This is a genomic window from Asticcacaulis sp. P2_B1, assembly GCF_056404915.1.
Window position 1 is genome coordinate 115,344 of sequence record NZ_JBFUDD010000008.1, and the last position, 57,671, is coordinate 173,014.

At 59.0% G+C, this 57,671-nt stretch carries 46 protein-coding genes and 1 tRNA gene (2 of these 47 cut by a window edge); 23 read left to right on the plus strand and 24 right to left on the minus strand.

Annotated features, from left to right (window positions below):
* Window positions 1–1,938 carry the 3' portion of a TonB-dependent receptor domain-containing protein gene (locus AC1DX3_RS16840; RefSeq protein WP_476990480.1) on the plus strand. The gene continues 1,146 nt to the left of window position 1, outside the view, so 1,938 of the gene's 3,084 nt are visible here — the last part of the coding sequence; its start codon lies beyond the left edge, outside the window; it ends in the stop codon at window positions 1,936–1,938.
* Window positions 1,939–2,619: 681 nt separating this feature from the next.
* On the opposite strand, the gene sppA is transcribed toward AC1DX3_RS16840, so the two are convergent.
* The 3 genes from sppA to AC1DX3_RS16855 all read right to left on the minus strand — a co-directional run bounded on the left by sppA (window position 2,620) and on the right by AC1DX3_RS16855 (window position 6,197).
* On the minus strand, window positions 2,620–4,398 hold the full coding sequence (sppA, locus tag AC1DX3_RS16845; protein ID WP_476990481.1) for a signal peptide peptidase SppA: 1,779 nt from the start codon (window positions 4,396–4,398) through the stop codon (window positions 2,620–2,622).
* 164 nt (window positions 4,399–4,562) lie between these two features.
* On the minus strand, window positions 4,563–5,459 hold the full coding sequence (gene trhO / locus AC1DX3_RS16850) for an oxygen-dependent tRNA uridine(34) hydroxylase TrhO (protein ID WP_476990482.1): 897 nt from the start codon (window positions 5,457–5,459) through the stop codon (window positions 4,563–4,565).
* Between the two features lie 39 nt (window positions 5,460–5,498).
* Entirely contained in the window at window positions 5,499–6,197 is a 699-nt protein-coding gene (locus tag AC1DX3_RS16855) for an alpha/beta fold hydrolase (protein ID WP_476990483.1), read from the minus strand.
* Between the two features lie 162 nt (window positions 6,198–6,359).
* Between AC1DX3_RS16855 and AC1DX3_RS16860 the strand changes: the two genes are divergently transcribed.
* Window positions 6,360–6,433: transfer RNA gene (locus AC1DX3_RS16860), tRNA-Gln, on the plus strand.
* 14 nt (window positions 6,434–6,447) lie between these two features.
* Here the strand turns inward: AC1DX3_RS16860 and AC1DX3_RS16865 are convergent.
* The 3 genes from AC1DX3_RS16865 to AC1DX3_RS16875 form a co-directional block, all read right to left on the minus strand.
* Entirely contained in the window at window positions 6,448–7,575 is a 1,128-nt protein-coding gene (locus AC1DX3_RS16865; RefSeq protein ID WP_476990484.1) for a carbohydrate porin, read from the minus strand.
* A gap of 75 nt (window positions 7,576–7,650) precedes the next feature.
* Complete coding sequence (locus AC1DX3_RS16870) at window positions 7,651–8,181, minus strand: N-acetyltransferase family protein (RefSeq protein WP_476990485.1); 531 nt, start codon at window positions 8,179–8,181, stop codon at window positions 7,651–7,653.
* The gene (locus AC1DX3_RS16875; RefSeq protein ID WP_476990486.1) at window positions 8,178–10,328 is read right to left on the minus strand and encodes a S9 family peptidase; all 2,151 of its coding nucleotides are present in this window, start codon (window positions 10,326–10,328) and stop codon (window positions 8,178–8,180) included. Before AC1DX3_RS16875 ends, AC1DX3_RS16870 begins: the two co-directional genes overlap by 4 nt.
* A gap of 208 nt (window positions 10,329–10,536) precedes the next feature.
* Here AC1DX3_RS16875 and AC1DX3_RS16880 point away from each other — a divergent pair, with 208 nt between their 5' ends.
* Window positions 10,537–11,457, plus strand: a complete 921-nt coding sequence (locus AC1DX3_RS16880) for a trypsin-like serine peptidase (RefSeq protein WP_476990487.1) — start codon at window positions 10,537–10,539, stop codon at window positions 11,455–11,457.
* Between the two features lie 15 nt (window positions 11,458–11,472).
* Here AC1DX3_RS16880 and AC1DX3_RS16885 read toward each other — a convergent pair whose 3' ends face one another.
* Together AC1DX3_RS16885 and AC1DX3_RS16890 are read right to left on the minus strand one after the other, a co-directional pair.
* The gene (locus AC1DX3_RS16885) at window positions 11,473–11,898 is read right to left on the minus strand and encodes a hypothetical protein (RefSeq protein ID WP_476990488.1); all 426 of its coding nucleotides are present in this window, start codon (window positions 11,896–11,898) and stop codon (window positions 11,473–11,475) included.
* Window positions 11,899–11,908: 10 nt separating this feature from the next.
* Window positions 11,909–13,681 (minus strand): acyl-CoA dehydrogenase, encoded by a 1,773-nt coding sequence (locus tag AC1DX3_RS16890; protein ID WP_476990489.1) that lies wholly within the window; start codon window positions 13,679–13,681, stop codon window positions 11,909–11,911.
* Window positions 13,682–13,891: 210 nt separating this feature from the next.
* Here AC1DX3_RS16890 and AC1DX3_RS16895 point away from each other — a divergent pair, with 210 nt between their 5' ends.
* Together AC1DX3_RS16895 and AC1DX3_RS16900 are read left to right on the plus strand one after the other, a co-directional pair.
* Window positions 13,892–15,175 (plus strand): YceI family protein, encoded by a 1,284-nt coding sequence (locus AC1DX3_RS16895; protein ID WP_476990490.1) that lies wholly within the window; start codon window positions 13,892–13,894, stop codon window positions 15,173–15,175.
* Window positions 15,172–16,086 (plus strand): L-threonylcarbamoyladenylate synthase, encoded by a 915-nt coding sequence (locus tag AC1DX3_RS16900; protein ID WP_476990491.1) that lies wholly within the window; start codon window positions 15,172–15,174, stop codon window positions 16,084–16,086. Before AC1DX3_RS16895 ends, AC1DX3_RS16900 begins: the two co-directional genes overlap by 4 nt.
* A gap of 6 nt (window positions 16,087–16,092) precedes the next feature.
* On the opposite strand, the gene AC1DX3_RS16905 is transcribed toward AC1DX3_RS16900, so the two are convergent.
* The 3 genes from AC1DX3_RS16905 to yaaA form a co-directional block, all read right to left on the minus strand.
* The gene (locus AC1DX3_RS16905) at window positions 16,093–16,782 is read right to left on the minus strand and encodes a winged helix-turn-helix domain-containing protein (RefSeq protein WP_476990492.1); all 690 of its coding nucleotides are present in this window, start codon (window positions 16,780–16,782) and stop codon (window positions 16,093–16,095) included.
* Between the two features lies 1 nt (window position 16,783).
* Window positions 16,784–20,005, minus strand: a complete 3,222-nt coding sequence (locus AC1DX3_RS16910) for an autotransporter outer membrane beta-barrel domain-containing protein (RefSeq protein ID WP_476990493.1) — start codon at window positions 20,003–20,005, stop codon at window positions 16,784–16,786.
* Window positions 20,006–20,247: 242 nt separating this feature from the next.
* A complete protein-coding gene (gene yaaA / locus AC1DX3_RS16915) occupies window positions 20,248–21,039 on the minus strand; it encodes a peroxide stress protein YaaA (RefSeq protein ID WP_476990494.1) in 792 nt (263 codons plus the stop codon).
* Between the two features lie 186 nt (window positions 21,040–21,225).
* Between yaaA and AC1DX3_RS16920 the strand changes: the two genes are divergently transcribed.
* Both AC1DX3_RS16920 and AC1DX3_RS16925 read left to right on the plus strand, forming a co-directional pair.
* The gene (locus tag AC1DX3_RS16920; RefSeq protein WP_476990495.1) at window positions 21,226–22,011 is read left to right on the plus strand and encodes a response regulator; all 786 of its coding nucleotides are present in this window, start codon (window positions 21,226–21,228) and stop codon (window positions 22,009–22,011) included.
* A gap of 255 nt (window positions 22,012–22,266) precedes the next feature.
* Window positions 22,267–23,079: a response regulator gene (locus AC1DX3_RS16925; RefSeq protein ID WP_476990496.1), complete on the plus strand. Its 813-nt coding sequence runs from the start codon at window positions 22,267–22,269 to the stop codon at window positions 23,077–23,079.
* A 28-nt stretch (window positions 23,080–23,107) separates the two neighbouring features.
* On the opposite strand, the gene AC1DX3_RS16930 is transcribed toward AC1DX3_RS16925, so the two are convergent.
* Entirely contained in the window at window positions 23,108–24,541 is a 1,434-nt protein-coding gene (locus AC1DX3_RS16930) for an FAD-binding oxidoreductase (protein WP_476990497.1), read from the minus strand.
* Window positions 24,542–24,779: 238 nt separating this feature from the next.
* Here AC1DX3_RS16930 and AC1DX3_RS16935 point away from each other — a divergent pair, with 238 nt between their 5' ends.
* From AC1DX3_RS16935 to AC1DX3_RS16955, 5 genes are all read left to right on the plus strand, one after another.
* The gene (locus AC1DX3_RS16935) at window positions 24,780–25,151 is read left to right on the plus strand and encodes an NUDIX hydrolase (RefSeq protein WP_476990498.1); all 372 of its coding nucleotides are present in this window, start codon (window positions 24,780–24,782) and stop codon (window positions 25,149–25,151) included.
* A 734-nt stretch (window positions 25,152–25,885) separates the two neighbouring features.
* A complete protein-coding gene (locus AC1DX3_RS16940; RefSeq protein ID WP_476990499.1) occupies window positions 25,886–28,429 on the plus strand; it encodes an ATP-binding protein in 2,544 nt (847 codons plus the stop codon).
* Window positions 28,430–28,578: 149 nt separating this feature from the next.
* Window positions 28,579–29,484: an SPFH domain-containing protein gene (locus tag AC1DX3_RS16945; protein ID WP_476990551.1), complete on the plus strand. Its 906-nt coding sequence runs from the start codon at window positions 28,579–28,581 to the stop codon at window positions 29,482–29,484.
* Between the two features lie 24 nt (window positions 29,485–29,508).
* Window positions 29,509–30,000, plus strand: coding sequence for an NfeD family protein (locus AC1DX3_RS16950; protein WP_476990500.1), 492 nt, complete (start codon window positions 29,509–29,511; stop codon window positions 29,998–30,000).
* Window positions 30,001–30,093: 93 nt separating this feature from the next.
* Window positions 30,094–30,903, plus strand: a complete 810-nt coding sequence (locus tag AC1DX3_RS16955) for a class II aldolase/adducin family protein (protein ID WP_476990501.1) — start codon at window positions 30,094–30,096, stop codon at window positions 30,901–30,903.
* Here AC1DX3_RS16955 and AC1DX3_RS16960 read toward each other — a convergent pair.
* The 3 genes from AC1DX3_RS16960 to AC1DX3_RS16970 are packed head-to-tail and all read right to left on the minus strand — an operon-like array spanning window position 30,900 to window position 33,207.
* Entirely contained in the window at window positions 30,900–31,424 is a 525-nt protein-coding gene (locus tag AC1DX3_RS16960) for a c-type cytochrome (protein WP_476990502.1), read from the minus strand. The genes AC1DX3_RS16955 and AC1DX3_RS16960 overlap by 4 nt on opposite strands.
* A 41-nt stretch (window positions 31,425–31,465) precedes the next feature.
* Window positions 31,466–32,515 (minus strand): hypothetical protein, encoded by a 1,050-nt coding sequence (locus AC1DX3_RS16965; RefSeq protein WP_476990503.1) that lies wholly within the window; start codon window positions 32,513–32,515, stop codon window positions 31,466–31,468.
* On the minus strand, window positions 32,512–33,207 hold the full coding sequence (locus AC1DX3_RS16970; RefSeq protein WP_476990504.1) for a hypothetical protein: 696 nt from the start codon (window positions 33,205–33,207) through the stop codon (window positions 32,512–32,514). The genes AC1DX3_RS16965 and AC1DX3_RS16970 overlap by 4 nt, the downstream gene beginning before the upstream one ends.
* A 121-nt stretch (window positions 33,208–33,328) precedes the next feature.
* Between AC1DX3_RS16970 and AC1DX3_RS16975 the strand changes: the two genes are divergently transcribed.
* A complete protein-coding gene (locus AC1DX3_RS16975) occupies window positions 33,329–33,868 on the plus strand; it encodes a hypothetical protein (protein WP_476990505.1) in 540 nt (179 codons plus the stop codon).
* Here the strand turns inward: AC1DX3_RS16975 and AC1DX3_RS16980 are convergent.
* Together AC1DX3_RS16980 and AC1DX3_RS16985 are read right to left on the minus strand one after the other, a co-directional pair.
* On the minus strand, window positions 33,857–34,348 hold the full coding sequence (locus AC1DX3_RS16980; protein WP_476990506.1) for a methylated-DNA--[protein]-cysteine S-methyltransferase: 492 nt from the start codon (window positions 34,346–34,348) through the stop codon (window positions 33,857–33,859). The genes AC1DX3_RS16975 and AC1DX3_RS16980 overlap by 12 nt on opposite strands.
* A gap of 494 nt (window positions 34,349–34,842) precedes the next feature.
* On the minus strand, window positions 34,843–35,823 hold the full coding sequence (locus AC1DX3_RS16985; protein WP_476990507.1) for a magnesium transporter CorA family protein: 981 nt from the start codon (window positions 35,821–35,823) through the stop codon (window positions 34,843–34,845).
* A 259-nt stretch (window positions 35,824–36,082) separates the two neighbouring features.
* Between AC1DX3_RS16985 and AC1DX3_RS16990 the strand changes: the two genes are divergently transcribed.
* The 3 genes from AC1DX3_RS16990 (at window position 36,083) to AC1DX3_RS17000 (ending at window position 39,585) form a co-directional block, all read left to right on the plus strand.
* On the plus strand, window positions 36,083–37,828 hold the full coding sequence (locus AC1DX3_RS16990; RefSeq protein WP_476990508.1) for an ATP-binding protein: 1,746 nt from the start codon (window positions 36,083–36,085) through the stop codon (window positions 37,826–37,828).
* 99 nt (window positions 37,829–37,927) lie between these two features.
* The gene (locus AC1DX3_RS16995) at window positions 37,928–38,278 is read left to right on the plus strand and encodes a four-helix bundle copper-binding protein (RefSeq protein WP_476990509.1); all 351 of its coding nucleotides are present in this window, start codon (window positions 37,928–37,930) and stop codon (window positions 38,276–38,278) included.
* 2 nt (window positions 38,279–38,280) lie between these two features.
* Entirely contained in the window at window positions 38,281–39,585 is a 1,305-nt protein-coding gene (locus AC1DX3_RS17000) for a PQQ-dependent sugar dehydrogenase (RefSeq protein ID WP_476990510.1), read from the plus strand.
* On the opposite strand, the gene AC1DX3_RS17005 is transcribed toward AC1DX3_RS17000, so the two are convergent.
* A complete protein-coding gene (locus AC1DX3_RS17005; protein ID WP_476990511.1) occupies window positions 39,582–40,574 on the minus strand; it encodes a magnesium transporter CorA family protein in 993 nt (330 codons plus the stop codon). The genes AC1DX3_RS17000 and AC1DX3_RS17005 overlap by 4 nt on opposite strands.
* 310 nt (window positions 40,575–40,884) lie before the next feature.
* Between AC1DX3_RS17005 and AC1DX3_RS17010 the strand changes: the two genes are divergently transcribed.
* The 3 genes from AC1DX3_RS17010 to AC1DX3_RS17020 are packed head-to-tail and all read left to right on the plus strand — an operon-like array spanning window position 40,885 to window position 43,530.
* Window positions 40,885–41,559, plus strand: a complete 675-nt coding sequence (locus tag AC1DX3_RS17010; RefSeq protein WP_476990512.1) for a class I SAM-dependent DNA methyltransferase — start codon at window positions 40,885–40,887, stop codon at window positions 41,557–41,559.
* On the plus strand, window positions 41,556–41,945 hold the full coding sequence (locus AC1DX3_RS17015; protein ID WP_476990513.1) for a VOC family protein: 390 nt from the start codon (window positions 41,556–41,558) through the stop codon (window positions 41,943–41,945). Before AC1DX3_RS17010 ends, AC1DX3_RS17015 begins: the two co-directional genes overlap by 4 nt.
* 49 nt (window positions 41,946–41,994) lie before the next feature.
* Entirely contained in the window at window positions 41,995–43,530 is a 1,536-nt protein-coding gene (locus AC1DX3_RS17020; protein WP_476990514.1) for a hypothetical protein, read from the plus strand.
* Here AC1DX3_RS17020 and AC1DX3_RS17025 read toward each other — a convergent pair.
* The 3 genes from AC1DX3_RS17025 to AC1DX3_RS17035 form a co-directional block, all read right to left on the minus strand.
* Entirely contained in the window at window positions 43,527–43,787 is a 261-nt protein-coding gene (locus tag AC1DX3_RS17025) for a hypothetical protein (protein ID WP_476990515.1), read from the minus strand. The two genes, AC1DX3_RS17020 and AC1DX3_RS17025, sit on opposite strands and share 4 nt — an antisense overlap.
* 87 nt (window positions 43,788–43,874) lie before the next feature.
* Window positions 43,875–44,570 (minus strand): glutathione S-transferase, encoded by a 696-nt coding sequence (locus AC1DX3_RS17030; protein ID WP_476990516.1) that lies wholly within the window; start codon window positions 44,568–44,570, stop codon window positions 43,875–43,877.
* An 82-nt stretch (window positions 44,571–44,652) separates the two neighbouring features.
* Window positions 44,653–46,872 (minus strand): beta-glucosidase, encoded by a 2,220-nt coding sequence (locus AC1DX3_RS17035; protein ID WP_476990517.1) that lies wholly within the window; start codon window positions 46,870–46,872, stop codon window positions 44,653–44,655.
* Window positions 46,873–47,154: 282 nt separating this feature from the next.
* On the opposite strand from AC1DX3_RS17035, the gene AC1DX3_RS17040 reads away from it, so the two are divergent.
* The 4 genes from AC1DX3_RS17040 (at window position 47,155) to AC1DX3_RS17055 (ending at window position 55,501) form a co-directional block, all read left to right on the plus strand.
* Window positions 47,155–48,249: a LacI family DNA-binding transcriptional regulator gene (locus AC1DX3_RS17040; protein WP_476990518.1), complete on the plus strand. Its 1,095-nt coding sequence runs from the start codon at window positions 47,155–47,157 to the stop codon at window positions 48,247–48,249.
* A 406-nt stretch (window positions 48,250–48,655) separates the two neighbouring features.
* The gene (locus AC1DX3_RS17045) at window positions 48,656–50,311 is read left to right on the plus strand and encodes a carboxylesterase/lipase family protein (protein ID WP_476990552.1); all 1,656 of its coding nucleotides are present in this window, start codon (window positions 48,656–48,658) and stop codon (window positions 50,309–50,311) included.
* Window positions 50,312–50,642: 331 nt separating this feature from the next.
* A complete protein-coding gene (locus AC1DX3_RS17050) occupies window positions 50,643–52,934 on the plus strand; it encodes a TonB-dependent receptor (protein WP_476990519.1) in 2,292 nt (763 codons plus the stop codon).
* A gap of 173 nt (window positions 52,935–53,107) precedes the next feature.
* Window positions 53,108–55,501 carry an alpha-L-rhamnosidase-related protein gene (locus tag AC1DX3_RS17055; RefSeq protein WP_476990520.1) on the plus strand — a complete coding sequence of 798 codons (2,394 nt, stop codon included), beginning with the start codon at window positions 53,108–53,110 and terminating at the stop codon, window positions 55,499–55,501.
* Between the two features lie 53 nt (window positions 55,502–55,554).
* Here AC1DX3_RS17055 and AC1DX3_RS17060 read toward each other — a convergent pair whose 3' ends face one another.
* The 3 genes from AC1DX3_RS17060 to AC1DX3_RS17070 all read right to left on the minus strand — a co-directional run.
* Window positions 55,555–56,088, minus strand: a complete 534-nt coding sequence (locus AC1DX3_RS17060; protein ID WP_476990521.1) for a nuclear transport factor 2 family protein — start codon at window positions 56,086–56,088, stop codon at window positions 55,555–55,557.
* Window positions 56,089–56,138: 50 nt separating this feature from the next.
* Window positions 56,139–56,750: a YceI family protein gene (locus AC1DX3_RS17065; protein ID WP_476990522.1), complete on the minus strand. Its 612-nt coding sequence runs from the start codon at window positions 56,748–56,750 to the stop codon at window positions 56,139–56,141.
* Window positions 56,751–57,039: 289 nt separating this feature from the next.
* Window positions 57,040–57,671: the 3' portion of a hypothetical protein gene (locus AC1DX3_RS17070; protein ID WP_476990523.1), read on the minus strand. Its footprint extends 208 nt past the window's final position; 632 of the gene's 840 nt are visible here — the last part of the coding sequence; its start codon lies beyond the right edge, outside the window — the gene reads right to left on this strand; it ends in the stop codon at window positions 57,040–57,042.

Sequence of the window (57,671 nt, forward strand, 5' to 3'; positions counted from 1 at the left end):
TGGTATCAGAACGATACCTATCTCTATAATAACCCCTCCAGCATCCGTGCGGCAACGACTCCGGGCGCCGCTGGTTCGTCAGTTTCCACCGCTGCCGCCGACCCGAACGCCTATGCCTTCGCCTCCGGTCTCTACCTGCCGGTTTATGTCTGCCCGCGCGACACTGTTGGCGCGTGTACGGCGGCCAACGGCACTCTGAACCCGAACAATCCGTTCGCTTCGGCCGGCGATATCGCCCGTATTACCTATCGTCTCAACGACATCAAGAACGAAACCACGACGCAATCGCGGACCCTGCGCTTCGCCGCCGGCCTGACCGGTTCGGCTGCCGGCTGGAACTACGACATCGGCGCCACGGCGATGAAAACCAATCTGGATATCACCCAGAAGGGCCGCATCTTCGTTTCGCACCTGATCGACGTGGTCAAGGACGGTTCCTATAACTTCATGGATCCGTCGAAGAACAGCCAGGCAGTCCGCGACTACCTGTCGCCGACCAATGTGCAAAAGTCGACGTCGGAACTGGACATGTTGCAGGTCAACGCCTCGCGCGATCTGATGGATCTGGGCGGTGGATCTCTGTCCTTGGGTTTGACCGGTCAAATCCGGTATGAAGCCATTGACAACCCGTCGGCCAACCCCGATCCGGTCGGTGGCGATCCTACGGAACGTTACTTCACCATCAATCCGTTCGGCGCAACGGGTAGCCGTACCATCACGGCTCTCGCCTTCGAATTGGACGCACCCTTCACGCCGAATTGGACAGTCAATATTTCGGGTCGTGAAGACCGCTACTCGACGGGCTTCTCGGCCTTCTCGCCGAAGTTCTCGACCAGCTATAAGTTCCTTGACGGTAAGCTGACCCTGCGGGGCACCTTCTCGCGTGGCTTCCGCGCTCCGTCGATCGCTGAAACCAATTCGGATCCGTCGACCGGCTTTGTGACCTTGAACGCCCCGGATTGGTTCATCGATGAAGAACACGCTCGCGTTCCGCATGATCCGGACTGTAACACGACCGGCCATCCGGCTTGCGGCAACGGTTACGGTGTCGGCTATTCGTTGGGCCTGACCACGATCGCCGCCAAAGACCTGAAGCCTGAAAAGTCGAAGAACACCACGGTGGGCTTCGTGTGGCAGCCGACGAAGTCCCTGGGCTTCACCTTCGACTACTACCAAATCCACAAGTCGGGCGTTATCGCCGGCGCCAACTATGCGCCTGCCATCGACGCCTACTTCAATGGCGATCCGATCCCTGCCGGCTTCACCATCACGCCAGGCGCCGTCGACCCGTTGTTGCCGAACGCTATGCCGACCCCGGGCTTCATCCAATACGGCCTGCAAAACCTGAACGCTCAGGACACGGCAGGTATGGATGCATCGGTCATCGGTCGCTTCGACCTGGGCTGGGCCAAGTGGACCACCACAGCTGAAGCCACCTACATGCAGTACTACACCCAAACCTACAATGACGGCACCAAGCAACGTTATGACGGTACCTTGGGTAATAACCAGATCACCTCGGGTTCGGGTACGCCCAAGCTGCGCTGGAACTGGCAGAACAACCTGGACTTCGGCAAGCTGAACGTGTCGGCCACGGCCTACTATATCAGCGGCTACAAGGCCATCGCCATGGATGCTGGTGATACCGACTATAACGGTACCTGCGACTCGCCCGGAAACGGCAACGTCGCCGTCGGTTATCGTAACACCGGTGAAATCGTGAAGTGTAACACCGACTCCTTCGTCGATGTCGATATGCACGCTTCTTACGAAATCAACCAAAACTACAGCATCTACCTCGACGTGCTGAACGTGTTCGGTGCCAAGGCTCCGGAAGACCCGAACAGCACCTACGGTCTGACCAACTACAATGCCGCGTTCCACTCCGCTGGCGTTATCAATCGTTACTTCAAGGTCGGTGCGAAGGTTAACTTCTAAACCTTTTCGAACCTGATTGAGCTGAGGGGCGGTGCCGTTTACGGCGCCGCCCTTTTTCGTGCGTCGTCACAAGCGCGCAAACCCGACGTAAATCTTGCAACTCTGCGCATTCAACGTAGATGATGAGGAAGTCGATGCTCTGATTCAGGCCGTTCCGCATTACCTGCCCTGTGAGGCGACCTTTTAACCTGGGCAAGGTATCTCGACGGCCGTAATACCAGCAGAAAGAATGACCGTGGGCATAGGCTTTTCGCGGACTCACCCTGCTGTTCGTTGAGGTGATAATGCCTATGGATTCAGCCGCACACTCATTCGGAGTGCCGGTTTTCTTTGAATAAGGCCTCAGCTACTCCGATTGCAGCATTAGCAATTTCGGTGACCGTCGGCGATGAGGTGAACTCATGCGATGGTAGCCCTTCTATTAAGCGCCTCGTTTGATGAAAGTGCCTCGTCTGTTTATGGCGATTCCTTCGACGGGCGCCAACGTCGCCGACCACTTCATGGGTGTTGGCGGAACTGTGAGGGAGCAGATGACATCGTGTGCAAGCACGGGGCAGTTCCTGTGATCATCCTCCGACAGGCACATCTACTCCCGTCGCCAGTGCCCGTGCTGGGCGCAAGCGCAAAAACGCCCGGAATAAGATCCGGGCGCTCAGCCTACTCGTAGCAATTCAGTGCGATTTACCGCTGGGTGTCCTGATAGGGTTTAGGTGCCATGACCGTGGCTCCTTGTTCCCGCAGGCGTTCGTCGGCGACGGTGTTCATCACCGCTTCCGCCTTGGGGTCGCTCATCGCCCAGCCGAGGAAGGACAGGGTTTTCAAGCCCGTCATGCTCATCTGGACGCTTTGGCGGACGCCGCCGAACATGGTCGGCTTATTGGGATACATAACCAGTTGAACATCGGCGGTGGGGCCGATCTTGGCCAAGGCCTTGGCGGCATCGACGGCGTCGTAGAAGCCGCCAGTCTTGTCGACCAGGTGCAGACTGACGGCCTGTTCACCTGTCCAGACGCGGCCCTTGGCGATGTGGCGCACGGTATCTTCGGGCAGGTTGCGGCCGGCGGCGACGTGGACGATAAAGCCGTTATAGATCTGGTCGATCCAGCCCGACAATGCCGCACGTTGTGCCGGCGTAAAGCTCTGGGCCTGGCTGAAGGCACTGCTGTACGGTGCGCCGACGGAGATATCACGTTCATCGACACCGAAACGGCTTAGCGCATCGCCGATGGCGAACTTGCCTCCGAAGACGCCGATCGAGCCGGTGAGGGTAGAGGGGTTGGCGACGATGGCCGAAGCACCCGAGGAAATCCAGTAGCCCCCCGAAGCGGCATATTCGCCCATTGACACGACGACCGGCTTGCCGGCATCGCGCGCTGCCTTGATGGCATCGGCGATTTGTTCTGACGCCGTGTCCGAACCGCCTGGCGACGAAACGCGGAAGACGATGGCCTTGACGCTGGAATCCTTGATGGCTGCGTAAAAGGCATCGGAGACGTCGTCCGACATCATGCTGGGGGAAGAGCCAAAGCCGCCGCCGCTACCCTTGCCGGTCATGATGGCGCCTTCACCGTCGATGACGGCGATGACTGAGCCCTTGCTGGTCGGCAGCAGAGTCTTTTCGTAATCGCGCAGATCGACCACAGTGGCATTGGTGCCGCGCTTCTTGGCGGCTTCTTCGGCGTCATGCACCTGGCCGAGATTACTGACCAGGCCCAGTTGCAGGGCCTGCTCGGCACCATAAGGGCCCGCTTCCAATGTCTTTTGCACCGCCGCTACATCCATGCGACGGTCGTGGGCGATATTGTTCAGCATGGACTGATAGATGCTGCCCATCCACGACAGGGTCGCTTCGCGGTGCGCCGGCGTATAGTCGTTATAGAGGTAGGGGTTGACGGCGTTCTTGAATTCGTAGCGCTGCTCGTATTCCGCCTTGACGCCGAACTTATCGAAAGCGCGCTTGAGGAACATGGTCGAGGTCGAGATGCCAGTTACCTGGAAGGACGACCGCGGCTGCATCCACAGTTCGCTTGCCGACGAACCCAGCATGTAGGAGGCGACGACCATGGTGTCGGGATACAGGCCCTGGCTATGGGCGATCACCGGCTTGCTGGCGCGACGGACATAGATGATGGCGTTGCGAATCTCCTCGGCCGCGGCGGGCGACATACCGCCTTCGGGCAGGCGGATGAAGACGGCCTTGACATGGCTGTCGTCAGCAGCCCGATGCAAGGTCGTGACGACCTCCATGGTCGACAGGCCTTTTCCGGTCAGGAAATCGAACGGTTGGGCGGATGTCTGGTCCGTCATCTTTTGGCGCAGATCGAGCGAAATCACGACATCGCCGGTCGTCTTCGGATGCGAAGCCGCCGCGATCATCATGATTAGGCAGATCGGCAAGCCGACAAAGACGACCAACAAGGCCACGATTGTCGCCGAAAGCGTTATGAAAAACTGTTTCATACGGAATCCATCATCCCCAACTCTAGTCCGCGGAGCATAATCCTTAATAGGCGCGCGTCAAATGAAGAGCGCGTCACAATTAACGATTTGTCCGTTTTCGTTAAGATTCTTCCGGCCTTGTGACAGACCTGCACCAATCTTGGCAAAACCTTATAACATAAAGTCTAAAATTTCGTGCGGCCGGGGAATTGACGCACCGGCTTTTGGTCGTGGGCGAGACGGGGCTCGCCGTAGCAATGCGGGCAGGAGATACCCTTGACATAGGCCGGATGGGTCTGGTCTTCAGCGGTCAGGGTGTGGTCGCAATGCAGGCACAGGACGGCGGTCCTGGACGGCTGCAAATCATGGTCGACGGCGATTCTCTCGTCGAAGACGAAACACTCGCCTGACCACAAAGACGTCTCGGCCGGCACGTCTTCGAGATATTGCAATATGCCGCCCTGCAGGTGATAGACGTCATCAAAACCGTTGTCGATCAGCCACGACGTGAACTTCTCGCAGCGTATCCCGCCGGTGCAGAAGGTGGCGACCTTCTTGCCGCGCAAGGCGTCGGCGTTATCGCGCGTCCATTGCGGCAGGTGCTTGAAATTGGGGATTTGCGGGTCAATGGCGCCGGCAAAGGTGCCAAGATTGACCTCGTAATCATTGCGCGTATCGATGATGACGACGTCCTCGCCCTTGATCAGGTCGTTCCAATCCCTGGGCGCGACGTATTGTCCGAAACGCTTCATCGATACCGGCTCGCCCAGCGAAATCGTCTCTTTCTTAAGCCGCACCCGCGCCTTACCGAAAGGCTGGAACTGAGCATAGCTTTCCTTCCAGGCAATCTTCGCGCCGATGAGTTCGTCCTGGAGATAGGCGAGGAAGGCGTCGATGGCCTCACGCGTGCCGGAAATGGTTGAATTGACGCCTTCGCGCGTGATCAGCAACGAGCCCTTGATGCCGGCGGCTTTTAGACGCTCCAGCAAGGGCGCCTGCATGGCTTCGAAATCGGGAAAATCGAAGAAATGGTAGAAGGCGGCGATGACAAAGGCATCGCTATTGGGGTGGGTTTCGAACATGGCGCGCAGGTAACATAATCGCCGGCTTTTGACAAACGCTCAGCTCTGCAGGAAAGGCCGGAGATGCTTGACGACAATGCCTTCGGCGTCGCTCTGAAACATCATGTGCGGCAGGTCGATATCGACAATCGTCCCGTCGGGCAAGCCTTCGAACCCGCGCGGCAGCCAGGGCGGGATCAAGCGATCCTTCGCGGCGTTGAGACATAAAACGGGGAGGGCGATCTGCGATAGCCAGCCACGCACGTCGCAGGTCAAAACAGCACGGACGCGGTCCAGCAGGACGGAACGCGGGACGGGTTTTACGGTTTGGTGAATAGTTTCTGCCATTTGCCGGTTCTTGTTATTGAACAGGATCAGGTTGATCTGCCAGGTCCACAATGGCAGCCATTGCCCGATGACCAGTAGCGGCAGGATAGCCCGCCCCAGGGCGCCGAAAGGCGAGCAAGCGAAGGTCGCGCCAAGAATCATTTTCACCGGTTTGTGGGCTGCATGGACCGCCAGCCAGATTGCCAAGGGGCCGCCGAACGATTCTCCTATCAGCACGTAATCGCGATCGCGCGGCAGGGCCGGCAGAATCAGACGACCCAATCGTTCGTAGGATTGGTCGCCATATTGCGGATAGCTGACGACGTGCACATCATGATCATCGAGGGCCTGACGAAGACTGTCGAAAAACGCCCCCGTACCGTCTGTGCCGGGCAGGAGAATACAGAGCGGGCGGGCTTGCGAATCCGTCATGGATCGTTGTTAGCAGATATGTCCCCAAAAATGTCCTTGCCGCGGGACCTCGGCGCGGAAAAAGTTGTTTAAGGCTATTGCCTTGTCGAAAACCTTGCGCTATTCCCACGCCTCTCCCGGCCACGGCCCCAGTGCCGCCGCGCCGGAAGGCCAGCTTCATGCTGGGGAATGGTGTAATGGTAACACTGCGGTTTTTGGTACCGTCATTCTAGGTTCGAGTCCTAGTTCCCCAGCCAGCTCTTCCCAGACATCACAGCCCGTTCATTCCGACCTTCACGCGCAATTGCAGCACCAAGGCGTTATCGATGTCGCTGCGGCCGGATGGGTGCTGGACATATTGCAGGTCCGGCTGGAGCGAAACACGGTCATTCAGGTCGTAGCGATAGGTCGCTTCCCACGTCACTTCGCTTATCAGGTCCTCATCAACCGATGCCCTATAGGGCGCACCGAAATGCGCCACGGCGACAGCCAGGCCGGTCTGGTCGCTATCGCGACCCTTGAGCGCCCCGGTATAGACCACGCCGCCGCCGGCATAATGGTCGATCGTCATAAGGGTATCATTGGCGACGCCGGCGCGCACCCAGCCCTTCAGGCCCTGGTCCTCTGACGACCCTTCCCTGGTCAGGGTAAAACCGACCTGGCCATAGGCACCGTTATTGCCGCGCGATGTGCCGCTGCCATCCAACCGGTCAAGCCTAGCTGTATTGGCCCAGGCGCCGAGCTTTACGAAGCCGCCATTGAAATCATATTGATATTCGCCAGCATAGTGGGCGCCTTCCTCGGCCGACAACTTGATATAGGCGAAGGCTTGGTCGTCATAGGGATTGCCTGGGACGCCGTCGAAAAGCCCGGCACGCAAGGCTTGATGGGGCGTAATCTGCCACTGTCCAACCACACCCAGAGCGCTGATCGGGAAGATTGACGGCCCGCTTTGCGAATAGTCTATACCGATGCCGTGCGAGGCGTTGAAGAACACACTGCCGACGTCCTGGACATCGAACATGGCGTTGAGATTGATCAGGCCGGCCATGACCGAGCCCTTGTCGCCCCAGCTTTTCTTGCCATAGGCCTCGAACAGCCGCCAACCGTCGACGCTGTCGATATTGGAGGTCACCTGGATATCGCCGACGCGATTGGCGGAAAAGTCGTCGCCGAAATCCCCCAAAACATAGCCGAAGGCTTCCCAGCCGTTATCACCCTGCCAATGTGCCGTCAGGTCGAGATTGCTGAGGCCGCTGATGCCGCGGTTCAAGCCGCCGCTGAGCACCGAATCGGCCTCAGTCGTCAATACGGCATTGGTATCGATTCCGGCCATGGCGGGCGCCGTACCGAAAAGGGCCGTGGCCGCCAGGACGAGGGTAAGGAAACGAATGGACATGGAGTTCACGCGATAAGTGGGTGTTATCACGAAAGCTCACATGAAACGCCTACGATATGGTGAACAGCCGGAAACCTAATCGGTCCAGCCTTCACCCTGCGGCGTTTCGGTCGACGGCAGCAAGTCGCGCGTCATAAAGACGACGTCCAGCCAGCGGCCGAACTTGTAACCAGCGTGCGGCAGGCTGCCGGTTAGCTCGAATCCGCATGTGCGATGGACGCCGATCGAAGCCTGGTTGGCGCCATCGCCGATGACCGCGATCATGAGATATAAACCTCGCGCCGTGCAGAGCTCGATGAGGCGGCTGAGCAGGGCCTTGCCGAGGCCTCGGCCCTCGGCGCCGGCAGCCAGGTAGATGCTGTCCTCAACACCGTATTTATAGCCCGGGCGCGTGCGAAACGGCGAGGCATAGGCATAACCGATGACGGCACCGCCCTCCTCGATGACGATATAGGGCAGGCGCATCCGCTTTACCGCATGAAAGCTGGCTAGCATCTCAGCCAGGGAGGGCGGCTCCAGGGCGAAGGTGCCGGTGCCATGCAGCACATTATGGCCGTAAATGGCGGTGATGGCCGCAAAATCGGCGTCGGTCGCGTCGCGTATCATGGCCTAACCTTTTCTTGGGTCCTCTCCATCGCCCAGATGGCGAAAGCATAGTCGAAGGCGATTTCCTTCAGGAAGTCAAACCGTCCCGAGGCGCCGCCGTGACCGGCTTCCATGTTGATTTTCAACAGCATCGGCGCGCCGGAGGTCGAAGTCTCGCGCAGCTTGGCGATCCACTTCATCGGCTCCCAATAGGTGACGCGCGTGTCGCTCAGGCCCCCGGTCGCCAGGACAGGCGGATAGGGCCGGGGAGCGATGTTGTCATAGGGGCTGTAGGACGCGATTGTGTCGTAAGCCACCGGGTCTTCAAGCGGATTGCCCCATTCCGGCCATTCCGGCGGCGTTAGCGGTAAGGTGATATCACTCATGGTGTTGAGGACGTCGATAAAGGGCACGGCGCCGATGATGCCGGCCCACAGGTCCGGGCGCATATTAACGACCGCCCCCATCAACATGCCACCGGCCGAGCCACCATAGGCGACAATGCGACCGGGGCTGCCATAGCCGCCCTCACACAAAGACTCGGCACACGCTATAAAGTCCTTGAAGGTATTGACCTTCTTGCCCTTGCGGCCGTCAAGAAACCAGCCATAACCCTTTTCCGAACCGCCGCGGACATGGGCGATGGCGTAGATCCAGCCGCGATTGACGAGGCTGAGCGAACGGATTGAAAAGGTCGGGTCCATCGGCATGCCGTAGGAGCCATAGCCGTACAGCAGTAACGGCGCCTTGCCGTCCAAAGGTGTGCCGGCCTTCATCAGGACGGTGATCGGCACGCTTTCGCCGTCGGGCGCCGTGGCATAGAGCCGGCGCGCGACGTAATCGGCGGGGTTATGACCCGACGGAATGACCTGAACCTTGCGCAGCACCTTTTCGCGCGTTTCCATATTATAAGAGAAGGTCTGGGCTGGCGTCGTCGGCGAGGTATAGGAATAGCGGATGATGTCGGTATCGTATTCGTAGCCACTGCCGGCGCCCAGGCTGTAGGCTTCTTCGGCGACGTCGATACTGTGCTCGCTCATATCGGCCTTGCGCGTGATGACCACACGCGTATTGGCGTTTTCGCGCTCTGATCGCACCATATGACGTTTCAGGACCTCGGCGCCGGTGACATAGATACCCGGCCGGTGCGGGATGAACTCCTGCCAGGTGTCGCGCGACGGATGAGCAGCGAACGACACCATGATCTTGAAGTCGATGGCGTCGTCGGCATTGGTATGGATGATGAAGCGATCATCCCAGTGGTCGACATCATATTGCACGCCGTCTTCGCGAGCTTGCACGCAGACCGGCAAGGCTTCGGGCGTGGCTGCGGGGATCAGCCAGGTCTCGTTTGTCTCGTGATTTCCGCTGCTTATGGCGATAAATTGATCCGAACTGAGGGTGCCGATATTGAGGAAGAAGCCGTCATCGGCTTCGGTATAGACCAAGACGTCTTCGCCGCCGCGGGCGGGCCGGCGGAATATCTTGGCCGGCCGCGAATTTTCGTCGCGCCAGGTCCAGAAGATATAGTGTGAATCGGGTGAGAAGGTAAAACCGCCGTCGCAGCTTTCGATCGGATCGGGCAGGATCTCGCCGGTTTCAAGATCGCGGACATAGACCTTATAATATTCCGAGCCTTGCGTGTCCTCGCCCCAGGCGAACAGTTTATGGTCCGGACTGTGCTGGGCGGCCGAGGTCTCGTAAAAGTCGGTCCCCTGTGCGCGATCTTCTTCGTTGAGCAGGACTTGCTCTGACGCCATGGTGTCAGCGATCGACGGCAGGATGTCCGTAAAGGCGGTTTCGGAGCGCGGCCGGCGGGCGGTAATGCCGTGCTGGGCGCCCAGCTCGAAGCGGCTGTAATATTCCCACGGACCGTCCGGCGATGGCACCGAAGCGTCGTCTTCTTTGATGCGGCCCTTCATTTCGGCGAAAATCTCGTCCTGCAGCGTCTTGGTGCCGGAAAGCATGGCGGCGCTGTAGGCATTCTCGGCGTCGAGGGTTTCCTTAACATCCTTGCGGATCAGGGCCGGGTCGCGCAGCACAGCCTGCCAGTTGTCGTCCTTCATCCAACGGTAGTCGTCGGTGCGGACCCGGCCCAATTGCTCGATACGGAATGGCTTCTTGGCGGGGGAAGGTGCCTGGGGTACGGCGGCGTGGGATAGAGGCATGTTATCTTTCATATAATCTCGCAGGTGCCGCCACCAGGCAGGAAAGCCCGCGGCGCATGAGCACCTAAAAACTGTGGCTGCAAAGCCAGACTCGCAAGACGTGGTAAACGGAGATGGGGGTAAAGGATTGACCCATTCCGGAAATGCCGTCAAATAGCAATGCGGGTTCCCGCGGATTTCAGACGCAATACGGTGGGGTAGCGGCGATATGGATGTTGATCTGACAGTGGACCTGATCAAGGCGACGGTGCAGATCGATCAGCCGATCAGCGACGCCAAACGCATGGTGGGCACCGGCTTCCTGATTTCGGTCCCCAAGCCCGACGGCACCACTCAGACCGTCCTGGTTACCGCCGCCCACGTTTTCGAAAAGATGCCGGCGCCGGAAGTTCGCGTCGGCTGGCGCGTGCAAAGCACCAACGGCCAATGGATTTATGTGCCTTCCAATATCGCCATTCGCTCGACGACGGGCCCGGCCTGGTATCAGCATCCGTCCCAGGACATTGCGGTTATCCCGGTGACCTTGCCGGCCAATTTCAAGGGCCAGGCCATTCCTGAAAGCTGGCTGGCCGACGACAATACCTTTACGACCGAGCATATCAGCCCAGGTGACGAACTGATGACGCTCGGTTACCCGCACGGTCTGTCGGCCAATATCGCCGGCTTCCCGATTCTGCGCGCGGGGCGGCTGGCCTCCTATCCGACGTCGCCGACCAGCACCTATCCGACCTTCCTGATCGACCTGACGGCCGTGCCGGGCAATTCCGGTGGCCCGGTCTTCATGACCTCGGGCGGGGGCCGGGCGCATACCTTTATCGCGGGCGTCCTGATCAAGCAGGTCGAGGACGACAACCAACGTTTGGAATTGGGCGTGGTGACCGACGCGGTCTATGTTCGCCAGACAATCGACATCATGCTGAAAGCCCAGGCCAGCGGTCTCAATCCCTCGGGCAATCTCAAGGTTACGCCCCTGCCGCCGCAACCGGTCCGCACGCCTGGCGGTGCCACGACCGACACCAAGGACCTGACCAACAATCCCAAGGGCGGCACAGCCGGCCAGGCCGCCAAGCCGTCCGGCGACGATAGCGCATCCGGGTCTGCCGTGCCGGTCGACGGTCCAGCTAACTGAGGATTGCCGAAGCGATTACCGGACCAGGGTTACCCCCGGAGTTTTCGTCACCAGGTCGATGAATTCGGCTGAATCGCGTTCGGCCATGTTTTGACCCAGTCCGAACATCGGTTTGGGGGCGAAGAAATAGACCTTGGTCGTACGCTTGTCGTCGGGATTGAGCCGCGAAATATTGATGTGGCTCTTGGCGCCCTGAAGCTGCACGGTCAAAAAACCGGGTTTGTCCGCCGGCGTTTCGCCTTGTAACACCACCATGTGCTTTGCCCGGGCATAGTCGAGGATGGCCAGCTCGAAGCTGTCTTCGGCGGCCGGAGGTACGATCAGACTGAGTGATTTCGACGGCATGACCGTGTCGCCGCGCTTGTTGTTCTGTGAGACGAAGACCACAAACCCCAGCACCAACAGGGGCACGCCGAATAAAACGCTGCGCTTGATTTTCACGAGGCTCTCCCTAATCCAGGGTGAGGTTTAGGCCGTCCAGCGCGCCGAATCCAGCCTTAATCGCCGCCAAGTGAGCGACGGCGTGAGGCAGGATATGGGCGTAATAGACGCGCATAATCCTGATGCGGTCGCCCAGCCAGGCCGTATCGCCCTGGTTTGCGTCGATCAGGGCCTGCGCCGCTAGCGCCCCCTTAAGCAGTAGCCAGCCGCCGATCAGGTCGCCGCACAGCTTGAGATAGGTCGTGGCGCCGGCGGCGACATCGAGCGGCGCCACGGCTTTTTGCGCCAGAAGGAAGTCCGTTGCCTCGGCAAAGGCCGTCACGGCGGTCTGCAAAGCCTCGCCTTGATCGGCAAATATTGAAGATAGACTATTGTTATCTATAAAGGATTTTATATCTGTCTGAAGTTCTCTGGCGGCCACACCATCGCTACCGAGCTTGCGGCCGACCAGGTCCGCGGCCTGGATGCCGTTGGTGCCTTCGTAAATCGGCGCGATACGAGCGTCGCGATAATATTGCGCGGCGCCGGTTTCCTCAATAAAGCCCATGCCGCCGTGGACCTGCACGCCTAATGACGCGACATCGACTGCCGCATCGGTCGACCATCCCTTAGCGATGGGGACCAGAAAATCTTCGCGTCGCTTGGCTTTCGTCCTGATCGCATCATCATCCGAGATAAGTGCTGTATCGATGGCGGCAGCTGTCAGCACGCAAATGGCGCGGGCGGCTTCGCCCTTGGCCTTCATCAGCGCCAGCATCAGCCGGACATCGGGATGATCGTAGATTGGGGCATAGTCTTCGCCGCTGATCAGAGATCTGCCCTGGCGGCGTTCTACGGCATAAGCCTGCGCCTTCTGCCAGGCGGCGTCAGCCATGCCGACGCCCTGGAAACCGACAGCTAGCCGTGCCGCGTTCATCATGGTGAACATGGCCGCCAATCCGCCATTGGGCGGGCCGATCAGCTCGGCGTGGGCGCCTTCGAAGGCCATAACGCAGGTGGGAGAGGCGTGGATACCCAGCTTGTGCTCCAGCCCGACGCATTTGACGCTGTTGCGCGCGCCATTCGCACCGTCGCTGCCGACGAGGAATTTCGGGCATAAAAACAAAGAGATGCCGCGCGTCCCTTTCGGGGCGTCGGGCAGGCGGGCCAAAACGAGATGAATGATATTGTCGGCGCCGTCGTGTTCGCCCCAGGTGATGAAGATCTTTTGCCCGGTGATGCGATAGGTGCCGTCCCCGGCGGGCTCGGCCCTGGTGGTCAGGGCGGCCAGATCCGATCCGGCCTGAGGTTCGGTCAAGTTCATGGTGCCGCACCATTCGCCGGTAATCAGCTTGGGCAGGAACAGGTCTTTTTGTGCCTGCGACCCATGGGCATGGATGGCTTCAATGGAACCCTGACTGAGCGTCGGCAGGAGGGTAAAGGCCATATTGGCGCCGTTGAAAATATCGAAACAAGCCTGTTCCAGCATTTTCGGCAGACCCTGGCCGCCATAGGCCGGATCGGCCGCTAATCCGTACCAACCGCCGTCGCCATAGCTCTTGATGGCATCCAAAAATCCGTTGGCGACCACCACCCGGTCGCCGTCCAGCCTAGTGCCGCCCAGGTCGCCTATGCGGTTCAGCGGCGCCAGAATGTCTCCAGCCAACTGACCGGCGGCATCGAGCACGGCCTCGCGCAGATCGGCGTCGAAATCGGGAAAGGCCGCCGTGCCATACAGATCGTCCATGCCAATGACATGATCCAGGGTAAAACGGATATCCTTGATGCTGGGCCGGTAGGTCATGATGCTTCCCTCGGTTTTCTTGGTCTGTTTTAAGCCAGTGTAAGCGGGCGGGGCGATTTTTGGCAAGTTGTTTTACGTGAACGTCAACTTTTGTCATGCGGATTTGATCCTAATCCCAATATCTGAAATCGTATCAGTTACATATCTTTTCGCATGACGGCCACCGGGAAGCCGGTGTATGAGAGTCACTCTGAAACGACGGAGACGATCATGCAGGCCGAAAGTTATAATCGCTACAGCCGCTGGCTACACTGGCTGATCGCCGGCTTAATATTGTTCATGATCTTCCTCGGTTGGCGGCTCGGTGACCACGATTCCTTGCGACTGAGCCGAATCAATCTGCACAAATCGATCGGGATCACCATTCTGTTGCTCAGCTTTGTGCGCATCGGTTTCCGATTAGCCTACAAGGCGCCCCCCGAACCGCCTATGCCGGCCTGGCAAGCCTTGGCGGCCAAGGCCCTGCATCTTGGTTTTTATGTCGTCATGATCGGCATGCCGCTAACCGGGTGGTTGATGGTGTCGACCTCGGTGCGAGAGATTCCGTTTTTCGGTTTGTTTGCCTGGCCGCATATGCCTTTTCTGCCCACGACCGGACCGCGAGCCCATGACTTGCATGAGTTTTTCGAAGCCTTCCACGGCCTGATCGCCAAGTTGATCATCTATTTGATGGTGCCTTTGCACGTCGCTGCCGCGCTCAAGCATCATTTTGTCGACAAGGATACGGTGATCCAGCACATGGTGCCCGGCCTGACACCCGAGCCGATCCTCAACTGGCGCTGGATCGTGCCGGTCGGGGTTGTTGCCCTGGCTGTTGGCCTGGGTTTCGGCATCTATCGCGGCGTGCCCGAGACGGGCGGGCATGAAGGACCGCCGCCGGCGGAAGGTGCAGCGCCACCCGCCGAAGCGCCGACATCCGAAATGGCATCCGAAGTCGCGGCTTCGGCTGCGGCATCGTCCGAAGCGTCGTCGACCTCTTCCGAAACCGCCGCTGTCACGACCTGGAATGTCGATAAGTCTGCCACCAAGATCGCCTTTTCGACGACCTTTTCCGGCGAAGCCATCAACGGCGCGTTCGGCAGCTATGCCGCCGCCATCGCTTTCGACGCCAAGCAATTGGCCGCCTCGCACGTCAAGGTCACGATCGACCTGACCTCGGTGACGTCGGGCGACAATGATCGCGACGCCAGTCTGAAGAGCAGCGACTTCTTCGCCACATCCGCCTTTCCAAAGGCCGTGTTCGAAGCGAAATCCTTCACCCAGAAGGATGCCACCCATTTCGTCGCCCACGGCAAGCTGACCATGCACGGCGTTACCAAGCCCTGCGAGCTGCCGTTCACCCTGACCGTCAAGGGCGGTGCAGCGACCATGTCGGGAACGACGACGATCGACCGTACCGCCTTTGGCGTGGGTTCAGGCGACTGGGCCAAGACCGACGCCGTACCGGCCAAGGTGACGGTATCGATCACGCTGAAAGCCACTGCCGCCAAATGAGCAATGTCGACGCCGCCATCGCAGCGCTGCGGGGCGGCGAACTGATCCATCTGCCGACCGAAACCGTCTATGGCTTGGGCGCCCGGGCAGACGACCCCGTTGCGGTCGCCAAGGTCTTTGAAGCCAAGGGGCGGCCGCGGTTCAACCCCTTGATCGTCCATGTCGGTGACATCGCCATGGCTGAAAAAATAGGCCAATTCGACGACCGGGCGCGCGCCTTGGCAGCCGCTTTCTGGCCAGGTCCCTTGACCTTGGTCCTACCGGTGGCTGGCACCGACATGGCTTGCGATCTGGCGCGGGCAGGGCTCGACAGCGTCGCCCTGCGCATGCCTGATCATCCTTTGGCCCTACGGATTCTGCGAGGCGTGGATTTTGGCGTTGTCGCACCTTCGGCCAACCGCTCAGGCCGGCCAAGCCCGACCACGGCAGCGGATGCATGGGAAGAGACCGGACGGTATGTAGAAGTTTCACTGGACGGCGGAGCCTGTCCGGTCGGCGTTGAATCGACCGTGGTCAGCCTGCTGGGTGAGGCGCGCTATCTGCGCGCCGGCGCCGTGACGCGCCAGCAAATTGAAGCGGTCATTGGGCCCCTGGCCGCCGACGCGGCGGAAGGGCATCGCTCGCCTGGTCGCCTCAGTCTGCACTACGCACCCGATGCGCCTGTTCAAATCAACATTGATCGTCCTGATCTGGGTGCCTATCTTGCTTTCGGCCCGACAGGCTATTCCGGCCCGGTGTTCCAACTCAGCGCAAGCTGCGATGTGCGTGAAGCCGCCGCCAACCTGTTCAGGATGTTGCGCGAGGCCGACCGCTTGAAGCCTGAACGGATTATGGTGGCGCCGATCCCCGAAACCGGCATTGGCGAGGCCATCAATGACCGTCTGCGCCGCGCCGCCGGCTTTATCGGCTGAGTTGCCTTATCCGATCTGCCACAGCAGCCGCATGCGATAACCCTGGCCGTGAATGGTCTGTAGGATGTCGAAGGCCGAACCGCCGAACAATTTGATACGCAGGCGATTGACGATGACGTCTATGCCTCGCAACGGAATAGGCGAACCGTCCTCCTGGCTGGTCAGCCGCTGGATATCCTGGCGGCTCAACGTCCGGCCGTCGCTGTCGAGCAAGAGCCGCAAGACCCGGTATTCGCTCGGCGACAGCCTTAGCCGGTCGCCGTCTCTGTGGCTCAGCAGTCGGGTCGGATTGTCGAGCGTCCAGTCGAAGAAACTCGTCGTCCGCGCGTGATCCGGGGCTTCGGCCTGACCTTCGGTCCCGACAATATTGCGGATCCGGGCGATCAGTTCCCTTGGGTTATAGGGCGCGGCGACCACGTCGTCGGCCCCCAGCTCCAATCCGATGATTCGGTCGACGTCTTCAGCCACGTCGCTGACGACGATCAAGGGCACCGGCGCGGCCCAGGCCACGACCGGCGCCGTCAGCATCACGCCACCCTGCCATACTGCCAGGTCCGGCCGGTATTCCGGCTTGGGCGGGAGTTGGGAGCCGTGCGCATAAACGACCTCCGTCGTGAAGCCCGCTTCGGACAATTCCGTCGCCGGAACCGGCTGGCCGCCAACGCCCGATTTGACGAACAGAATCGTCCGGACCATGTCAGAACTGGAAGCGCGTACGCAGGCTGATAGAAGCGTTACTATAGTCGGCGGTCTTCTGGTATTCGGCCTCTACGGCAAAATAGCTGTACTGGTTATCGGCCGAGACCCGGAAGCCGGCCACGGGACCGCCGCCCTTGATATTGCCCCCGGTCAGGGTGAAGGCATCCTGATTGGCGAAGTTGGCGACCGTATCGGCTATGGTGGCCGACATGTTCTCCTTGTAGCCGAGCCACAGGGTCGGCTTGATAAAGGCCTTGTCGTAGCTGACATTGACCAGGGCCGTAGAACTCAGCAAATGGCCGTCGCGGTTCGCCACAGCCAGGTCGAAATAATCGCCACCGCCCGATTCAGCGTGTTTCGCTTCGTTCAGGCGGTAATAGTCGGCAAGCACCTGCGGGGTGACCGTGAAGCCGCCGACCCTGTAGTCGTAAGAAGCGCCGGCGCCGGCACTGAGCGAATAGCCGTTCCACTTGGCGGTGGCGATGTGGGTGACGTAGGTGGTCAGCAGGTTGCGCGTGGTGGCGAACTGATCATAACCCGCCCCGGCATGGGCCCATGCCTTGACACCATCGCTGTTGAGACGCCAGTAGGCGCCGATGGAGTAGTCCGAGGCCGATGTGGTTTCGGCGGCGATCGCGAAGGTATCGAGTGGCGAGGACGAGGTAATCGACATGTAGCCGCCGACCATCTGGTTGCCGTAGACGGCGCGTTCGCGCCCGCCGGCAAAGCTGAAGCCCGTGGATTTGAAGCCAGCCGTCTCGCCATAGGTGCGATTGACGCTGTATCCATACTGCTGCAGCCAGTATTGGCCGCCATTATTGTCCGGGATAAGGGTCAGCGACCCTAGTGAGCGGTTGAGTGACTCCGAACCAAGCGACAGGGTTAGCAGGTTTTCGCCGGAATAGTCGGGCAGATACTGGTTATAGACGTGATCGAAGCCCTCCTTCGTCGTTTGCGCCAGGATGGAGGATTCGGCGCCGGAATCGAGCGCAGCGACGGCCAGGACCGGCGCCAGGGCCGAATACTGATTATTGGAATAGCCGGCCTCGGCCTGGGTCTTCAGCCGGAAATTGGCATAAAGCGTAGTGTCGCCATCGTTTGTCGTCAGGTCGGCGTGGTAGAGGTAGGGCACGTAGCCGTCCAGAGTCTCGGTCGGCATGTCGCCGAGATCTATGCTGGAGGCCGTCAAGACGGTGAAAGTAGCTGGCGTGGTCAGCAGTTTGTCGAGCGTCAGGTTGAGCGTCGCGCCGTCATCGAAGGTGGCGGCGCCGGTGCCGGTCAAGATGGCGGTCGAGGGCGAATCGACCGCCAGGACCAGGCCGAGCGTGCTGCCGTCGCCGACGTGTACTGTGCTGGTCTTGACCGCGCTGCCGCTTAGCAGGTTGGCCGTACTTTCGCCGTCGATATCCATGGCGATGTCGCCGGCTGACGTCATCTTGCCGGCGTAGACGGCGCCGTCGTTAAGTGAAAAAGTGCCGGTGCCGGACCCGTAATCGAGCGCGCCATAGATATAGCCGCCGGACGACGACAGCGTGTCATTGCCGGAGCCGAACAGAATCTTGCCGTAGATATAAGGAGCGGCGATATCGTCGTCGTCCGGGGCCGTATCGGTCTGCGTCAGGGTGACACCAGTCGTGTTGGCGCTCACATCGATGGCCGTGGCAGTGCCGGTAATGGTGTCGGCAACGTCGTCGCCATCGTCATCAGAGGCTGTGATCGCCGCACTGATCGTGCCGTTGTTGGTGATGGTGGTCAGCGTGCCGGACAGGTCGCGAATGGCGGTGGCATTGGCGGTCGAACCGACGCCCGAGGCCGAAATCTTGGCGCTTTCGCCGACGTTGATCGTGTTCAGATTGGCATCTGCGGCGATATCGACCGCCCGTGCCGTGGTATTGCCGACGGTTGTATAGGTGGTGACGTCGTCGGTCGTCTCGGACGTGGTCGCGGTGGTCGTCGTCGCCGTGATAGCGCCATCGACATCGAGGAGTGGCGTTGTGGCGCCGGTCAGCAACGACAGGCCGGTGGCATTACCGCCATAGGCCGAGTCGACAATACTGCCGGTAACGCCGATGCCATTGGCGATCGTAGTGGTATAGCCGGTGCCGCCGATTTGCACGGCGGTGGAGTCGATGCCGGAATAGATGCCGTAGGCGCTGATCGTACCGCGGTTGAGCAGGCCATAATTGACACTCGGCGGGTCGACAGCGGTCGAGGCATAGCTCAGCCCGCCAATCGTGATGTCCGAGGTCGACGAGCCGATGAGCAGGGCGGCGGCGCTGCCATATTGCGTCAGCGAGGCCGTACTCTGTGTGCTGTCGGTTAGTCCGTCGCCGTCCTCATCGGTGTTGTCGTCATCGGTACTGGTGACCGAAGAGCCGAACAGGATACCGTTCGCGACATTGCCGGAGATCGAGACCAGGGGGCCGGATTGCAGCAGGTTGAGGGACGGATCGAGGTCTTCCAGCTGGTCCTCGGTCAGCGAATAGGCTGCCGAATAACCGGTGCCGGAATAGCTGCCGTCGATGATCAGCGAACCGCCAAGATCTCCCGTCAGGGAGATGGCTGAACTGTTGGCTCCCAACACGCTGACGGATCCGGAGAGGTAGGTATTGCCGGTGACGCCGGAATCGAGCGCTATGCCGGTGGAATTGTCGCCGATGAGCGTCATCGAACCATCATAGGTAAAGGCGCCGTCGATTTGGTTTTCGAAACGGATGCCATAGGACTCATTGCCTTCGACATCGAGCGCGCTGGTAATGTTGACGTCGCCGGTAAATGGCGATGTTCCGACCGAATGAATACCATACCTGCCGGTACCTTCGGCCCAAGGGGCGTCGACAATGTCGTCATCCGTGGTGTCGGAGGCCGTGTAGTCGTCGGTGACGGTGATCGTGCCGCCCAAGGTCAAGGCGGCCGTGCGATCCGGCACATCGGTGATGAGAATGCCGGTTGAGTCCGAATCTGAGCCCGACATGGCGATCGTGCCTTCCATATCGAGCACGTTGTCACTATCGACTGTAACCGCCGTGCCACTGGTCAGGGTGATGGTTCCCGCCGAACTGACTGTGACATCGCCGGCCGTGCTGGTGGCCAGGGGATCTATGGTCGCGGTCGATACCGTGGTTGCCGCCTGCGCGGATAGCGGCAGGATGATGAGCCCCAGGGCGGTGGCGGTAAGCAGGGTGGTTTTGCGCATATATGTGCCGTTCCAAATCTTCATGGACGCGGACCATGAAGAGGAGGCGGGGCGCTATTAAGTCGCCTGTGCGTCGGCGGCGACACAAGGCGACGCGGGTGACACGAAGGTGATGGATTGGCGCAAATTTGTGGCGGGCCCAAAAGGCGGCATTTGCACAAAAGCCTTTGTGCGCTTGAGATTCGTGTGCGGGCAGGTTTTACGCTTGCAATGAAATGGCGTTGACAGCCGCACAGGACGGCTCGGATTTAGCCTTCAGCGGGCGGTCAATCCGTCTTTTTGCGGGCTGAAATCAGCTCCGGCTGGGGCCGGGTGAATACCCAATCGTCGTTCTTCGACAGATCCGCACGGTAGGTGTAGCCCGCCACGTTGAAATCCTTCAAGCCCTCAGCTCGGTCGATGCGATGATCGATGACGTAACGCGCCATCAAGCCGCGCGCCTTCTTGGCGAAGAAAGAGACTATCTTCGCCTCATTACCCTTGATTTCGAGAAAGCGCGGGCTGACGACCTTGGCCTTCAGGCCCTTGACCATGGCAGCACGGCTATATTCCTGGCTGGCCAGGTTAACCAGGGTGTCGGACTCCTGAGCTTTCAACTCATCAGACAGACTCTTGGCCAAGACGTCCCCCCAGAATTGGTATAGCGACTCGCTGCGCCCGGATTTCAGCGCCGAGCCCATTTCCAAGCGATAGGGGCGGATCAGATCCAGCGGTCGCAGCACGCCATACAGGCCGGACAGAATGCGAATATGATCCTGTGCCCACGCGAGGCCGTCGGCATCCAGGGTGCGCGCCACCAGGCCGGTATAAACGTCGCCGTCGAACATGAAGGYCGCCGGCATGGCCGTTTGTTCCTCGAAACCCTGATAGCGCTCGTAATTCAACGTGCTCAGCGCTTTCGAAATATCCATCATCTCGCCGATATGCTTCGGTTTCAGTCGCTTCAGGCTCTTCAGCAATTTGTCGCTGCGATCGAGAAAGCGCGGCTCGGTCGCCGCCACCCCGCCGTCGTGCGGTGTCGTATCCAATGATTTGGCGGGGGACAGCAGGGTCAGCATTAGGGGCTCAGGGCTTGAGATTCGCGGGAATTGCGCCATGATAAAGGCTTGTCCGGCCGGCGCAAGCTTCACCTGCTTCCTGTGGTAATACTTTCTTTTACAACATTTTTTTGACGGTGGCCGGTCTTTGTTTACCTTGGCCTAACTTGCGGGTGCTAGTCTTTCGCAACGCAAGGAATGGTCCACATGTCACTCGGCACGGTTCTGGTACTCGAAGACAGCCGCGTTCAGGCACAGCTCATCTCAAAAATGCTCAACGGCCACGATTGGTCGGCCATGCAGGCGTTCGATCATAAAACCGTCTATAGCCTGTTGCGCACCGCTAATGTCGATCTGATGCTGCTCGATGTCTATGTCGAAGGCGGCAATACCCTGCTGCACCTGCCGGAAATTCGCGACTTGGCGCCTGACGTGCCGATCGCCATCATGACCGCCGGCGGAGCAGGCGGGCAGGCGCTCAACGCCACGCTCAACATGGCGCGCCGCGCCCAGGTCGATTTCGTTTTGCCCAAGCCCTTTACCCCGGCCGATATAGGCATCATCCTCGACGACGCTTTCAAGATGCGCCGGTCGCCCGTACCGCCGCGCCATATCCTGGTTGTCGAAGACTGTCGTGTCGTGCGCAAACTGTCGACCAGTGCACTGGCCGAAAAAGGCTATCGCATCAGCGAGGCGCGGACCATGGAAGAAGCCTTCGAGCGAGTCGATATCGCCCACGTCGATGTCGTTCTGACCGATATCTTCATGCCCGGCATGGGCGGTATCGAAGGGATCAGCATCATCAAACATACCTGGCCCGAAGTCGCGATTATCGCCATGTCGGCGGGCGCCGATCAAAAGGTCGCCAATACCCAGGTCCTGTCGGCCGCCAAACATATCGGGGCCGATGCCTTGTTGCCCAAGCCGTTCACGGCTTCCGACCTGACCTTCCTGATCGAGGCGGTTCTCAGCGAAAAATGTCTGGCAGCTTGAAACCGCTTTCAACACTTGGCGGTCGATACTTCGGCAATCGATTTCAATTTGAACTTATACTTAGGTCATCGCGTTCATATGTGTATCGTGCGTCTGCAAGCCGGGGTGTGACCTTTACAATAATGCCATGTGACTTGCTGGAAGCTTGTGGATGGCGCCGCTATAGTTGTTCGTTGGCAACTTATTAATCTTTCTTCAGGTATCCTCGATACGCGGAAAGTTTAAAAACAGCTTGATCCGCTTGGGGAGCGCTAAATGAGCCTGGGTAGTGTTCTTGTTCTCGATGAAAACAGGGATCAGGCCCAACGCATTTCGACGATGCTGAACGCCCAGAAGTGGACGTCCGTGCTGAGCTTCGATCAGCGCATGGCGATCAAGCTTCTTAAATCCAGCCGCTATCATCTGCTGTTGTTCGACGCCTATGTCGATGGCGCCAGCACCATGCAGATCGTCAACCAGATTCGCGAACAGGCCCACGACGCGCCATTAGCCATTATGGCCGACAATGGTCATCGCGGAAATAATGCCAATTCGACCGGCAACCTGGCGCGCATGGCCGGCGCCGACTTCATCATGCCGAAACCGTTTACGCCCGACAAGCTGAAGACCCTGCTGGCCGACACCAACAGCTATCACCGCGCCCGCATGAAGGAAAATCACATCCTGGTCGTTGAAGACGACACCGGCCTGGCGCGCGACGTTTGCAATGTGCTGAAACAGGTCGGCTATAAGGTGTCGTGGGCGGCCAATATGGAGGACGCCTTCTTCGACCACAATCTCGGTCTGATCGATGTCGTGCTGACGGCGATCCTGATCCCGGGCATCGGCGGTATCGAAGGCATCGGCCAGATACGCAAGGATTTCCCGCACGTCCATGTTATCGCGACGTCCGAAGCGGTCGATGCCAAGATTACCGCCATGCATGTCTTGGCGGCGGCCCAGGCCGCGGGTGCCGAGGCCTTGTTGCCGAAACCGTTCATGATGCCGGAAATGTTGCGCACTGTCGCGGGTGTTATCCGGGCCAAGAGCGAAAGCGGCGAAATCGAAGACCAGGCCCTGAGTGCCTAAAAGACTGAGTGCTTAAAAGATTGGGCGCCTAAAACAGCACGTGCGGGTTCATGATGCGCTTGGGGTCGAGCGCCGCGCGCACCGCCTGCATCGCCGCCACCGCCACCGGGTCCTTATATTGCAACGCTTCCTCGGTCTTCATGCGGCCTAGGCCATGTTCCGCCGAAATCGAGCCCTCATATTTGTGCGCCAGATCGTGTACGACCTTGGCGCCGGCGTCGCGCATGGCGTTGAACTCGGCAGGGTCCATGCCGACGGGCAGAATGACGTTGAAATGGACGTTGCCGTCGCCGACGTGACCAAAGGCCACGAGACGTGCCCCCGGCAGGAAGGCTTCGATGGCCTGCTTTCCTTCTTCCATATAGTCAGCCATGCGTGAGAGGGGCACGGAGATGTCGTGCTTCCACGCCGCGCCCTCGACCTTTTCGGCCGCAGAATGATCTTCACGCAGGCGCCAGAATTCGGCCGCCTGGGTCTCGTTCTGGGCGATGACGGCGTCGAGGATCAGTTCCTCCTCGAAAGCGGCGCCCAACAGACGCTCCATTGAACCGGCAGCACCGTCCGGATCGCCTGAAGCGACTTCGATGAGAGCGTACCATGGATATTCGGCTTCCAGCGGTTCGCGCGTATCGGGGATATTCTTGAGCACGAGGGACAGGCCGTACCGGCCCATCAACTCGAACGCCTCGACCTGGCCGCCGGTTTCCTGTTTGGCGCGAACCAGCAGGTCGATGGCCTTTTGCGCTGTCTCGAAGGCGACGATCGCGGTTGAGCGTGAATTCATGATGGGAAACAGCTTCAACGACGCAGCGGTGATGATACCCAGCGTGCCTTCGGCGCCGATGAACATGTGCTTCAGGTCGTAGCCGGTATTGTCCTTGCGCAGGCGCTTTAGGCCATGGAAGACCTCGCCATTGGGCAGGACGACTTCGAGGCCCGAGACCAGGTCACGTGTAACGCCGTAACGCAGGACGGCCGTTCCGCCGGCATTGGTCGAAATGACGCCGCCGACCGTGGCGGTACCTTCGGCGGCGAGCGACAGCGGGAAATAGCGCCCGGCCTTTTCGGCGACCTGCTGGGCTTCGAGCAGGCTCAGGCCCGATTCGAGGACCATGGTATCGTCGGTCGGGGCGACATCGCGCACGGTCTTCATGCGTTCCAGCGAGATCAGGATTTCGCCGAACGGAATCTGGCCGCCAACCAGGCCGGTATTGCCGCCCTGCGGCGTAATGGCAACATGATTGTCGAAGCATATCTTGACTACGGCGGCGACTTCCGCGGTCGTTTTCGGCAAGACGAGCAGGGGAGTATGTCCTTTCCACTTGCCGCGCCATTCCGTCAGTTTCGGGTCCACCCGCATGGCGTCTTCGCTGAAGCCGGCTTCGCCGACGACCGCCTTGATCTGAGCGATCACTTCGGGCGACACGGGCGGTACATCGGTAGCAAAAGCGGGCGTGGACATAGGCTTAACCTGTATTAATACCAGCGGCGCATGAGGCTGACTCATCGCCGTTGGCTGCGGGCAAGTGCCCGCCCGAGCTTATGCGAGGAGCCATGCGGCGCTTGAGCTCAAGAAAAGCTTATATCAACTGTCATGCTTATGACCGTTGATATAAGATGGCTGGGGTTGCGTTAAGCGAGAGGTGCGCATATTGCAAGCGACAATAATTGAAGGCAGCGCGCAGTCAGGCTTACGTCCAGTGCCGGCCGTTGGTGTCGTTTGCCGGCGGGGCGATGAAGTTTTGCTGATTCGTCGGGGCAGGGCGCCGCGTCAGGGCGAATGGTCGATTCCCGGTGGTAAGGTCCATGCCGGCGAAACTCTGCATGCCGCAGCCTTGCGGGAATTGCTTGAAGAAACAGGTGTCACCGCGACGATCTCGCACCTGGTCGACGTATACGAAATCATCGACGATGCTTTTCACTACGTGCTGATCGACTATGCCGCCGACTGGTTGGCGGGGGAGCCCGTCGCGGGCGATGATGCCGATGACGCATGCTTTATGTCTTTCGAAGATGCTTTGGCTGCGGTAACCCGCGACGACCTGCGTGACGTACTTCAGAGATCACGTTAACTTTTCCCGTTAACCACCTTCATTAACAGGTTGTTGCTTTTTTGCTTCGGCCGACTGTGACATTTGGCGCTAACCCTGCTTGCAATCGGTTTCCGTTCATATCTTGGCAATATCGCGCCTTGCGGGAATTCTCATTTCGTGTTAACACAAAATTAACGATATGTGGAACCTTGCCCCGGCATCTTTGCACCTGTCGTTTCCGCGCAAAAGTCTCCGGCCTGGGATAATCCCCGGCCGCCCCCCGCAGTGCGGACCTACAAAAAAGCGCCGGCAAAATGCTGGCATCGATTGGTTTTGGTAGTTTTTTAGGAGTAGCTTATGAAGAAGTTTGTTGTGGCCGTCGCTCTGTTCGCGGCATTCACCGGTGCCGCTGTCGTCGCCACCTCAGCGCTTGCCTTCCCGACGATCTGCAACCCGCTTAAGGACGCTTGTCACTAAGTCGGCGCAGATGGTCTGTAACCTGCCGCCGGGCCCTTGGCCACGCGGTAGCAACAGGGCACAAATTGGTGAAAGACGGGCAGGGCGCTGAGTTCTGTCCGTTTTTTTGCGTTTGGAACTTCCTTCAAGGCTGAATAATACCGCCCTTTCGATGATTTAAGCGAATACTAAGGTCTTTGTGACTTAGTAGGTGCCTAAGAATCACGGGAGCCGGCATGGGTCGCTCAAGCGTTAGGGTCCGCGACGCGGTCAAAAACCTGGTGACAGGCTTTCTGGCTGCAATTTTTTGCGCGTGCTTGCCCCTTGCCCATCCGGCCAATGCCGCAGAGCCCACCCCTGCCGTCGCCGAAGCGACGCCGTATCAGAAAAAACTGGTGGCGGCCTACGATATTATCGCAGGCAAGCCCTTCGTTTATGACGAAAACGAAGTCGAATCCTACGGTCAGCACGCCATGACCCTGTCCGGCGACGAACGCATCTATGCCCTTTGGCGTGTATTATACACCTACAAGAACAATCAAAACGAGGACAGGCTACAACAGTGGCATGATCGTCTGGCGGCGCTGGCTCTGAAGGACGGCGATAGCAATCTCGACTTGCTGGCGCGTTTCATGCTCCAGGCCTATGAGAACGAGAGCAATAATTTCAGCAGCTTGACCGAGCGTGAGTGGAACATTTATCTGACTGTCCCTGACCATGCTATCCAGAACATTGCCACACTGGAGCGCGAGCGTCAGTACCAATATGCCGTCAATTGGGCAGAGGCGATCGACATTGGTGACAGCTTGGTCAACCGCTTGCAGGCGGAAGGCAAGCCGGCCGAAGGCCTGCTCAGCGTCGCCCAACAAACCCTGGCTTACAGCATGATGCGGGTCGGTGATTACGACGCCTATGCCGACCACATCCTGGCCATGGCGCGCCTGTCCGGCAAAAATGCCTTCTTCCAACAGAAGATGGATATGCTCTATGAACAGGCTTTGTTCGCAGCCAATGACAACGACATGGCCTTGGCAGACCATCTCCAGAAGCTGTTCGCAGGATATGTGCGCCAATACGACGTTGCGGATTTGAAGCCGTGGGATGCCGAACTGTGCGCCTCGGTCGCTGACTTGGCGGAGAAATATGCGGCTGTTGTCGATTGCCTGAAAACATCGACTACAGTCACCGAAAAGACCGTGACAGGGCCACATGACGCCGTTGTATTGCGTCTGTTAACGCGGGCCTATTCCCGGCTGGGCGATGTCCAGCATGCTCGCTACTTTCTCGCCCGGTTGCACGCGGTACCAGAAAATGTCTATCCCCGTGATCCGTCTTTCGACGCCTACATCGGCGCCTGGTTGAAAGCCGGTGACGGCGACACGGGAGCGGCCTTCCACGATCTCAGCGACTGGTCGACCGATTTCGCGCGTAAGGCCGAAACCCGGCGCGTCGCCGCCATAAGCGACATGTACAGCACCTTGCGCAAGGAACTGGACCGCAAGAATGCCGAAAGCGCGTTGCTGGCCAAACAGGTTCAGATGGGGCAGTTGCTGCTTGGCGCCGCCGGCCTGATCGCTCTGTTATTGGCCGTTATCGTCGTCGGTGGCGCCCTGTGGGTGGTGCGCATGCGCCGCATGCAGTGGCATCTCAAGGACGCCCATGAGCATGCCCAAGCCGCCAATGCTGCCAAGTCGCGCTTCCTGGCGGTTATGAGCCACGAACTGCGTACGCCGTTGAATGGTGTTCTGGGCATGGCCCAGGCCTTGAAGCAGGAAAGCCTGACCGATAACCAGCGCGAACAGGTCGATATCCTGGTCGATTCCGGCCAGACCCTGCTGACCTTGCTAAACGACGTCCTCGACATGTCGCGTATCGAGGCGGGCAAGATCGAACTGGCGCCGACGCCGGCCAATATGAACGACATGGTCGAACGCGTCATCAATACCTACAGTTCGCTGCTCAATGGCAAGGACGTATCCCTGCGTTACGAACTGACCGAAGGCGCCACCGAGACCATGTCGTTCGACGTCCTGCGCGTCTATCAATGCTTGTCGAACCTTGTGTCCAACGCTTTGAAATTTACCGAAAAAGGCTCGGTCAAGATCATCGTGCGCGCTGAGCCAATCATCCCCGACGGTGGTTATTTGGTACGCTGCGAGGTCCGCGATACCGGTATCGGCATGAGTCAGGCGACTATCGACAAGCTGTTCGACGCCTATGCCCAGGCCGATGCCGGCACCGCGCGCAAATACGGTGGTTCGGGCCTGGGCCTCAGTATCAGCCGGCGCTTGTCGGAACTGATGGGCGGCGGCCTGAGCGTGACCAGCACGGAAGGAGAGGGTTCGTCCTTCGTCATGACCTTTATCGCCGGCGAAGTTGCCCATAATCCCGCTGCTGATGCGATGCCGGCCTTGACCGTTTCCGATAAGAGCGACATGCCCGGCATGCAGATACTGCTGGTCGACGACCACCCGGTAAATCGTAAGGTCGTGCGCCTGTTCCTGGAACCGTTCGGTTTCGTTATTACCGAAGCCGTCGATGGCCAGGAGGCCCTCAATGCCGACATGTCGCGCTTCGACCTAGTATTGATGGATCTCAACATGCCGAAAATGGGGGGGCTTGAAGCCACCCGCATTTTCCGCGCCAATGAAGCGCCCGGCAAGCATGTGCCGATCATTGCCCTGACTGCCGATGCCATGCAGGACCAGGTCGAAGCCTGTCACGCGGCTGGCATGGATGCGCACATCTCCAAGCCGATCCTGATGGACAAGTTGGTCGAGACGGTCACCGACATGTTGCACCTCCACGCGGCCGAATCAACGCAAGAGATCGACGAGTTGGCGACCAGCGCGGTTCAATAACGATGAGTTGAATAACAGGCAAAAGGTTGTAGGCTTGTGGCTACGCAACGAGTCCCCATCTCAGTGGGGTGTTCTCAGGGGGAGGCCCGAACCTTATGCTATCCAGCGCATTTCTCGTTATTGGTTTTATCGCCGTCGTGCTTGGCATCATGCTGTTGTTCAGCATTGTCAAGATCGTGCCACAAGGCTTTGAATTTACGATCGAAAACTTCGGACGTTACACGCGAACCCTGAAGCCCGGCATTGCCTTCTTGACACCTTTTGTTGAAGCGATCGGCCGCAAGGTCAATGTCATGGAGCGCGTGTTCGACGTACCGCAGCAGGAAGTCATCACCAAGGACAATGTCGTCGTCCGCGTCGACGGCATCGTCTTCACCCAGGTCATGGACGCGGCGCTAGCGGCGTACCGTGTCGATAACCTCGACAATGCCATCACTCAGTTGGCCATGACCAATTTACGGACAGTTGTCGGTTCGATGGAATTGGATGAAGTCCTGTCGCAACGCGATGCCATCAATTCGCGGCTGCTGAACGTCATCGACCACGCCACGTCGCCCTGGGGTGTCAAGGTCAACCGTATCGAAATCAAGGACCTCAAGCCGCCGCACGACATCACCGATTCGATGGCGCGCCAGATGAAGGCCGAGCGCGAACGCCGTGCCCTGATCATCGAAGCGGACGGTGACAAGCAGGCCGCGATTGCCCGCGCCGAAGGCTCCAAGCAGTCGGCGGTTCTTCAGGCGGAAGGCCGCCGCGAAGCCGCCTTTCGCGACGCCGAAGCGCGCGAACGCTCCGCCGAGGCCGAAGCCAAGGCGACCGACATGGTCAGCCAGGCCATTGCCAAGGGCGATATCAACGCCATCAACTATTTCGTGGCGCAGAAATATGTCGAAGCCTTCGGCAAGTTCGCCGAATCCTCCAGCACCAAGACCTTGATCATGCCCGCGGACATGTCGTCCCTGGCCGGCATGGTGGCCGGTGTCTCGGAACTGGTGAAATCGGTCGCGACGGATGCCCCCAAGGCGCCATCACCTTCAGCCAAAAAATCGGCATAATCATAGGTTTGCAGGGAGGATTTCATGTCTGACATCTCTTCGATCCTGATGATGGGGCCGATGAACGTCCAGGCTTTCTGGATATGGCTGACCTTCGGCATCCTGTTGTTGGGAGTCGAGACCTTCCTCGGCACTCAATGGCTGTTGTGGTCGGCGGCTTCCGCCGGCCTGGTGGCGGTGGTGTGCCTGACCGGTTTGCCGTTCGGCTTCGTGCTCCAGACCCTGACCTTCGCTATCCTGAGCGTCATCACCGCCTTGCTCACACGGCGTTTTCTCACGGTCAAACATCATGGCAGCGACATCAACGACCCGCACGCCCGCATGTTGGGCAAGCAGGCCGACGTGTTGAGCGGCTTCGAACTGGTCGCCGGCGGTGAGCGTACCGGCCGCGTCATGTTCGACGGAGTCGAATGGCCGGCGGTATTGAACGGGCATTCCGAGGCGCCGCTGTCGGGCAAGGACCGCGTGCTCATTGAGCGGGTCTATGAAGGCCGCTTGTTTGTAAAGCCTGCCTGAGCGCGCGCTCCCCTGCAAAAACCGGTTGCAAACTTGACGTGTTCGGCAACATACTGACGGCAAAACAGGAAACGCCGCCCAGGAAATGTTACAATGCCTCACGACGATCAAAGCCCGCTTCGCGCGCATATCACCGAAAGCGAATGGAAGATTCGCTGCGACCTGGCAGCGCTCTATCGCCTTGTGGCGCTCTATGGCTGGGATGATCTGATCTTCACCCATATTTCCGCCCGCGTGCCGGCTGCGGATTCTCTGGTCAAACAAGCTGACGGAAACTATGCGCCGGCCGCCGTCGATCACTTCCTGATCAATCCCTACGGTACATTTTTCAATGAGATGACCGCTTCCGATCTGGTCAAGATCGATATCGATGGTAATGCCGTTGGCGACAACAAGGCGATGATCAATCCCGCCGGCTTCACCATCCACAGCGCCATCCACGGCGCTTTGAAAGACGCGCATTACGTCATCCACCTGCACACGGACCATATGACGGCGGTTTCGGTGCACAAGGAAGGCCTGCTGCCCTTGACGCAGAACGCTTTGCTGCTACGGCCGCAATTGGGTTATCACGATTATGAAGGCGTGGCGCTGGATCTCGCCGAACGCCAGCGCATTGTCGATGATATCGGCACGAAAAAGGCCCTGATGTTGCGCAACCATGGCACCCTGACTTGGGGCACCTCCGCCGCCGAGGCTTTCACCATTATGTATTTCCTTGAACAGGCCTGTCGCCAGCAGGTCGTGGCGCTCAGCATCGGCCGCGACGGGCTGATCGAGGTCGGTCAGGACGTTCAGGACAACGTGGCGCCACTATCCGGCGGAGTTGGCTTTGTCGGCGTTCTGGTGTGGCCCGGCCTATTGCGTAAACTGGCGCGTGAGTCGCCGGGCTACGACGCTTAGTGGCTTGAAGCGGTTTCCGAAGCCGACGTGGCGTCCGAGGGCGCTCGCGGTGTCGTTTCCAGCTTGAGATAGGCGATCAGGGCGTGGCGTTTGGCCTCGTCCGGGATACCCATGAAGCTCATCTTGGTCCCTTTGACGACGGTTTGCGGGCTTTCGAGATAGGTGTTCAGGCTGTCGAAGTCCCATACCGTATTATGCGCAGTCATGGCGTCGGAGAAGGTATAACCCGGTTCGGTGCCGGATTTACGACCGAAGAGGCTGTACAGATGCGGCCCGGTCATGTTCATCTTGTCCGAGGTGATGGTGTGGCAGGCGCGGCATTTCATGAACTGCTTCTCGCCCTCCGCCAGGTCGGCCGTATTGTACGGCGCCGGGAAGGTCGCCTGAATGGCTGCCTTTTCCGCTGGCGTATAGTCCGCCGGTTCGGCCATCACCATGGTTTGGCCACCATCATTGTCCGCTGCCTTGTTGCAGCCGGCCAGCGCGACCACGGCCAAGGCCGCCAAGATTACCGTTTTCATGTCCAAAGCCCGCGTAAGAGTCGGCGCAATTTAGGCGACTCTTACGGCTTTGGCGACAGCGAAATCTCGCCCTTGGTGCAATTGTCGAGGTGAAAGATGCTGCACGCCTCGGTGTCCTCGGCGATCATCCCGGTTGGGCCGTCGACTTCATAGACCACGGTCGCCTTGCCGGGGGAGAACAGGTAAGCGTGCGTCTTGCTTTGGTCCCAATCGGCTTCATGCCAAGTGAGCGTTCTATCCGGTTCGCGCCGCGACAACCAGGCGATCGACCGGCAATCAAGTATGGTGCAGGTATCAACCGCCGAATAAGCATCCTGAGCGGGCGATGGTGATCCGTCATCCAGGTCGTCGAAGCTGCAATAGCTGTTCCGCCCGGCATAGGTCCATTCCTCGACCCCGTCACCATTGAGATCGGGCAGGCGGGTGACCAGGCGGTCTTCATCAAGCGTACCCTGCCATTTTATACAGACCGCCTCTTGATTGTGAACCAAGTCGGTGATGGCAATCGGCGTGTCTATCGGAATAACCGAGCCTGGGTCGACCGCTTGTGGCACCATATCGGGCATCAGGGTGGGTGCCTTCAAGTAGCGCGTGCTCGACATGAGAGCTGGATGACCGGCGCGCTCGCCATATTCGAAGCCCCAGAAGCAGTCGTCCGAGCCGGTCAGGCCGCAAAACGCACCGTGGAAATCGAGATCCAGCCCCGAATAGGTTTTTCCAGCGATAGAACGCAAGTGATATTCGATTACCTGATTGTCGAAGATCGTGATGTAATGTCCGTCAACATCCTGCGACCAAATACGCACAGTGCAGCCGCCGGTCCCGCACCAGCCCATGCCGAAATCCTTGCCGGTATCGACCAACCAGTCCGGCGCGGTATTCGGCGTGACGTGAACGGGTTTCAAGGTACCGTCGCGCAGCCAGTGACGGATGGTCTTGGCATTCGGCGGCGGCGCGTCCTCATCCCGCATGGCGGCGACAGCCGCAATGACCTCAGTTGGTGGTGTGGGCGGCGGGGGCACAGGCGCCTTGGCCTGTACCGCGCTTGCCGTAAGAACCAGGATTAGAGACGCCGCCAATCCGTATTTCATCGCGCATAGATCCCTGCGGGTGACCAAACGGCGCCATTGCCGCCCGAAAGGCCTAGGGTGGGCACGGTAACCGCGACCTCCTGGCCGTCGACCTTAAGGATCACCCGGCCGGCCACGGCTTCTAGACCGTTTTGGGAAAAGGGCATGGGCGAACCGGCGGGGCGATTGACCGTACCAAGCGTGCCGAGATTTTCGAATGTAACTTCAAAGACATGGCCGGCAACCTTGATCTTCGACATGACGCTGTGGCCGTCGGTCGCTTCCGTAATGGTGATCTCGGCCACCAGGGCAGGCGCTTTTTCAAATGGGGTGCCGGCGAAGATATGCGGCCCGAACCAGGCCGCCAGCTTGGCGTCGCTGGACACGAAGCCCATGACAACCGGATCGGCCTTGGGATCGGGTTGGAACAATACCATGCCTGAAGGCGCCGAACCGGCCGGAGTGTGGACCATATTGGCCAGGTGAACGATGACATTGGGCTGGGTAAAGGCCGGATCTGTGACGCCGGCCAGATCGACGCCGCCCTGCCACGACATCCAATCGGTGACGATCATGGGTGCTGGTGCCGTCTCTATCGGAGCGACCTTTCCGCAATTGACGGCCCCTTCTTGGGTGCAAGCCGCGAGCGGCGCGATGGCGGCGCCGGCAATGGCGGTGATCAACAGGCCGCGGCGGCTGGTAGGTTGGCTCATCTTGTTTCCTCCGATTTTGTCAAACAAGGTTATCCCGCGGCCCGCGTCGCTGCTCGTTACAAATGTTGAGAGATTGCAGATCACCGTGGCCAAGCTCGATATGGCGACCTAAAACGCTGCCATGGACACGCTCAAAGCCCGCTTTACCCTGACCTATGCATTGATCGTTATGGCCGTCAGCGTCCTTCTGGTCGGCTTGCTGATATGGGTGCTGCGGCCGTGGCCATTTCCTGGATATGAGCCGGTCAGAGTTGCGCTCACGACGATCAAACTGGCTGGGTTGGGGCTGATCATGCTGGGCGTGTTCACCACGCAGCTTTGGGACATTTTAAACCCGAAAGATATCCTGACCCTTACGCCGCAAGGTTTGCACGATCGCCGGCTGACGCGCGGCGCAGTTCTCTGGCACCAAATCGAACGTCTGCTGGTCTTTCGCAAGGGTTGGCAATGGATGGTGCGCATTGAGCCCAAGGCAGTAACAACGCCTGGCCGCGACATGGATCTCGGCCCCATGCCAATCTATGCCTTCAATCGCCTGTGCGCGCGTTGGCAGAAGCATCCGGAACTGGTTGTCGGCCTTGGAGGTATGACGACATCGACGGCCGATCTGACAGCCTATATCCAATCCCACTTCAAGGGCGAGATCATCCTAGAACAGTAGCGGCGTCTCGAAGTCGAGCAGCTTGCGCTTCAGCGGCAGGCCGCCGCCATAGCCGGTCAGGCTGCCGTTCTTGCCGATGACGCGGTGGCACGGAATGATCAGCGCGATCGGGTTCTTGCCATTGGCCGAGCCGACGGCCTGTGTTGCCTTGATGTCGCCGACCGCTACGGCCAGTTGTTGGTAGGAGATGGTTTCGCCGAACGGAATGTCGCATAGGGCACGCCAAACCTTTTGCTGAAATTCGGTGCCGCGCGGCTTGAGACGCAGGTTGAAGTCGGTCAGCTTTCGGTCAAAGAAATCATGCACTTGCTGAGTCACATCGCGAAGCTTGTTTGGATTATGCTCGGCCTGGCCCGAATGTGACCAGTGATTGCTCATGATATCGTTGAGGAAGGTAAATTCGATCAGGGCACCGTCGTCGTCGACCGTCGCCGCCGTCATGCCGAAAGGCGTTTCGATATGTGAAAAATAGAGGCCCATGCCAGGAGATTGTCACGGATAGCGGCGATTCTCAAATCACCAGTGCGCGAGGGCCGGCGTCGATCAAGACAGTTTTTTTCCGCAGATTGGCGCAGGTTTTAAGGGGTGATTTTTCAGAGTTCGGAAATCAGGAACTGCGTGCTCGCCGGCCATAGATTCGGAGTGGCGTGGCGCCTTATTTGCGTTTCCCAGCGCTCCGAATTTATATATTATTGATTTTATTAATAGTTATTTTTCATTCGGAGCGCGTCTGGTGATTTTGACGGCGCGCCTGGCGCGAAGATAGCGGCCCATTTCACACCGTTAGGTGGCGAACTGGCATAATCGCCGGCGGTTTTGCGACAATCGGAGTGAGTATTTTATAGCAACGGTCTAGAGCGCGTAGATGGGCATTTGCGCCGCTATCTCTCGCCCCTTTTCGGAGTGCCGGTTTTTCTTGCGTTAGGCCTCGGCCACTCCGATTGTGGCCGGTTAAAGACTCCGCGGAAAGCCCTTTAAAGCCAACGTTTATGGCGGAAAACGAGATAGGGGGCGACGGCGAACAGGATCATCACCCCGATCGCGAAGACATAGCCGTAACGCCAGTGCAATTCGGGCATGGTAGCGAAGTTCATGCCGTAGAAACCCACGACCAGGGACGGCGGCAGGAAGATCAGCGCCACGACCGACAGAATCTTGGCGATCATGTTTTGCTCGACATTGATCATCCCCAAACTGGTTTCGAGCTGGAAGTTGATCTTGTCGTTGAGGAAGGCCGTTTGATCGGATAGGGACTGCGCATCCTTGATCAGCCGCGAAGCGTCGCGTACGATGGCCACGCTGCCGGGATTGTGATCATCGCGGAAATAGGTCAGCAGGCGCTGCAGGCTATGCACGCTTTCGTGGATCTTCGAATTCAGGTCGGCGGCATAGCCCAACTCTTTCAGCACGCCGCGCATGACCAGGGACGGATTGCCGTCGCGGCCGTTGAAGGCCTTGTCGTCGAAAATGCGCTGCGACAGTCCGTCCAGCCCCTTAATGACGCGGTCGTGGTCGACCGCCACATCGGTGATGGTTAGTTCCAGCAGCCCTTCCAGGACATCGGCGCTGGTGACGAAGCGTTTCGGATTGAGCAGCAACAGTTCCTGGAATTCGAGAAAGGCCGGCGGGTCGATATCGCGGATGGTGATCAGGAAATCCGGTGTCAGGATAAAGGTGATGGCGCTGGTCTGTGGGCGCGCCACCTCGATATTGTTGATGAGGGCCGCGGTCATGTAGGAGGTACCGTCGCGCGTATACATGCGGTTGAGGGCGTGATTGCGCCAGATTTCTTCGCGCGAGGGCAGGGCGATATTGAGATTTTGCGGCAGATTACGCAACTCGTCCTGGGTCGGGTTGATCAGGTCGATCCACACCGGCTCGTCAGGCACGTTATGGGTCGGGTCCAGTTGCATTTCGGCAATGCGGCCGCTGACAAGATGAAAAACCGTAATCATGCAAGGCCCCTGAACCCGTTCGCACACAGCTTAGAGGGGCAGTATTGATCAAGCTTTAACTGCGCGACGCCCCAGGCTAAGTCTTTTGGCGAAGTCTTTGGTTTTCGACGAAAAACTCGCGGATCGCGACACGGTGGCGATTAACCATAAATGCAATCTGAAATATTTAACATTCCGCGCCGTTTTTAGTGACTTGTAAACAAAGCTGGGCTTAGCGTAACCTCTGTATCAGTGCCCGTCGTCCCAAGGGATGTTCGTCATGACCGATCAAACTCAGCCAGAGTCCACCACCGCATCGCCTGCGCCGTCGTCATGGTACGCCGGCGCCATGGAGCATCTGGTCGGTGTGGTTCAGTCTCTTTCGCAGGCCCGGGACGTCCCCGCCCTGGCCCGTATTGTCGGCGACGCTGCCCGCACCCTGACCGGCGCCGACGGCGCCACCTTCGTCCTGCGTGAGGGCGACGAATGCCGTTGCGTCGAACAGACCGGCGCGGACCAGGTATGGAAGGGCAGGCGCTATCCGATTGCCTCGACGATTACGGGGCTGGCCATGGAAACGCGCCAGCCCGTTGTCATCGAGGACGTTATCAATCACCCATGGATCAAGCCCGGCGCCTATAATGTGGAGACGACGCGCAGCCTGACGGCCGTGCCGATACGCCGATCCGATCCCCTCGGCGCCATCGCTACCTATTGGGCGACATCGCACATCCCAAGCCCCGAAGAAATCAAGGTTTTGCAGGCCCTGGCCGACGTCACCGCGGTGGCTTGGGAAAATGTCGGCCTGTTTGCCGAACTGCAGGACAAGATCAAGAGCTTGCAGGCGCAACAGGCACGCATCGCCGCCCAGCACGAGTCGCTCGAAGTCTTCGCGCGTGCCCTGGCGCACGACCTGAAAGAGCCCGTGCGCACGGTTCGCGCCTTTTCCGATCTGATCGTCAATTATGACGATCCGCCGGAAACCAAGCAAATGTATTTCGAGCTGATCCGCAAGGCGTCCGATCGCATGGCCATGCTGGTCGACACGGTCTTTCAATACAGCCAGCTCGACGATCCGTCGCGGCTCAAGAAACGCCCGGTTGCTCTGGATGGCGCCTTGGCGGCCGCGACCGACAACCTGGCGCAGCTGATCGTGGACCGCGAGGCGACGGTCACGTCGGATCCCCTGCCTGAGGTCGAAGCCCACGGCGGCCACATGATGCAGGTCTTGCAGAACCTGATCGCCAATGCCCTGCGTCACGGCCCGATGGGCGTCGCCATCCATGTCTCCGCCGACGACGAAGGCAACCGCATGCGGATCACCGTGCGCGACAACGGCCCAGGCCTCGAAGGCAGCGACCAGGAACGCATTTTCATGCCTTTCAAGCGCCTGAATCTCAACGAGGAAGGTGCCGGTCTCGGCCTCGCGACCTGCCGCAAGATCATGGCCCTGCATGGCGGCTCCATCTGGTGTGAATCGACCGTGGGCGAGGGGGCAAGCTTCCATTTCGCCCTGCCAAAGCCCGTCCCTGTGCCGTCTCCGGACGATGCGTTGTCCATCCAGGGGCCGGCGGACAGCAATGGCCGGCGATTGGCGAACGTCTTGCTGGTCGACGACCGCGAAGCCGATGTTGAACTGACACGCGTCTTTTTGCAGGTCCGCGACAAGTGCGAGTTCAACCTGTCGGTGGCGCGTGGCGGGCAGGAAGCGCTCGATGCCTTGCGCAAAGCCCAGAGCCGCGGCGACAGTTACGATCTGTTGCTACTCGATATCAACATGCCAGGCATGGACGGTTTCGAGATGATGGAGCAGATGGCGCGCGACGACACGATCAACCGGACCGTTGTCGTCATGTGCAGTGGCTCGACCTACGAGGACGACCTGCGCCGCGCCTCCGATCTCGGCGCCGCCGGCTATATGATAAAACCGGCTTCCCTGGCGCAATTGAAGCCGATGATTGCTGCCATTCCCTCGCTGAAACTCGATCAGGCCGGCGAAGCCAGCCGCCTGTTACGCGCCGCTTGATATAGGCGCCTTACGCCTTCCTTATCTGTGGCCGCTTGTTCAGCGCTGCATCCTCATCTGTGTTCGCCTATTCAACATGCAACTTCCATGAGGTGTGTGATGACAAGCGACGATCCGATGACCAACTGCATCCAGCTGTGCTGGGAATGCCGGGCGACCTGCCAGGAAACCCTCTACCAATATTGCCTCACCATGGGCGGCGAACATATTGCGCCCGAGCATGTCAAGGCGATGACCGACTGTATCGAAATCTGCCAGGTCTCCGCCGACTTCATGACGCGCGGATCGCACCTGCATATGGTCGTCTGCGCGGCCTGTGCCGCTATCTGTGAAGCCTGCGCCACCGCGTGCGACCATATCGGCGATGAGCGCATGGCGGCCTGTGCCGAATTGTGCCGCCGTTGCGCCATGGCCTGCGACGACATGGGCCGCATGGCGAAGGCTGCCTGATAATGCCGAGATACGCACCGCTGCTCTTGCTTGCCATGCTGGCCGGCTGCGGCGAAACCGCCAAGCTCAACGTCGTAGATGGAACCGGCCCCGCGCCCGCCTTGCCGCAGCCGGCACGAACCTTGATTCCTACGGTCAAGACCGCTGACGCCGTGGGCTGGCCGGCCGGTCAGACGCCACGCGCCGCGTCCGGCCTTGCCGTCAAAGCATTTGCCGCCAATCTCGACCATCCGCGATGGCTGTATGTACTGCCTAATGGCGACGTGCTGGTCGCCGAAACCAACGCGCCACCCAAGCCAGACGATGGCAAGGGAATCAAAGGTTTCTTCATGAAACTTATCATGAAGGGTGCGGGCGCCGCGGTGCCCAGCCCGAACAAGATTCTGTTGCTGCGCGACACGGACGGCGACGGTGTATCCGACAGTCAGGCCGTCTTCCTGTCGGGCCTCAACTCGCCCTTCGGCATGGCCTTGATCGGTGACACCTTCTATGTTGCCGATACCGATGCCGTGGTGAAATTCCCCTATCATAGCGGCGACACTCAGATCACAGCAGCGCCAGTCAAGGTCGCCGAGCTGCCTGCCGGGACAATCAATCACCACTGGACCAAGAACATCCTCGCCAGTCAGGACGGCACCAAGCTTTACGCCACCGTCGGATCCAACAGCAATGTCGGCGAAAATGGTCTGACGGTGGAAGAGGGCCGCGCCCGCATCGACGAGATCGATCTGGCGACCGGCCAATTGCGGCCTTTTGCGACCGGTTTACGCAACCCAAATGGCATGGCGTGGCAGCCGCAATCGGGCGCGCTGTGGACGGCGGTCAATGAACGCGACGAATTGGGCAGCGACCTGGTGCCGGACTTTATGACCAGCGTCAAAGACGGCGCCTTCTACGGCTGGCCGTTCAGCTATTACGGTCAGCACGTCGACAGCCGGCCGAAGCCGCAAAACCCGGATATGGTGGCCAAGGCCATAGCGCCGGACTACGCTCTGGGGCCGCACACAGCGTCTCTGGGCCTGACCTTCTATACGGGCTCGCTGTTTCCGGCGCGTTATAATGGTGGCGCCTTTGTCGGCCGGCATGGTTCGTGGAACCGCAATCCGGTCAGCGGCTATGACGTCATCTTCGTGCCCTTTGCCAATGGCATGCCGGCGGGGCAACCTGAAACCGTCCTTGATGGCTTCCTGAGCGCCGACGGCAAGGCTATGGGCCGACCGGTCGGCGTCGCCGTCGATAAAGCCGGCGCCTTGCTCGTGGCGGACGACGTCGGCAATGTCGTGTGGCGGGTCACACCTGCCAACTAAAGCCAGCCTTGCCGCTTGAAATACACATAGGTTCCCGTCGCGGCCGCCAGCATCAACCCGATGGCCAATGGGTATCCGAATGCCCAGTGCAATTCCGGCATATGGGCGAAGTTCATGCCGTAGATGCTGGAAATCAGGGTCGGCGGAATAAAGAATACAGCGACGATCGAGAAAATCTTGCTGATCAGGTTCTGTTCGACATTGATCATACCCAGCGCCGCATCGAGCTGAAAACTGACCTTGTTCGACATAAAAGCCGTCTGGTTGATCAGGGCGTCGGCATCGGCAATTAACACGTCGAGATCTTCCTGCAGGTCCTTCTGGTCGGCCCGCGCCGTCTTGCGGAAAAAGACCAGCATGCGCTCAAGGCTTTGCAGGCTCTCGTGGATCTTGGAATTGAGATCGGCCAGGGCACCCAGCTTCTGCAGGACCTGCCGCATGACGATCGACGGATTGCCCTGTTTGTTTTCAAAGGCGTGGTCGTCGAAAATCCGCCGCGACAGATCGTCGAGACCGTCGACCAGCATTTCCATGTGCCATGCCACGCGGGTGAACATTTCCTGGATCAGACCTTCCAACAGTTCTGGCCCGGTGGTGAAAGCGCCGCTGTTGTTCAGCAGGCGTGTCTGGAAATGGCCGAAGGAGGTCGGCGCCGTGTGGCGAACGGTGATCAGACAGCGTTCCGTCAGGATAAAGGTCACGGGGCTGGTTTTCGGGTGGTTGGAACTGATCTTGTGCAGCAGGGCCGCCGTCATATAGGCGACACCGTTTTCAACATAGAGACGGTTGAGTGCCTGGTTGCGCCAGATTTCGCCGCGCGTCGGGATAGCGATGTTAAGATGATCCTTGAGATAGCGTTCGTCTTCCGGCCCCGGACCGTGGATATCGATCCACACCGCGGTATCGAATATGCCCTGGCGATCGTTCTTTACCCGGGCCAGCAAGGCCGTTTTGAGCACGCCGTCGTCACGGTAATAGGCGGTCATCATCGGCTTAGCCCAAGTCTAGCGAAACCTCCTCCATACGCTGCCGGCATAACGTTTTTACGACAGAACGGGCGGGCGGGGCGGCCAGAGCATTTTCCGCCAAAGTGGACGCCAGTTTGGCGTAAGGAAATGCGACAAAGCAAAAACATAGAGCGTTAGCCCGGCCCTTCTTAGCCGGGCAACGCTCTAAGCCGGCTGGACAATGGGCCCCGGCAGTTTTATAGAACCGTTACGCAGTGGCGCTGCGGTCCGTTTAGCGGGCGCGATACGCTCCTTTGTCGCCAAGGCTCGGTGACTGACCGGGAGCTCATCCATGATTGATCCATCATCCGAAAACCGTGCCGGCTATGATCTTTGGTCCACCCAGTACGACACCTATGTCAATTCCACGGTCGCCGTCGACGACCTGTATTTTCCCCACCTATGGGCTGATGTCCGCGACAGGGATGTTCTTGAGATCGGCTGCGGCACCGGGCGCCACACCTTGCGCCTTGCCGGCCAGGGCAATCGCGTCACCGCCGTGGATCTTTCGCCCGGCATGCTGGCCAGGGCGCGCGAGAAGCTGACAAGATATACCGTCCGGCTGTTGGAAGGCGACATCATGCGAGGCGACATACCCATAGGTATGTTTGATGTCGCCTTGACAGCCCTGGTTCTGGAGCACATTGCCGACCTCGATACCTTCTTCACCCGCATCGCCAGACATCTGAAACCCGGCGGGCGATTCTACATGTCTGAAATCCACCCGGATCGCATCGCGGCCGGCACCCAGGCCAATTTTACCACCGAAGACGGCCGGCACGTCCGTTTGGCCAGCTTCGCTCACACGGCCGCCGCCATCGAAACCGCCGCCCGCACAGCCGGATTACAGATCGCACATCAGAAAGACATTTTTGGCGGTGAAGACCTGATAAGCCTTAACCCGGACTGGACACGCCATCTTGGCAGGGCCATGATTCGCATGTGGATATTCGAGACGATACGATGAGCCAGATCGCCACCTTCCTTATGTTCGACGGCAAGGCCGAAGAGGCGGTCGACATCTATGTCTCTCTGTTTCCCAACAGTCACATCACCGGCATGGCCTATCATCCCGCCGGCGCACCGATGGCCGGCAAGGTCCTGCGCTGCTCTTTCGTACTCGACGGTACGCCTTTCATGGCCAGCGATTCCACCGTCGGCCATGATTTTACCTTCACCCCATCAATGTCGATCTTCATGAGCTGTGAAGACGAGGCCGAGTTCGACGTCACCTTTGCCCTGCTGGCCGAAGGCGGGCGCATCCATATGTCGCCGGCCGATTACGGCTTCAGCCGCAAGTTCGGCTGGACGGCCGACCGGTTTGGTGTGTCCTGGCAGTTGAACTTGCCGTAACTGTCTCATTTGAAGACATTTTTAATCGCTCTGTGGTCTGTTACGCCGCATGAACGACAGCACAACCATGGTCCCCAGTCCGCCCATTAGACTCAGTCTTGCCGGCTTGGCCCGACTGAGCGCCACGGCATGGAGCGCGATCATTATTGCCGTCGCCTTCGTCATCCGCGTCATCGCGCCCCTGACGACCGACACCGACTGGTTGATGAGCAATTGCCGTCGCTTCCTTGACGGCGCCGTATTGTACAAGGACATCATCGAAACCAACCCGCCGATGGCCATCTTCATGCACCTGCCGGCGGCGTTGATCGAACGGTGGACGGGCTTGCCGGCTGAACCGGTCTTTACCGGCATGGTGTTCCTGGCCGCCATCGGTTCCGCCGTCTTTTTCAGCCATTGCGTTAAAACCGCCGAGCCGAAACTGCGACTGATCCTACCCTTGACCCTGGCGGTTCTGTTGATTGCACCGTTGTCGACCTTCGATGAGCGCGAACAGGTTGCCCTGATCTTAACCCTGCCGCTCCTCGGTGTCGTCATCTTGCGGGCCCACGGTCACCGCATTCCCTGGCTGATGATTATCCTGACCGGTATTGCTGCCGGTTTTGCTCCGATGATCAAGCCGCACTTTGCCCTGGGTATAGTCGGGGCCTATGTCGCCCTGGCGGTCCTGCGGCGTCGACCCTGGCCGCTACTGTCGCCCGAAGCCCTCATCGCCGCGATCCTGACCGTGGGCTACGGCGTGGCGACCATGATCTATATGCCGGCCTATACGCACGATGTCCTGCCGCTACTGTTCGACCTCTATCGGCCGATGAAGAAGCCCATTTGGTATATGCTCTTCCTCATCCCGACCCTGTGCTGGATGATCGCCGTAGCCGCCTTATGGTTCGCTTCGAAAGGCAGGTTCCTGACCCCGCTCAATATCGTCTTGCTGGCGGCATCGGCAGGTTATCTTATCGGCTTTATCGACCAGGGGAGGGGCTGGGCCTACCAGATGTATCCCGCCCTCAGCCTGCTGATGCTGGTGGTCTTTCCAACCGTGCCCGCGGCCTTGACCAGCGGTGATCCCAAACGCCGCGTACCGGCGGTGGTGGCGATCGTCGCCGGACTTTCCACCCTTGGCTATTCGACCATATTCGGCGCAGTCGGTGGCGGAGTCGTCGCGCCGATCCGTGCCGCTGTCGCCCACCCGACCATGATGTCGATCACCTTCGACCTGACGCCGGGCCACCCCATCGTCACCAAGACCCACGGTACCTGGGTCGGCACCTTTTCCAGCCGTTGGGTCACCGTCAACGCGGCCTATCTGGCCCATGAAACCAAAGACCCCGCCAAGCTGGCCAAATATCGTCAATGGCAGGCCTATGATCGCGCCGTCACCAATCGCGACCTCGCCAAACGGCCGGATATCGTCTTGGTCGGCATCGGTCCCTTCAATTGGCCGGCCTGGATCGACAAGGACCCGGAGACCAGACGCCTGATGTCGGACTATGTCCTGTTATCCCAGGACCGACTGTCGGAACAAAAGCGCAAGGACTTCGAAGGCGTCGCCGCCTGGATCCGCAAGGATCTTGTGAAGCCTTAAGACCGCCGATAGCTCTGATCGGCGTCGTCCGCGTCGTTATTCGTCCGCTCTTCGACTCCGTCGATATAGACATTGACCGATCCGTCAGCCAGCTGTTCAACACGGTCTATTACTGCCGGCGCGCCATAACGCTCACGCAAGTCCTGGTCATGAATGATATGTGCAGGCGTTGGCTCGGCCAGAAACTTGAAATCGTTCGAGGCATAAACCTCCTCGCCCGTATTGTTATCGATCAGGTGGTAAACAGTATCGGTCATGGGGCGCTCCTCAGATTGTTATGACCGTGAGTTTGCCACGACTTGGCGTAAAGATGGGATATGGAATATTGTCGCAGGCCAGCCAGCCTATCCGTTGATCGCCTTGCGCATCGACGCCTCGATCTGCCCGCCGCAATAGATATTGCCAAAGCGCTTGTTCGTTGAGTCGATCAGATCCAGAAGGGGCTTGGTCGCCATCATGCGTTGCGTCAGTCCCGCCACCAGGGGCGCTTCCTCCAGCAGCATGTCGCCGATTTGCGGGAATCGATCGCCCAGGGTCCACCACAATGTGGCCGTGACAATATCGGCGACCCCGGCCACTTCGCCGCCCAACATATACCCGGCATCAGCTTTTAAGCCGCTCCGTTTGCCCAGCACTTCGAAGATCGCCATCCATCGCTTGAGCCTCGGAACATAGGTTTTCCACCTTTGCGGTGTCCACATCTCACGGCCGCCATCATTGGTGATGTCGTCGATCACATCATTGGCGTCGTTGACCACCTTGAGTGTCAGGGCGCGTCCCTCGACGTCTTTCGGCAAAAGCTGGAGCTTTTCGCCGAGATAGAAGGCTATCGCGGGCATTTCCGCCAATTTGAATCCGGAACTGTTATCGACCAACACTGGCGGTCCCATGTGGGGTATCAGCTGCTGACCCGGTGGTGCTGCCATCTGTTCGGCGACATCGTCCGGCTCATCCCAGGTCTTGCCGGCATAGGCCAATATGGCGCGGATAAACTGACCGCGAAACGGCACCGGCCAGTAATACAGCGTGTAGTCCGCCATGGCTCACCTCTGATGGAACGCATTCCGGGCGAACAGAATATCAGACCGTGTTAAATCTCAATGAGGGAGTGCACTTAAGCCTCTACGGCTTCAGCTTTTGAGCGCGCACCTTTGCATCGCCTGTAACGCCGGAATCCTGAGCGTTGTCCGCAAGCCCGATGGTATAGTCCCCCCCCTCGATGACCCATTTGTGTTCGGCGACCCTGAAGTGGCCGAGGAGCCGCGGGTCGGCGGACAAGGTGACGGTCTGGCTTTCGCCGGGCGCCAGATCGACCTTGGCGAAGCCGAGGAGCCGTTTGGCGGTTTCCGACGGTGTCGCATTCAGATAGACCTGCGGCGCGGCCTTGCCGACCATCTTGCCCGTATTGGTCACCTTGAAGCTGAAACTCAGTGTGTCGCCGCCCGTTACCTTCAGGTCGGAATAACTGAAGGTCGTGTAGCTGAGCCCGTAGCCGAACGGAAACAACGGCTTTATGCCGAGCTTGGCGAAGCGCCGGTAGCCGATGTCGGCGCCTTCGTCGTAATGGACATCGAAAATCTGACCTTCGGGTACATCGATTCCCGGCAAGGCCGCGCCGCGCGGATATTGGTCGATGGAAGCCGGGAAGGTGACCGGCAAATGTCCGGACGGATTAGTGGCGCCGGTCAAGACATCGGAGATCGCCTCACCGCCTTTCTGACCGGGATACCAGGCTTCGATCACGGCTGGAACCTTGTCCAGCCACGGCATATTGACGGCGCCCCCGGTTTCAAGAACCACGATCGTGTTCGGATTGCTGCCGGCCGCCTGGCTGATCAGCTCGTTTTGCCCGTTTGGCAAATTCAGGCTCGGCGCATCGCTGCCTTCGCCCATCCATTGGGTGGCAACGATGATGACCAGATCGTAGCTCTTGGCTTTGCGGGCAACCTCTTCTGGATAGTCGCCCGCATCGAAGGCGATGGTGGCATTGGGCAAAGCGGTGCGCAAGGCCTTCAGTGGCGAGGACGGATGGTAATGCGTCTTGTTGAACGCGGCGAACACGCCTTCACCGCCGCGGGGGATGGTAATCTCGTCAATATCTGCGATGACCTGGGACGAACCTCCGCCCGACAGTACACCTGAATCGGCGTGACCGCCGACGATCAGGATCGATTTCACACTCGTCGCCATGGGCAAGATGTTGCGGTCGTTCTTGAGAAGAACAATGCCCTCGGCGGCTTCCCGCTTGGCGATGTCGGCATGCGCCGCCGGATCATAGGCTTTCGCTGGTGTGGCGTCGAAAAGGCCCGCCGCGAACATGGAACGCAGAATGCGGTGGACCATGTCGGAGAGACGCGAGGCTGGGATTTCGCCCTTATCGATAGCGGCCTTCAGCGGCGCTCCGAACCAGATATCCTTGTCGATCTGTTCGCCGGATTGCTGATCCAGGCCCTTGACGGCAAAATCGGTGGCTTTAACCGCCCCCCAGTCCGACATTACCCAGCCCTTATAGCCCCAATCGCCTTTGAGGATGTCGTTGAGCAGATGGTTATTGCCGCAGGCATAGACGCCATTGACCAGATTGTAGGAACACATGACCGACCCGGGCTTGCCTTTTTCGATCGCAATTTCGAAAGCGAGAAGGTCGGATTCGCGCATGGCCTGCTCATCGATAAGGCTGTTGGCGAAGTTGCGCCCCGTTTCCTGGTCGTTGATGGCCAGATGTTTGATGGTCGAGACCATGTTCTGGTCCTGGATGCCGCGGATGGACTCGGCGACCATATTCGCCGCCAGCCAGGGATCCTCGCCGGCATATTCGAAGTTGCGGCCGTTGCGCGGGTCGCGCGCGAGATTGATGCCGCCGGCCAGTTGCACGTTCATGCCCTTGGCGCGCGCTTCGGTTCCGACCATGGCGCCGCCATCATAGGCGATCTGGGTATTGAACGTTGCCGCGAGCAGGATAGACGCGGGCAGGGCGGTTGCCGTATCGCCGGGGCGCGACATCAGGGGATTGGCAACGCCCAGCGACGCGTCGCTTTCCTGCAGGTTAGGGATACCCAGCCGCGCATTGCCGGGAATGAAACCGGCCGATGCGATGGCGCCGTCGGGCAGTTTGCCGTCCTTCAGGAATACGGGTAGGGCCATTGGGCCGTGTACGAGGCTTATCCGTTCGTCGGGCGTCATGGCCTTTTCAAGAAGAATCGCGCGTTCATCGGGTGAGAGGGATGTGTTCATCCACGGCCGGCTGACTTGGGCCGTCGCGCCTAGGGGTGAAAAACCCATCAGGGCCGAACAAGCCATCGCCAGATATTCGAGTCGGGATCCCCGGTTCGTGGTCTTCATGTTTTCACCCTGCCTTCACCTGCATGCCTTGTTGAATCGCGTGGCATTTTTTCTAAAAGAATTCGCGCCTTAAGCTTCAAACCTAAGGCGCGAAAGTTATAGCGCTGCCGGGAGAAGTTGAGAAAACCTCCTGGGACGAAGAAGGTGATGGACGAACATTCCTTCCACTAGGGCAGCGCTGACGTAACTTGTACTAGGTCAGCGCTGCCGTCAAGCGGGATGTCGTCGCGATCCTGCCTGAATTCCAAGCTCTTGACGCGGAGCGGGCTGGACAAAGCCCGCGTGAGCACTGATACTTATGGAAAATCTCTGAATGGCATCGCCTTGGCAAACCTGACTTTAGACGACCTCGCAAAGCTGGCGAATGTATCCCCAAAGACGATATCGCGTGTCGCTAACAAGCTTCCCGGCGTTGGCCCCAAGAAGCGGGCGGAAATCGAGAAACTAATTCAGGAGACGGGTTTTCGCCTGAACTTTGGCGCGCGTAGCCTGGCCAGCGCAAGAAATTACGTCGTTTGCATGATCGTCGAGGAACAGTCTTCGCACTACTACTTCTCGGAGCTCCAGGTCGGCATTTCCCGGGCGTGTATCGCGGCCGGCTATCATTTGATTGTCGAGCCGGTGGAGGATGTTCTGCATAAGGGCGCTGACGCCATCGCGGCTCGGTTTAACGGTATTCGGCCCGACGGGTTTCTGATCGTCCCGCCCGTTTCGGAGGTTTCATCGTTCATGGAAGCGCTTGAGGCGCTCAAGCTGCCGTTCGTCCGAATTGCCCCGGTCAGCAATCGGGAAAGGTTCTCGTCGGTTGAGATGGACGACGAACAGGCCTCCTATGAGATAACGAAATACCTGATCGATATCGGGCACCGGGACCTGGCTTGGATTTCAGTCAGCAAGAACCTGGCGTCCATGGAATTGCGCGAAGCCGGATTTCATCGGGCCTTGCTTGAGGCCGGTCTATCTCTTCACCCGGAATATGCGGTACCGGTACCTGACTTGCCGATCTACGGTATCGAAGATGCCTTCAATCTCCTGTCCCTGCCAAATCGCCCGACGGCGATTGTCTGCGGCAACGATTCCGTCGCTTTTTGTTGTATCGCCGCGGCCTATAAGGCTGGGCTCTCCGTTCCAGGCGACGTCAGCGTCGTTGGCTTTGACAATAGTCCTGGCGCGGAGAGTATCTGGCCTCCGCTAACAACTGTTCATCAGCCGATCAGCGCGATGGGTGAGAGAGCTACGGAAATCCTGCTGCGCCATCTCGACCGTGACAAGCCGTTCAAGGGGCTCATTCACGATCAACTGGATTATTCGATCATTCACCGGCTTTCGGCAGCGCCCCCGCCGGCGCTAAAGAAGAAAGCGGTCGCTTCGGATTGATGGCATATCCGGTTCGCCGAAATTTCATATTATGGGATCAGATGTTGCATATTTGATACCTAGTTAAAAAAAGATATATTTAATATCTATAATGATGGATACCTTTTCTATCGTATATGCCGGGCCCTGACAGCATACCTTTTGGTATATTGCCGCGGCATGGTGGGGTTTTATATAAATATTTCAGATATATGAGGCGGCCGCCTGCGGTTTCGCATCGCCCATCCCGACGGTGCTCAAGGCACGCACTTTTCTGGTTAAGTGGCCTTGCCAGGGAATCGCGAGCAATTGACTCCTTTCGTGGCATCGGAGAGTCTTGGCAAAATTGCTCCGCAAATTCGCGGAGCAGGATAATTTGCAGGAAGGTCCGAAGATGGAACGCGCACGTTTAAATCGCCGCTATTTTATGGGCACAGCGGTCGCATTGGGAGCTTTAGGTGCGCTCCGAATCCAACCCGCGCTCGCACAGGCGGTCGCGCCGGGCTCGACTGCTACTGGCGAACCATATCAGACGGTCGAGATCGCTCAGGGTGTTCTGCGCGGAGGGCATAGTCGTGGGGCTTTGGCCTTCAAGGGTATTCCCTACGCCGGATCGGTTTCCGGCAAAAACCGGTTTGTCGAGGCGCCGCCCGCTCCGCATTGGGCCGGCGTACGCGATGCTTTGAGCCTGGGTGCCCCCTCTCTGCAAAAGGTCGGTGGCAGTTTTGGCGAGGCGGAACCGGCAGCCAGCGAGGACTGTCTTGTTCTCAATGTTTGGACCCCGGCGGTAAATGACGGGAAGAAGCGCCCAGTCATGTTCTACATTCACGGGGGCGGCTATCATTCAGGCTCAGCGGGGGCGCCCTCGCAGGACGGAGCGCATCTGGCAGCCAATTATGATGTCGTCGTAGTCGCCTGCAATCACCGCCTGGGCTTGCTGGGCTACATGTATCTTGGCGACTTGGGTGGCTCGGACTATGCGACCTCGGGCAACCAATCCATGCTGGATCTCGTTGCGGCCTTGCGTTGGGTGAAAGAGAATATTGCTGAGTTCGGCGGTGACCCGGGCAACGTCATGATTTTTGGCGAATCCGGGGGCGGCTTCAAGACCGGCACCTTGCTGGCCATGCCGGCGGCGCATGGTCTTTTCCATAAGGCGAGCGTCGAGAGCGGCGCGGCCCTAACACGACTCTCGCGGGCACAGGCAACCGACACGGCGCAGCGCGTCTTGAAAGGCCTTGGGATCGGCCCGAACGAGCTGCATAAGCTGGCGGATGTTCCAGGACAGGCGTTTATCGACATTCAAGGCGCTGCCGACCAGGGCAAGGGGCCTCTTGTCGATCCGAACGATCCCAAGAGCGATCTGCTGCATCGCGCGAACTTCCTGCGCCCCGGTTCCTGGGGGCCGGTCGTCGACGGGACGATCCTGCCGGCCAGCCCATTCGATCCGGTTGCGACGCCTGTTTCGGCCAACATCCCAATGATGGTCGGCCATAATCGCGACGAAGCGACCTTCTTCAATATGGGCCGTCCGGACACATTTTCTATGGATGACGCTGCCCTGAAGGCACGGCTGGCCAAGGAGTTCGGCGAGTATGCCGATAGAATCGAGACGACTTACCGCGGGATCTACCCGGATCGCAGCCCCAGCGAGCTTTATATTGCGATCGCCAGCGACGTATGGTTCGGCAATGACTCGATAACCGCCGCGGCGCGCAAATCCGCGCAACCGGCGCCGGTCTACCTGTACAGATATGACTATCAATCCGACTTCGTCATTCCAGGTACCTCCTATGCTTTCGGCGCCGGCCATGCCTCCGAAATCAATATGAAGTTCTATAACTACGACCTTCGCGGTCTTCAGGGCTCCGGCCCCGGCGTCGCCAAGGCATCGCGAAATATGAGCGAAATGTGGGCCACCTTTGCCCGTACCGCGAAGCCCGCCGCTGCCGGTCAGCCGGAATGGCCCCGTTACGACCTGAAGGCCCGCCCCACCATGGTCATTGACGTAGACTGTTATGTCGAGCCCGACCTCGAGGGCGCGGCACGGCAGATGTGGGAAAGCATCGGTCCGGTCGTTTAAGGCGTGGGGCACGGGGAAAACAATCAATCCCGATGATCCTGTCGGCCGGTGGAAGGCGCAAAATTCCGATATGTGAAATCATGTGCGCTAAATATGGTACAGAATAGTTCTAATGGATAACGAGTACGAGGCGGCGCGGGTTTTGGATTTGACGCATGTGTCAAACTGTCGTTTCCTCATCATGCAGCATAGAGTCGAGCAAATCGGCTCATGCATGGAAACGCTGGGAATGTGAGATGGAACGGGCGACTTGCCTGAGTCCACCATAACCCGAAACCAAGCAAATAAGTCAGGACCTCGAAATCGGGGTGCAGGGAAAAAGGAGAAACAAGTGGTCAAATCTATTACGTCAGCGCTGCCCCAAAAGGTCGTCGCCCTCATGGTCGGTGTGAGCTTCTTCGCTATTGCCGGCGCAGCTTCCGCTCAGGACGCACCGGCCGGCGCACCTGAGGCGAAAGAAGACACGACGGTTGTTATTGTTACCGCCAACAAACGTCGCGAACCGGTCCAAAAAGTGGCGCAGACGGTCAACGTCGTCAGCGCGCAACAACTGCAGAACTTGCAGATCCGTTCGTTCCAGGAAGTCGCTACCGTCGTGGGCGGCGTTTCTCTGACGCGGACCAGCGGCGGCGAGCAATCCATCTCCATGCGTGGCATCAAGATGCCGAATAACGGCGGTACCGGCGGCGCGACGAATACGGTCGAAGTTTACCAGAACGAAGTGCCGATCAGCACGACGGATGCGTTCAACGCTCTGTTCGATATCGGTCAGATCGAAGTTCTTCGTGGTCCCCAGGGCACGCTTCGCGGCCGGCCGTCACCTTCCGGTGCGATGACCATCGTTACTCAACGCGGTAGCTTTACCTCATATAGCGGCTTCATCCAGGGGGCGATCACGGATCACAACGGCCAGAATGTTCAGGCGGCATTCGGCGGTCCGATCAACGACAAGCTGGCCTTCCGCATAGCCGGCCTGTACGATGCCAATGACGACAACGAGGTCAAGAGCATCGGTAACGGCAAGCATTCGCACCACGAGACCACCGGTCTCCGCGGTAGCTTGACCTGGAAGCCGATGGACAATCTCGAAATCAATTTGATGCACCAGTATATCAACGAAGATCGTGACTTCTATCGCTCGATCCAGGGCACGGCGCCCTGTGCCGGCGGCCCGATCCTGGTGAGTTCGGTCGGTTGCGGTCATACCTACACTTTGCAGGACCGCGTCTCGTTGAACACCGGCCCAAGCCCGGTAAAGTACCAAGGTCACCTGACCACCTTGAGCGCCCGGTATGATCTGGGGGACTATCAGATCAACTATGTTGGCGGCTATAACGACTCGACCTTCGTTAACGGGCTGGATTTCGATTTCGCCGGCATCGGCCAAGCCAATCAGATCCCGACCTGGCTTCGGGGGACCAATACCGCGAAGGTCACGACCAACGAACTGCGTTTCGAGTCGACAACCGGCCAGTTCTACAACTTCACCTATGGCGTCTTTTCAAGCTCGACGAAGAATACCGGTGATTTCGCCTTCATTCCGTTCTTTACCACCAATCCGTCGGCCTCGAACGTCCGCGATTATGGCGTATTCACCAATCAACGCTTCAACCTCAGCGAAAAGGACAAACTGTCCCTTGGTATCCGCTATTCGCATTTCATGGTTGATCGTTTGGGCGCCGGTCCGAATACCACCTATCAGGCCATCACCGGCAATGCGAGCTACCAGCACGAGTTCAGCAAGGACGTGATGGGATACGTCTCCTACGGCACATCCTTCCGTCCCGGTTCCGGCGGTGCCAACACCATCAACAACCCAGTCCCGCAGAGCAATGCAAACTTCGATTCCGAACATTCGCAGTCGACCGAGGTGGGGATCAAGACCCAGTGGTTTGAGCGTCGCCTGACGGCGAACCTCTCGCTCTTCGACCAAAAGTACGACGGCTATATCGCATCGATGTTCAATGTCGCCTGTACGGGTGTGCCGAATACGACCGGCATGTCTTACGCGACCAACGACGGCACCGCGGCCGGCCCGACCTGCTTCGGGACGATGTTCGCGAACGGCAATGCCGTCAGCAAGGGCGTCGAACTCGAAATGCGTTACCTGATTACGCCAGACTGGTCTGCCGGGTTTATCTACACCAATACCGATGCGCACTTCGTCAACGCGGTACTGCCCTGTAACGATTACAATGGCGATGGCACGCCCGATGTGACCGGCACGCCCAGGGTGCAGCAGAACAGCTATATCAGCCACTGCGTCTCCAGTCAGGTTTTAGGCCAGCTCCCGGCAACCAGCATAAGCGGCAATACCAATGTCGACTTCAAACTGTTCGGCCTCAACGCCTATGCGCGCGCCAACGCGATCTATCGCGACAAGGCCTACTTCCCGCAAACCGCCAACTATATGCCGGGCTACACCCAGGTTAACGCCTATGTCGGCATCAAGGGCAAGGACGACAATTGGGAGCTTAGCTTCTGGGCGAAGAACCTCTTTGACAAGGTCGTGCAAGATACCGACGGCGGCCCCTGGACCGTTTACGGCGTCCAGTCCGGCCTCAGCATCGGCACTGTGACCAATCGCCGTGAAATGGGCATAACCTTGCGCAAGGACTTCTAATCCCCAAGTCCTCCCGGGGAACCTGGAGCTGGTCGAGAGCGCGGGCGTTAAGGGGGGCGCCCGCGTTCGAGAGACATCAAGGGTCCCGACCAGCTCCAATTTTTTGGCCTCAGGAGGGTTGTTATTTTGATCATGTTGGAACCCCGCCGCTCTCGGGGGATGGATGGAAGACAATGCCTAAATCCGCTTTGATGGCTGCCGCTGCTATTGTGGGCTGGCTTGCGTGTGGTGACGCCGCCCAGGCGGAGGGCCGGTGGATTACATACCCAGCCATCGCACCCAAGACCCAAGTCGTGCTGCATTTTCGCAGGGACATCAGCCTCGACGCGGTGCCCAAAAGTTTTCCGGTACACCTCAGTGCTGACAATCGCTTCATCCTCTACGTCGATGGCGAACGGGTTGCCGAAGGGCCCGCCCGCGGCGATCTCGCGCATTGGCGGTACGAGACCGTGGACCTCAGCCCCTATCTGAAGGCCGGTCATAATGTGGTTGCCGCTGAAGTATGGAATGCGGCCGAAGACACAGGCGGTCGTTTCCACACCGAACCCTTGGCCCAGCTGAGCGCCAGGACCGCGTTTTGGCTTGAAGGCGACGGTGCCGCGAAGGTTCTCGACACTACCCAGCCCTGGCAGGTCTCCGTGCAGGCCGGCCACAGGTTCAGTTCGCCATTTCCCCACCTGATCGAGGCATTTGGCGGCACCTTCTATGCCGCTGGCAGTTCCGAGGACATCGACGGCGCCAAGGCCGACTGGGACTGGAAGGGCGGACGCTTGACGAAAGCCAACTGGGCGCCGGCGGTTCCGGCCTTGGCCGAAGGCGAGACGAGTCCGTGGACGCTGATGGCCGACCCGCTGCCGCAGATGGCGTTCAAACCTGAAGCCAGCGGCATCGTCGTCCGTACGGATTACGCGCCAGCCGAGGCGTTTCCAGCCAAGGCCGTCGTCATACCGGCGAACAAGACGGTCACACTCCTGCTCGACCAGAAGGTTGTCCAATCGGCTTACCCTGAGTTTTTGGTGTCGGGCGGCCGCGGCGCGACCGTAACGGTCACCTATGCCGAGGCGCTCTATGATGCCGCCAAGCATAAGGGCGACAGGGCCGAGGTTGGTGACAGGCAGGCGATCGGCCTTCAGGACACCTTCCATCTCGACGGCGGTAAAGGTCGCAACTACCGGCCTTTGTGGTGGCGAACCTGGCGCTTCATGCAGGTGCAGGTCACGACCGGCGCGGAGCCCGTGACCCTGGACGGCGTCAAGCTGTTTGAGACGGGTTATCCTTTCGAGGCTAAGGGCTATTTCAAGTCCAACGACGCGCAACTCAACCAAATCTGGGATATCGGTTGGCGTACGGTCAAGGTCGACGCCCATGAAACCTTCATGGACAGCTCCTATTGGGAGCAATTGCAATATGTCGGCGATACGCGCATCGATAACATTATCTCCTATACCGTGGTTGGCGATCCGCGCCTGGCGGTTCAGGCGATCGATGCCTACGGTAATTCCCAGGGTGCGGACGGGATGATTCAATCCGCCTATCCGTCGAGCACGGACAATGTCATTCCGCCGTTCGGCTTGCTGTGGTTGGGCATGATGCACGACTATGTGACCTATCAGCCCGACCTCGCCGTCATTAAACGCAACATCGCCGGCGGGCGCAAAATTCTCGACTGGTACGCGCCCTATATCGCGGCTAACGGCCTTGTTACCATCACACCGAAATGGAACTACATGGATTGGGCCGGGGAGGCGCAGGCGCCCTATGCCCCGACGGAGTTCGACCGGTTTCCGTCCTTCGACCCGGCGACCAAGACGTCCTGTCTCGTGTCACTGGCCTATCTCGGCGGCCTGAAGGATATGGCGGCGGTCGAAATGGTCGCCGGCGATCCCGCCCTGGCCGAAACCGACCGGCAAAAGGCGGCCGCTCTGACGGCGGCCATCCAGGACCAGTGCTGGGACGAAAAGCGCGGTTTGTTCGCGGATTCACCGACCAGGACGGTGTTCAGTCAGCACACGAATGCCCTGGCTGTCCTCTATGATGTGGCCCCAAAGGACCGCGCGGCCGAGATTCTGACTAAGGTGACAAAGGCCGACGGCATCGATGCGCCCGACGGCATCCTGACGACCAGCTATTATTTTTCATGGTATCTGATCAAGGCCTATCAGCATGCGGGCCTCAGCGACAGGTACCTGCAACTGGTCGATACCTGGCGCGACCTTGCCAAATTGAACTTTACGACCTGGCCGGAGGCGAGGGGCGATACGCGCTCCGACACGCATGCCTGGTCGTCGCACCCGACCGCGGATCTGATCGGTATCGTCGCTGGCATTCAGCCGGGTGCGCCTGGATATGGTACGGTCAAGATCGAGCCCCATCTCGGCGATCTGACCTCGGTGGATGCCGCGGCCATGACGCCCAAGGGCCTCGTCGCGGTCACCTATCGCACCTCATCATCCGGCGCGGTCGATGCCATTGTCACCAAGCCCGCGGACCTTGAGGGCCAGTTGGTCTGGAAGGGCAAGGTCTATTCGCTTTCCGGAACGAAATCCGAGCTTCACTTGACACAATAGCCTAAGCCGACGGCGCATGAGTTGGCCTCATCGCCGTCGGTCCGCCGTCCGGCCTACATGGCCGGAGCATCCGGCTTTGTGGCCGGGTCCCAATGTTCGTCCGCCTTGCCGTCCTTTATCCGCCACATGTCGAACCAGGTCGTCGTATAGCTTTTCGACGGATCGGAAGCATTCTGAACGATGCGCGGATAGACCACCACGACCAGGTCACCCTCGGCCACAACCGAGACTATCGGGGTTTTCAGATGATCCGGGATCGGGGTCGGCTTAGCCTGGAGGACTTCGGTGAAGAACTTGACGACCCCGGCCCGCCCGGACTGGGCGTTGGGGTTGTGCTGAATATAGCGGTCGGTGATATACTGGTCGGCCAGTTCCCAATGGTTGGCCTCAAGGAGGTCGCGGACGATATGATAGGCGACCTGCTTGTTGGCATTCAGCGTCGGATCAGGGCTTGTGAAGAGAGCTTCGGCGTCGGTGGCGCCGGTGACGGCCTCCTGCGCTCCGGCCGCTATCGGCGTCAGGGCGCCAAGGGCCAGTGCAATCTTCACCGTGACGGCAAAACGAAGGAAGGGATTGTAGCGAACCATTAAACGACCTCGATGTCGGAGAAAACCAATACGCAATCTTATTCCGCGGGCTATTTCTTGGCAAATTCCGCGTCGATCAGGAGCGTTACCTGATCGCCAATGGCCGGAAGGAAGGTCTTCATGCCGAAATCGGAGCGCAATAATGTCGCCGTGGCCTGAAAGCCTGCGCGGGTATCGCCCATCATGCCGGTGCCCATCCCGTTGAAGGTGACGTTCAGTGTGACCGGCTTCGTCACCCCCAACAGGGTCAGTTCGCCGTCTACCGTGGCGTGGGTCGCGTCGACGCGGGTCAGGTGCGAGGATTTGAAGCTAATGGTCGAAAAACCCGCGACATTGAAAAAGCCTGGCCCCTTAAGGTCGGTGTCGCGCTTCCCGAAGCCGGAATTCAGCGCCGTGGGATCGACCGAGATCGAAAGCTGCGATGGCTCGGGATTGGCAGGGTCGTAGTCGAAGCCGCCAGAGACCTGGTCAAAGGCAACAGTCGTCGTCGAAAAGCCCATATGGTCGATACGCGCCAGGATGCTGGTGTGGGTTGGATCGACCTCATAATGCCCCGCCGGCACAGCCGCAGGGTCGTTCGAAGTGATGGCTGCGGTCGCGGCCATCGGGAGGCCGGCAAGGGTGGCTGCGAGAGAAACGATCACGAATGCAGACTTCGACACGCTGTACCTTCCAAAAAAGAGATGATGTATATTTATTATATATAATAACAAATAAATCAAGGCCTTTATAGGGTGTGTGCGACCCCGGTCAGGGTTCTCAAAGTGCGTCGCTCAGCGGGGCGGAAATTATCATGCGATGGCTTCTACATACCGCACATCCTGCCAACCTTTGCTGCGGCCAAAGTTAGGCCTGTCTTGCGCGAGATGATCTGCTTTGCCGCCGAAAAGCTAATGGCAAACGACACGTGATACAATTCCGACGGGCCTAATAGCCCGCGGCGGAAAGGTTCTAGTGTTCCAAGTCTGTGAACCTGGCGATTACGACACTACCTCCGCTAATCGACAGCATGCGGCCGTCCGACAAACCGCGGACATAGTCGCCCGCCAGATCGCCAATCGCGGACACCTGTCCCCTTCTTTTGTCAAAAGCGAAAACCGCATCGCGAGGCGCTTGACCCTCGCTGTCGCTCGGGTAAGGGCCTCGGAAGAAAATAATGTCTTTCAGGCACGCCATTGCACTGCACCCGTGAAGGCCGGTAGGCGTCGGCGTAATGACCTGGGTTTGTTTCGCTAAATCGAGTTCAACGAGCGCAAAATCTTTGTAGCCGCAAAATGCGAGCCGCCCGCCGCCCGCTGGGCACATCGCATAACAGTCGATTAAGTCGACAGGGTTTTTAACGCCCGACGCATAGCCCCAAAGATAATTGCCGACGGGATCGAAAATTGCGATTCCTTCCTTTGAAGGCCGCGTTTTTCCCAAGATGCCTTGGTCAAAATAGCTGACAACGACATAGTCATCCAGAACCATAACGTCCTCGACGCCGTCTCCCACAGAGAACCCTTTGACGACATGTCCGGTATTCGGATCGACGATCCACGCGTTTGTTTCGCCTTCCGCCTTTATGCGTGGGAAGACGACAA

Coding starts and splice junctions, on each gene's coding strand:
- sppA (WP_476990481.1), bottom strand. CDS start 4,398: ATGAAACAGTTTTTCATAACGCTTTCGGCGACAATCGTGGCCTTGTTG.
- trhO (WP_476990482.1), bottom strand. CDS start 5,459: ATGTTCGAAACCCACCCCAATAGCGATGCCTTTGTCATCGCCGCCTTC.
- AC1DX3_RS16855 (WP_476990483.1), bottom strand. CDS start 6,197: ATGACGGATTCGCAAGCCCGCCCGCTCTGTATTCTCCTGCCCGGCACA.
- AC1DX3_RS16865 (WP_476990484.1), bottom strand. CDS start 7,575: ATGTCCATTCGTTTCCTTACCCTCGTCCTGGCGGCCACGGCCCTTTTC.
- AC1DX3_RS16870 (WP_476990485.1), bottom strand. CDS start 8,181: ATGATACGCGACGCGACCGACGCCGATTTTGCGGCCATCACCGCCATT.
- AC1DX3_RS16875 (WP_476990486.1), bottom strand. CDS start 10,328: ATGCCTCTATCCCACGCCGCCGTACCCCAGGCACCTTCCCCCGCCAAG.
- AC1DX3_RS16880 (WP_476990487.1), top strand. CDS start 10,537: ATGGATGTTGATCTGACAGTGGACCTGATCAAGGCGACGGTGCAGATC.
- AC1DX3_RS16890 (WP_476990489.1), bottom strand. CDS start 13,681: ATGACCTACCGGCCCAGCATCAAGGATATCCGTTTTACCCTGGATCAT.
- AC1DX3_RS16895 (WP_476990490.1), top strand. CDS start 13,892: ATGCAGGCCGAAAGTTATAATCGCTACAGCCGCTGGCTACACTGGCTG.
- AC1DX3_RS16900 (WP_476990491.1), top strand. CDS start 15,172: ATGAGCAATGTCGACGCCGCCATCGCAGCGCTGCGGGGCGGCGAACTG.
- AC1DX3_RS16905 (WP_476990492.1), bottom strand. CDS start 16,782: ATGGTCCGGACGATTCTGTTCGTCAAATCGGGCGTTGGCGGCCAGCCG.
- AC1DX3_RS16910 (WP_476990493.1), bottom strand. CDS start 20,005: ATGAAGATTTGGAACGGCACATATATGCGCAAAACCACCCTGCTTACC.
- AC1DX3_RS16920 (WP_476990495.1), top strand. CDS start 21,226: ATGTCACTCGGCACGGTTCTGGTACTCGAAGACAGCCGCGTTCAGGCA.
- AC1DX3_RS16925 (WP_476990496.1), top strand. CDS start 22,267: ATGAGCCTGGGTAGTGTTCTTGTTCTCGATGAAAACAGGGATCAGGCC.
- AC1DX3_RS16930 (WP_476990497.1), bottom strand. CDS start 24,541: ATGTCCACGCCCGCTTTTGCTACCGATGTACCGCCCGTGTCGCCCGAA.
- AC1DX3_RS16945 (WP_476990551.1), top strand. CDS start 28,579: ATGCTGTTGTTCAGCATTGTCAAGATCGTGCCACAAGGCTTTGAATTT.
- AC1DX3_RS16950 (WP_476990500.1), top strand. CDS start 29,509: ATGTCTGACATCTCTTCGATCCTGATGATGGGGCCGATGAACGTCCAG.
- AC1DX3_RS16955 (WP_476990501.1), top strand. CDS start 30,094: ATGCCTCACGACGATCAAAGCCCGCTTCGCGCGCATATCACCGAAAGC.
- AC1DX3_RS16960 (WP_476990502.1), bottom strand. CDS start 31,424: ATGAAAACGGTAATCTTGGCGGCCTTGGCCGTGGTCGCGCTGGCCGGC.
- AC1DX3_RS16965 (WP_476990503.1), bottom strand. CDS start 32,515: ATGAAATACGGATTGGCGGCGTCTCTAATCCTGGTTCTTACGGCAAGC.
- AC1DX3_RS16970 (WP_476990504.1), bottom strand. CDS start 33,207: ATGAGCCAACCTACCAGCCGCCGCGGCCTGTTGATCACCGCCATTGCC.
- AC1DX3_RS16975 (WP_476990505.1), top strand. CDS start 33,329: ATGGACACGCTCAAAGCCCGCTTTACCCTGACCTATGCATTGATCGTT.
- AC1DX3_RS16980 (WP_476990506.1), bottom strand. CDS start 34,348: ATGGGCCTCTATTTTTCACATATCGAAACGCCTTTCGGCATGACGGCG.
- AC1DX3_RS16985 (WP_476990507.1), bottom strand. CDS start 35,823: ATGATTACGGTTTTTCATCTTGTCAGCGGCCGCATTGCCGAAATGCAA.
- AC1DX3_RS16990 (WP_476990508.1), top strand. CDS start 36,083: ATGACCGATCAAACTCAGCCAGAGTCCACCACCGCATCGCCTGCGCCG.
- AC1DX3_RS16995 (WP_476990509.1), top strand. CDS start 37,928: ATGACAAGCGACGATCCGATGACCAACTGCATCCAGCTGTGCTGGGAA.
- AC1DX3_RS17000 (WP_476990510.1), top strand. CDS start 38,281: ATGCCGAGATACGCACCGCTGCTCTTGCTTGCCATGCTGGCCGGCTGC.
- AC1DX3_RS17005 (WP_476990511.1), bottom strand. CDS start 40,574: ATGATGACCGCCTATTACCGTGACGACGGCGTGCTCAAAACGGCCTTG.
- AC1DX3_RS17010 (WP_476990512.1), top strand. CDS start 40,885: ATGATTGATCCATCATCCGAAAACCGTGCCGGCTATGATCTTTGGTCC.
- AC1DX3_RS17015 (WP_476990513.1), top strand. CDS start 41,556: ATGAGCCAGATCGCCACCTTCCTTATGTTCGACGGCAAGGCCGAAGAG.
- AC1DX3_RS17020 (WP_476990514.1), top strand. CDS start 41,995: ATGAACGACAGCACAACCATGGTCCCCAGTCCGCCCATTAGACTCAGT.
- AC1DX3_RS17025 (WP_476990515.1), bottom strand. CDS start 43,787: ATGACCGATACTGTTTACCACCTGATCGATAACAATACGGGCGAGGAG.
- AC1DX3_RS17030 (WP_476990516.1), bottom strand. CDS start 44,570: ATGGCGGACTACACGCTGTATTACTGGCCGGTGCCGTTTCGCGGTCAG.
- AC1DX3_RS17035 (WP_476990517.1), bottom strand. CDS start 46,872: ATGAAGACCACGAACCGGGGATCCCGACTCGAATATCTGGCGATGGCT.
- AC1DX3_RS17045 (WP_476990552.1), top strand. CDS start 48,656: ATGGGCACAGCGGTCGCATTGGGAGCTTTAGGTGCGCTCCGAATCCAA.
- AC1DX3_RS17055 (WP_476990520.1), top strand. CDS start 53,108: ATGCCTAAATCCGCTTTGATGGCTGCCGCTGCTATTGTGGGCTGGCTT.
- AC1DX3_RS17060 (WP_476990521.1), bottom strand. CDS start 56,088: ATGGTTCGCTACAATCCCTTCCTTCGTTTTGCCGTCACGGTGAAGATT.